Origin of the sequence: Pseudaminobacter soli (ex Zhang et al. 2022) (genome assembly GCF_014595955.1) — a bacterium.
Lineage (GTDB): Bacteria > Pseudomonadota > Alphaproteobacteria > Rhizobiales > Rhizobiaceae > Kumtagia > Kumtagia pseudosoli.
On record NZ_JABVCF010000016.1, the window covers coordinates 76105 to 133278 of the forward strand.

At 63.8% G+C, this 57174-nt stretch carries 49 protein-coding genes, 2 tRNA genes and 3 pseudogenes (2 of these 54 cut by a window edge); 10 read left to right on the forward strand and 44 right to left on the reverse strand.

Going from position 1 to position 57174, the window contains the following annotated elements; translation table 11 throughout:
* The 3 genes in view from HUI96_RS24575 to HUI96_RS24585 are tightly spaced (at most 48 nt apart) and all read right to left on the reverse strand, a layout consistent with a single transcriptional unit that may run on beyond the window.
* A protein-coding gene (locus HUI96_RS24575; protein ID WP_188257405.1) for a tripartite tricarboxylate transporter permease crosses the window boundary here: on the reverse strand, positions 1-1502 show its 5' portion. The gene continues 4 nt to the left of window position 1, outside the view; only the first 1502 of its 1506 coding nucleotides appear in the window; its start codon is at positions 1500-1502; its stop codon lies off the left edge, out of view.
* A gap of 6 nt (positions 1503-1508) precedes the next feature.
* Complete coding sequence (locus HUI96_RS24580) at positions 1509-1961, reverse strand: tripartite tricarboxylate transporter TctB family protein (RefSeq protein ID WP_188257351.1); 453 nt, start codon at positions 1959-1961, stop codon at positions 1509-1511.
* A gap of 48 nt (positions 1962-2009) precedes the next feature.
* Positions 2010-2975: a tripartite tricarboxylate transporter substrate-binding protein gene (locus HUI96_RS24585; protein WP_188257352.1), complete on the reverse strand. Its 966-nt coding sequence runs from the start codon at positions 2973-2975 to the stop codon at positions 2010-2012.
* A gap of 125 nt (positions 2976-3100) precedes the next feature.
* Between HUI96_RS24585 and HUI96_RS24590 the strand changes: the two genes are divergently transcribed.
* Positions 3101-4009, forward strand: coding sequence for a LysR substrate-binding domain-containing protein (locus HUI96_RS24590; protein WP_188257353.1), 909 nt, complete (start codon positions 3101-3103; stop codon positions 4007-4009).
* Between the two features lie 638 nt (positions 4010-4647).
* On the opposite strand, the pseudogene HUI96_RS24595 reads toward HUI96_RS24590, so the two are convergent.
* The 7 genes and pseudogenes from HUI96_RS24595 to HUI96_RS24620 all read right to left on the reverse strand — a co-directional run.
* Positions 4648-5451 (reverse strand): annotated as a pseudogene (locus HUI96_RS24595) (glutathione S-transferase family protein); the annotation flags it as partial.
* Positions 5436-5637 (reverse strand): annotated as a pseudogene (locus HUI96_RS24600) (aldo/keto reductase); the annotation flags it as partial. The pseudogenes HUI96_RS24595 and HUI96_RS24600, both read right to left, overlap by 16 nt.
* Before the next feature lie 29 nt (positions 5638-5666).
* Complete coding sequence (locus HUI96_RS24605; RefSeq protein ID WP_188257354.1) at positions 5667-6461, reverse strand: SDR family NAD(P)-dependent oxidoreductase; 795 nt, start codon at positions 6459-6461, stop codon at positions 5667-5669.
* A gap of 216 nt (positions 6462-6677) precedes the next feature.
* The gene (locus HUI96_RS24610; RefSeq protein WP_188257407.1) at positions 6678-7109 is read right to left on the reverse strand and encodes a DoxX family protein; all 432 of its coding nucleotides are present in this window, start codon (positions 7107-7109) and stop codon (positions 6678-6680) included.
* 41 nt (positions 7110-7150) lie between these two features.
* A complete protein-coding gene (locus HUI96_RS30120; protein ID WP_337918614.1) occupies positions 7151-7528 on the reverse strand; it encodes an NADPH-dependent F420 reductase in 378 nt (125 codons plus the stop codon).
* The gene (locus HUI96_RS30125) at positions 7525-7776 is read right to left on the reverse strand and encodes an NAD(P)-binding domain-containing protein (protein WP_337918615.1); all 252 of its coding nucleotides are present in this window, start codon (positions 7774-7776) and stop codon (positions 7525-7527) included. Before HUI96_RS30125 ends, HUI96_RS30120 begins: the two co-directional genes overlap by 4 nt.
* Before the next feature lie 116 nt (positions 7777-7892).
* Positions 7893-8804 carry a LysR family transcriptional regulator gene (locus HUI96_RS24620; protein ID WP_337918616.1) on the reverse strand — a complete coding sequence of 304 codons (912 nt, stop codon included), beginning with the start codon at positions 8802-8804 and terminating at the stop codon, positions 7893-7895.
* Positions 8805-9294: 490 nt separating this feature from the next.
* Here HUI96_RS24620 and HUI96_RS24625 point away from each other — a divergent pair, with 490 nt between their 5' ends.
* On the forward strand, positions 9295-10386 hold the full coding sequence (locus HUI96_RS24625) for an FUSC family protein (protein ID WP_188257355.1): 1092 nt from the start codon (positions 9295-9297) through the stop codon (positions 10384-10386).
* 74 nt (positions 10387-10460) lie between these two features.
* Here HUI96_RS24625 and HUI96_RS24630 read toward each other — a convergent pair whose 3' ends face one another.
* The 13 genes from HUI96_RS24630 to HUI96_RS24690 form a co-directional block, all read right to left on the reverse strand.
* Positions 10461-11375, reverse strand: a complete 915-nt coding sequence (locus HUI96_RS24630) for a TIM barrel protein (protein ID WP_188257356.1) — start codon at positions 11373-11375, stop codon at positions 10461-10463.
* A gap of 60 nt (positions 11376-11435) precedes the next feature.
* Positions 11436-12176, reverse strand: a complete 741-nt coding sequence (locus tag HUI96_RS24635) for a glycerophosphodiester phosphodiesterase family protein (RefSeq protein WP_188257357.1) — start codon at positions 12174-12176, stop codon at positions 11436-11438.
* 11 nt (positions 12177-12187) lie between these two features.
* On the reverse strand, positions 12188-13069 hold the full coding sequence (locus tag HUI96_RS24640) for an ABC transporter permease (protein ID WP_188257358.1): 882 nt from the start codon (positions 13067-13069) through the stop codon (positions 12188-12190).
* Between the two features lie 10 nt (positions 13070-13079).
* Positions 13080-14006 carry an ABC transporter permease gene (locus HUI96_RS24645; RefSeq protein WP_188257359.1) on the reverse strand — a complete coding sequence of 309 codons (927 nt, stop codon included), beginning with the start codon at positions 14004-14006 and terminating at the stop codon, positions 13080-13082.
* Positions 14007-14016: 10 nt separating this feature from the next.
* Entirely contained in the window at positions 14017-15000 is a 984-nt protein-coding gene (locus HUI96_RS24650; RefSeq protein WP_188257360.1) for an oligopeptide/dipeptide ABC transporter ATP-binding protein, read from the reverse strand.
* Positions 14997-16010: an ABC transporter ATP-binding protein gene (locus tag HUI96_RS24655; protein WP_188257361.1), complete on the reverse strand. Its 1014-nt coding sequence runs from the start codon at positions 16008-16010 to the stop codon at positions 14997-14999. Before HUI96_RS24655 ends, HUI96_RS24650 begins: the two co-directional genes overlap by 4 nt.
* 110 nt (positions 16011-16120) lie before the next feature.
* Positions 16121-17749, reverse strand: a complete 1629-nt coding sequence (locus HUI96_RS24660) for an ABC transporter substrate-binding protein (protein ID WP_188257362.1) — start codon at positions 17747-17749, stop codon at positions 16121-16123.
* Positions 17750-17969: 220 nt separating this feature from the next.
* Positions 17970-18686 (reverse strand): HAD family hydrolase, encoded by a 717-nt coding sequence (locus tag HUI96_RS24665; RefSeq protein WP_188257363.1) that lies wholly within the window; start codon positions 18684-18686, stop codon positions 17970-17972.
* A gap of 825 nt (positions 18687-19511) precedes the next feature.
* Entirely contained in the window at positions 19512-20225 is a 714-nt protein-coding gene (locus tag HUI96_RS24670; protein WP_188257364.1) for an ABC transporter ATP-binding protein, read from the reverse strand.
* Positions 20222-20980 (reverse strand): ABC transporter ATP-binding protein, encoded by a 759-nt coding sequence (locus HUI96_RS24675; protein ID WP_210320311.1) that lies wholly within the window; start codon positions 20978-20980, stop codon positions 20222-20224. Before HUI96_RS24675 ends, HUI96_RS24670 begins: the two co-directional genes overlap by 4 nt.
* Positions 20977-21963 (reverse strand): branched-chain amino acid ABC transporter permease, encoded by a 987-nt coding sequence (locus HUI96_RS24680; RefSeq protein ID WP_188257365.1) that lies wholly within the window; start codon positions 21961-21963, stop codon positions 20977-20979. Before HUI96_RS24680 ends, HUI96_RS24675 begins: the two co-directional genes overlap by 4 nt.
* Positions 21964-21979: 16 nt before the next feature.
* On the reverse strand, positions 21980-22852 hold the full coding sequence (locus HUI96_RS24685; protein ID WP_188257366.1) for a branched-chain amino acid ABC transporter permease: 873 nt from the start codon (positions 22850-22852) through the stop codon (positions 21980-21982).
* A gap of 122 nt (positions 22853-22974) precedes the next feature.
* Positions 22975-24165: an amino acid ABC transporter substrate-binding protein gene (locus tag HUI96_RS24690; protein ID WP_210320312.1), complete on the reverse strand. Its 1191-nt coding sequence runs from the start codon at positions 24163-24165 to the stop codon at positions 22975-22977.
* A gap of 835 nt (positions 24166-25000) precedes the next feature.
* Here HUI96_RS24690 and HUI96_RS24695 point away from each other — a divergent pair.
* On the forward strand, positions 25001-25162 hold the full coding sequence (locus HUI96_RS24695) for a hypothetical protein (protein WP_188257368.1): 162 nt from the start codon (positions 25001-25003) through the stop codon (positions 25160-25162).
* Between the two features lie 39 nt (positions 25163-25201).
* On the opposite strand, the gene HUI96_RS24700 is transcribed toward HUI96_RS24695, so the two are convergent.
* The 3 genes from HUI96_RS24700 to HUI96_RS24710 form a co-directional block, all read right to left on the reverse strand.
* A tRNA-Gly gene (locus HUI96_RS24700) sits at positions 25202-25275 on the reverse strand.
* Positions 25276-25307: 32 nt separating this feature from the next.
* Positions 25308-25392, reverse strand: a tRNA-Tyr gene (locus HUI96_RS24705).
* Positions 25393-25558: 166 nt separating this feature from the next.
* Entirely contained in the window at positions 25559-26029 is a 471-nt protein-coding gene (locus HUI96_RS24710) for an SAM-dependent methyltransferase (protein ID WP_188257369.1), read from the reverse strand.
* Between the two features lie 168 nt (positions 26030-26197).
* Here HUI96_RS24710 and HUI96_RS24715 point away from each other — a divergent pair, with 168 nt between their 5' ends.
* Positions 26198-27052 (forward strand): TrmH family RNA methyltransferase, encoded by an 855-nt coding sequence (locus tag HUI96_RS24715; RefSeq protein ID WP_188257370.1) that lies wholly within the window; start codon positions 26198-26200, stop codon positions 27050-27052.
* Positions 27053-27081: 29 nt separating this feature from the next.
* On the opposite strand, the gene hyi is transcribed toward HUI96_RS24715, so the two are convergent.
* Complete coding sequence (gene hyi, locus HUI96_RS24720) at positions 27082-27867, reverse strand: hydroxypyruvate isomerase (protein ID WP_188257371.1); 786 nt, start codon at positions 27865-27867, stop codon at positions 27082-27084.
* Between the two features lie 106 nt (positions 27868-27973).
* Here hyi and HUI96_RS24725 point away from each other — a divergent pair, with 106 nt between their 5' ends.
* Positions 27974-29221, forward strand: coding sequence for a cytochrome P450 (locus tag HUI96_RS24725; protein WP_188257410.1), 1248 nt, complete (start codon positions 27974-27976; stop codon positions 29219-29221).
* 22 nt (positions 29222-29243) lie between these two features.
* On the opposite strand, the pseudogene HUI96_RS24730 reads toward HUI96_RS24725, so the two are convergent.
* The 3 genes and pseudogenes from HUI96_RS24730 to HUI96_RS24740 form a co-directional block, all read right to left on the reverse strand.
* Positions 29244-29471: pseudogene (locus HUI96_RS24730) on the reverse strand (DUF2442 domain-containing protein).
* An 8-nt stretch (positions 29472-29479) separates the two neighbouring features.
* Positions 29480-29824: a cupin domain-containing protein gene (locus HUI96_RS24735; protein ID WP_188257373.1), complete on the reverse strand. Its 345-nt coding sequence runs from the start codon at positions 29822-29824 to the stop codon at positions 29480-29482.
* An 84-nt stretch (positions 29825-29908) separates the two neighbouring features.
* Complete coding sequence (locus tag HUI96_RS24740) at positions 29909-30859, reverse strand: AEC family transporter (RefSeq protein WP_188257374.1); 951 nt, start codon at positions 30857-30859, stop codon at positions 29909-29911.
* A 284-nt stretch (positions 30860-31143) separates the two neighbouring features.
* Between HUI96_RS24740 and HUI96_RS24745 the strand changes: the two genes are divergently transcribed.
* The 5 genes from HUI96_RS24745 to HUI96_RS24765 all read left to right on the forward strand — a co-directional run bounded on the left by HUI96_RS24745 (position 31144) and on the right by HUI96_RS24765 (position 36167).
* A complete protein-coding gene (locus HUI96_RS24745; protein WP_188257375.1) occupies positions 31144-31428 on the forward strand; it encodes an acyl carrier protein in 285 nt (94 codons plus the stop codon).
* A gap of 27 nt (positions 31429-31455) precedes the next feature.
* A complete protein-coding gene (locus HUI96_RS24750) occupies positions 31456-32631 on the forward strand; it encodes a beta-ketoacyl-ACP synthase (protein ID WP_188257376.1) in 1176 nt (391 codons plus the stop codon).
* 13 nt (positions 32632-32644) lie between these two features.
* Positions 32645-33913: a beta-ketoacyl-ACP synthase gene (locus HUI96_RS24755; protein WP_188257377.1), complete on the forward strand. Its 1269-nt coding sequence runs from the start codon at positions 32645-32647 to the stop codon at positions 33911-33913.
* A gap of 257 nt (positions 33914-34170) precedes the next feature.
* Entirely contained in the window at positions 34171-35199 is a 1029-nt protein-coding gene (locus HUI96_RS24760; RefSeq protein WP_188257378.1) for a zinc-binding dehydrogenase, read from the forward strand.
* Positions 35196-36167, forward strand: coding sequence for a lipid A biosynthesis lauroyl acyltransferase (locus tag HUI96_RS24765; RefSeq protein WP_188257379.1), 972 nt, complete (start codon positions 35196-35198; stop codon positions 36165-36167). The genes HUI96_RS24760 and HUI96_RS24765 overlap by 4 nt, the downstream gene beginning before the upstream one ends.
* 89 nt (positions 36168-36256) lie before the next feature.
* Here the strand turns inward: HUI96_RS24765 and HUI96_RS24770 are convergent, their stop codons facing one another.
* From HUI96_RS24770 to ctaD, 14 genes are all read right to left on the reverse strand, one after another.
* Positions 36257-37177: a dimethyl sulfoxide reductase anchor subunit family protein gene (locus tag HUI96_RS24770; RefSeq protein WP_188257380.1), complete on the reverse strand. Its 921-nt coding sequence runs from the start codon at positions 37175-37177 to the stop codon at positions 36257-36259.
* An 80-nt stretch (positions 37178-37257) separates the two neighbouring features.
* On the reverse strand, positions 37258-38025 hold the full coding sequence (locus HUI96_RS24775) for a 4Fe-4S dicluster domain-containing protein (protein ID WP_188257381.1): 768 nt from the start codon (positions 38023-38025) through the stop codon (positions 37258-37260).
* The gene (locus tag HUI96_RS24780) at positions 38022-40868 is read right to left on the reverse strand and encodes a molybdopterin oxidoreductase family protein (RefSeq protein ID WP_188257382.1); all 2847 of its coding nucleotides are present in this window, start codon (positions 40866-40868) and stop codon (positions 38022-38024) included. The genes HUI96_RS24775 and HUI96_RS24780 overlap by 4 nt, the downstream gene beginning before the upstream one ends.
* 286 nt (positions 40869-41154) lie before the next feature.
* Positions 41155-45351, reverse strand: coding sequence for a DNA-directed RNA polymerase subunit beta' (rpoC, locus tag HUI96_RS24785; protein WP_188257383.1), 4197 nt, complete (start codon positions 45349-45351; stop codon positions 41155-41157).
* Positions 45352-45531: 180 nt separating this feature from the next.
* Entirely contained in the window at positions 45532-49665 is a 4134-nt protein-coding gene (gene rpoB / locus HUI96_RS24790) for a DNA-directed RNA polymerase subunit beta (protein ID WP_188257384.1), read from the reverse strand.
* Between the two features lie 201 nt (positions 49666-49866).
* Positions 49867-50247 (reverse strand): 50S ribosomal protein L7/L12, encoded by a 381-nt coding sequence (gene rplL / locus HUI96_RS24795; RefSeq protein WP_188257385.1) that lies wholly within the window; start codon positions 50245-50247, stop codon positions 49867-49869.
* A 54-nt stretch (positions 50248-50301) separates the two neighbouring features.
* On the reverse strand, positions 50302-50820 hold the full coding sequence (gene rplJ, locus HUI96_RS24800) for a 50S ribosomal protein L10 (RefSeq protein WP_188257386.1): 519 nt from the start codon (positions 50818-50820) through the stop codon (positions 50302-50304).
* A gap of 360 nt (positions 50821-51180) precedes the next feature.
* A complete protein-coding gene (gene rplA / locus HUI96_RS24805) occupies positions 51181-51879 on the reverse strand; it encodes a 50S ribosomal protein L1 (protein WP_188257387.1) in 699 nt (232 codons plus the stop codon).
* 4 nt (positions 51880-51883) lie between these two features.
* On the reverse strand, positions 51884-52312 hold the full coding sequence (rplK, locus tag HUI96_RS24810) for a 50S ribosomal protein L11 (RefSeq protein WP_188257388.1): 429 nt from the start codon (positions 52310-52312) through the stop codon (positions 51884-51886).
* Between the two features lie 147 nt (positions 52313-52459).
* On the reverse strand, positions 52460-52987 hold the full coding sequence (gene nusG, locus HUI96_RS24815; RefSeq protein WP_188257389.1) for a transcription termination/antitermination protein NusG: 528 nt from the start codon (positions 52985-52987) through the stop codon (positions 52460-52462).
* Positions 52988-53016: 29 nt separating this feature from the next.
* Positions 53017-53220 carry a preprotein translocase subunit SecE gene (secE, locus tag HUI96_RS24820; protein WP_188257390.1) on the reverse strand — a complete coding sequence of 68 codons (204 nt, stop codon included), beginning with the start codon at positions 53218-53220 and terminating at the stop codon, positions 53017-53019.
* A 435-nt stretch (positions 53221-53655) separates the two neighbouring features.
* Positions 53656-54192, reverse strand: coding sequence for a DUF1269 domain-containing protein (locus HUI96_RS24825; RefSeq protein WP_188257391.1), 537 nt, complete (start codon positions 54190-54192; stop codon positions 53656-53658).
* Positions 54193-54525: 333 nt separating this feature from the next.
* Positions 54526-54846, reverse strand: coding sequence for a hypothetical protein (locus HUI96_RS24830; protein ID WP_188257392.1), 321 nt, complete (start codon positions 54844-54846; stop codon positions 54526-54528).
* Positions 54843-57174 carry the 3' portion of a cytochrome c oxidase subunit I gene (ctaD, locus tag HUI96_RS24835; RefSeq protein WP_188257393.1) on the reverse strand. The gene runs 143 nt beyond the window's last position, so only the last 2332 of its 2475 coding nucleotides appear in the window; the start codon falls outside the window, past its right edge — the gene reads right to left on this strand; its stop codon occupies positions 54843-54845. Before ctaD ends, HUI96_RS24830 begins: the two co-directional genes overlap by 4 nt.

The following is a 57174-nucleotide window of genomic DNA, read 5'->3' on the forward strand; positions in this document are numbered from 1 at the left end:
TCTTCCTCAACGAAGACTTCCTTGCGGCGTTTTGCGATGGTTGGGAGAAAGGCGATTGATAAGACGGCAAGTGCGACCGCCAGCAGTCCGGCACTGATCGGCCTGTTCAAGAAGATCATTACGTCGCCGTGCGAGATCGTCATCGCCCTGCGAAGATGTTCCTCGAGCAGAGGGCCGAGAACGAATCCCAGCAGCATCGGTGCCGGCTCGAACTCAAGCTTTGAAAGCACGTAGCCGAAGATCCCGAAGGCCGCCATGACGTAGAGGTCGAACGTATTGGAGTTGACGCTGTAGACACCGATCGATGCGAACGCGAGGATTGCCGGAAACAGCACCGTGTAAGGGACAGTCAGCAGCCTCACCCATAGGCCGATCAGCGGCAGGTTCAGAACGACGAGCAGAAGATTGCCGATCCACATGGAGGCGATCAGCCCCCAGAACAGGACTGGCTGCGATGTTGCGACCTGAGGGCCAGGGACAATACCCTGGATGATCATCGCACCGATCATGAGAGCCATGACAGGATTGGCAGGAACGCCGAGAGTCAGCATCGGTATGAAGGACGTCTGAGCGCCAGCATTGTTGGCGGCTTCAGGGCCCGCGACGCCCTCGATCGCTCCCTGGCCGAAGCGATCCGGCGACTTGGAGATCTTTTTCTCCAGCGCATAGGAAGCAAAGGATGCGAGAATTGCGCCGCCGCCCGGAAGGACTCCAAGCGCCGAGCCAAGCGCGGTACCGCGGCATGCGGGGGCGATCATCGCCTTGAAATCCGCCCTGCTCGGCCAGAGGCCTGCCACCCGCTTGATGACCGCCGTCCTCTCAATCGTCGTTTCCAGGTTGCGGAGGATCTCGGCGATTCCGAAGATACCAACGGCGACGGCTACGAAGTTCAAACCGTCAGCCAGTTCCGGCCGACCGAGCGTAAAACGCATCGCTCCGGTGTTGATGTCCGTCCCGACCAGGCCGAAGATCAGCCCCATCGAGACCATTGCGATGGTCTTGAGAACGGATCCGCTGGCAAGGACGATCGACGCCGCCAGTCCCAGCACCATCAGGCCGAAGTACTCGGGAGAGCCGAATCTTAACGCAATGGATGTCAGAGGTGGCGCAAGGGCGGCCACCACGACCGTCGCGATCGTGCCCGCGAAGAAGGAACTCAGAGCTGCCGCCGCGAGCGCTGGCCCGGCCCTTCCCTGTCGCGCCATCTGATATCCGTCCAGAGCCGTGACCGCGGAAGAGGATTCGCCGGGAAGGTTGATCAGGATCGCCGTCGTCGATCCGCCATACTGGGCTCCGTAGTAGATCCCTGCAAGCATGATCAGGGATGTCTCTGGCGACAGGGACAGCGTGATCGGCAGAAGCATCGCGATCGTCGCCGTCGGCCCGATTCCGGGAAGGACGCCGACCAACGTTCCAAGCAAGGCCCCGACGAAGCAGAAGAGAATGTTGTGGGGCGTGATGGCGGCGCTCATTCCGAGCGCCAAGTTGCTAATGAGATCCACTGTCACTCACACTCCAATCCACGGTCCGACGAGACGGACGGGAAGGCCGAGTCCATAGTAGAAGACGGCAAGACAGAAGGCCGTTATGGCCACCGCTATGATCAGGGCGGCAAGAGGTCTCTGACCTTTTGCGGCCATGGCGGCGGAAAGCGTCGTCAAAGCCACCGCAGGCACAAATCCAAGGCCGCGGACTGTGAGACCGAACAGGATGGGCGCTACGATGATTGCTGCGACCGCGCGGATGGGCGCCACCTGCGGCCGGAATGGCATGCTAACCGTAAGGGCCTTGATGCCGATGGCTGCACCGATCGATGCGATCAGGATCGACAATACAAGCGGAAAGTAGCCCGGGCCCATCCTCAATGCGCTCCCGACATTCATTCCGTAGAATGAGGTCAGTCCGAACCCGAGCCCTACCGATAGCAGCACGCATGCCGCAGTAAGGTTTTTCGTATCCATTGGAGTACCTCGTGTCGGCTCAGGCATGCCTGAGCCGACACGCCGGCCTTAGTCGGCGAACTGGCCGGCGGCCTTGATGATCGGATCCCAGCGCTTGATCTCGCTGTCCAGCTTGGTGTGAAGGGCCTCGGGGGTCGCCTGATCCTTCGCGGCCGGAATGGTCGCGATCTGCGCGAACCGCTCCTTGAGAGTCGAATCCTCCATTGCGGCCTGCAGAGCTGAAGTCAGCTTTTCGATGACTTCCTTCGGCGTACCCTTGGGAGCGTAGACGCCGTGCCAGACACCGAGCTTGAAGCTTGGAAGCCCTGCCTCCGCAGTCGTCGGCAGATCAGGCAAGGCATCGGCCCTCGCCTCGCTTGTGATTGTGTAGGCCTTCACCTGGTCCTGCGTGATCGGTCCGACCGTGTTCGTTGCCTGGTCGCACGTCATGTCGATCTGCTTGCCGATGAGATCCGTCATGATCGGACCGTTGCCCTTGTAAGGAACGGTCGTCATCTGCGTGCCGATCGTCGACATGAAGAGCGTACCGCAAAGATGGGAGGCTGCCCCAAGTCCTGCATGGGCGTAGGTGACGTTGGTGCCGTTCTGCTTGATGAAGGCAACGAGGTCCTCGAAGGTCTTCGGCTCAAAGTCGGAGCGAGCGATGACAGTCATAGGCGCGTCGCTGACCAGCCCAATCGGCTCGAATGCCTCCAAAGGCTTGTAGGGAAGCTGGCGATACAGCGCGGGCGCCGTCGCCATCCCGATGTGATGGACGAGAACCGTGTATCCGTCAGGCTCGGCTTCCGCGACACGGCGGGCACCGATGGTCCCACCGGCTCCCGCGACGTTCTCGACCACAATCTGCTGTCCGAGTGACTTGGACATTGCATCCGCGGTAAGGCGTGCAATCGTGTCGGTGGGGCCGCCTGCGGCGTACGGCACGACCATGAAGATGCTGCGCTCGGGGTAGTCGGCCGCGAAAACCTGACTGACGGAAAGCGCGAGCGCAGCTATCGTGACGGTGAGCTTCATTTTTTCTTCCTCCTCAACCTGCCGTTGACTTCAACAACGGCACTCCTCGCCGGACCTTTACTGACAATCGGTAGACGGTCCAATGCCGATCCGGCTTCATTTGATGCCACTCGTGAGGAGATGAGATGGATATTGCCTGGCTTTCCGACCTGCGCGCTCTTGCGGAGACGTTGAACTTTTCAAGAGCCGCCGAACTGCGGAACATTACCCAGCCTGCCTTCGGCCGCAGGATCAGGGCGCTCGAAGAATGGAGCGGCGCACCGCTGGTCGACCGCTCCACGCACCGCCTAAAGATCACGCCGGCCGGGGAGATCATGCTTTCCGCCGCGAAGGACGTCGTGCAGCGCCTTGAAAGGGCAAAACACGAACTTGACCAAGCGCGAGCCGCCAGTGCTACGCTGACTTTTGCCGCAACTCACGCCCTCTCGTTCACGTTCTTTCCTGGATGGGTCCAGAGCCTCGGTTCTTCCACGACGACCGTGCCGATACGCCTTCTGTCCGATAACATGAACGAGTGCGAGAAGATGATGGCGGAGGGCCGTGCCCAGTTCCTTCTTTGCCATCACCATCCGGACAGCGAGATCCGCCTGCACGAGACGGACTTCAAGCACGTAGAACTGGCAAGTGATCTCCTCGTTCCTGTCGCCATGCGTACTGAAACGGGAGCACCGATCCACAGACTCCCCGGCACGCCTGAAGAACCCGTGCCGCATATCGCCTTCGACGAGAAGTCCGGGATGGGGCGGATTCTAGCAGCCACAATTCCTGCCCGTCCGGGACATCTGCGTCTTGCTCCGGTCTTCACCTCCCATCTTGCCATGGTGCTGAAGGCTCTGGTTCTTGAGGGCAAAGGTGTTGCCTGGATCCCCGAGAGCCTGGCGAATTCCGAACTTGGAGATGATGGAAAACTCGCGCTCGCGGGCGACGATGAATGGGCGGTCGCCGTAAAGATCGTGCTCATCCGGCCTCGGGCGAGGATGACGGAACTTGCCGAACAATTCTGGTCGACAGTGATGTTGGCCCGGAAGAGATAGGATCCAGGTTGAGGCTATGGGGCGATCCGTTTGCCTGTGATGATCGACAAGGGGCGCGGGCTCAAAAATCTGGTCACGACGGCAGCCAGACCACGCGCGGCCTGAAGCGATCCCTGTCCGATCCACGATCTACGATCCGTGATCAGGGCGGGTTAAACGCTTGCTTTCGTACCGCACACGATCCTTCAGGAGTTCCCTAGCAAGGGCAGCTCTGGGTCAGATCTTCGCTTTGAGGAAGCATTCGACGATGCCCCTCTACTCCGCTGCTGAAGGATTCAAATGCGCCAGAACCGGCCTTTCAAGCCAGTGCTGTCGAACGACCTGTCTGGGTCGATTCCGGACCGACGGCTTTCGGTCGACAGGATGCTGAAGCGGACACTAACTCAAGCACCTTGGTCGGATGGCCGAACGGTGGCCACTGTCTCTGGCGGCGGCCGCCGTCGTGAAGGAAAGGCGACGAGGGCGCGCTGGCGCGCTCCTCGACAGATTCGTGACGAAGGACGCCAGGATCATGTCCGAGGATGACAACGCGATCGCTAAGGCGGTCTCAGGAAATGTCGATTGGCCGCTTCGGGACGATATCATGCTTTCCTGTAGCCCGGCGGGGGGGTGATTGATTTCAGCCCCTCCAGTCCCGGTTAGGTCGCCAGCGATGGTGGCAGTTGCGGCCCCACGGGCACTATTCCGGTCGGGTTCAGCTTCTTGATCGAGTAATAGCCGCGCTTGAAATGATCGATGTCGACCGTGTCCCGAACCTCGGAGATGGACAGGATGCGCGCCTGATAGGCGCTGAGCGCAGGGTAGTCCGCGATGCGGCGGAGGTTGCACTTGAAGAGCGTATGATAGGCAACATCGAAGCGCACCAGCGTCACGAAGAGCCGGATGTCGGCTTCCGTCAGACGTTCGCCCAGCAGAAAGTCACGGCCGTCGGCGAGCCGTGACTCCAGTTCATCGAGCATGGCGAAGACCTCGTGAAAGGCTTTCTCGTAGGCCTCCTGGGTCCTGGCGAAGCCCGCGCGATAGACGCCATTGTTGAGGCGCGGGTCGATGCGAGCGTTCAGCGCGTCGATCTCTTCTTGCAGGTCCGCGGGATACAGCTCGAAGCTGTGATCGGCGAGGTCGCCAAAACCGGAGTTCATCATTCGCAGGATGTCGGCCGACTCGTTGTTGACGATCGTGCTGCGCTTCTTGTCCCAGAGGACCGGCACCGTCGCCCGGCCGGAGATGGCGGGATCGGCGCGGGTATAGAGTTCGTGCAGGTAGGTGGCGCCGTTCACGGTGTCGTGGTCGGCGCCCGGATAGTCGCCGAACCGCCAGCCCTGATCCGTCAAGGCGGGCTCGACGACCGACACCGAGATCACGTTCTCCAGCTTCTTGAGCTTGCGCCCGATCAGGGTGCGCGAGGCACACGGGCAGATCAGCGCGACATAGAGGTGGTAGCGCCGCCCGTCATGCCCGGTGCCCAGGCCGAATAGACGTCCGCGGTATCCACGGCGTTGAAGCCCCTGTCGACGAAGTGATCAAGCTGCTCGAAAGACCGGTCGCGATCGGCCGTCCAGCCGAAGATTGCCGCCGAACACCAGCGGGGCGATGACGATGCCGGAGCCGCCGAGTTCACGTTTTTCCATGATCATGTTTCTTTCCGCGTTGCTTTAGTTCACGCGATGCTTTCGACGATGCCGCCCTCGACCCGCAGCGCCGCACCGGTCGTGGCGCTCGCTTGCGGCGAGGCGATGTAGACGCTCATGGCCGCAACCTCGTCGGGGTCGGCGAACCGTCCGAGCAGGGTCGACGGACGGTTCTCGCGAAGGAACAGCGCCTCCATCTCGGTCGCGCTGACGCCGCGCTCTTCGGCGAGCCCGCGCATCATCTCCACCGCCCCTTCCGTGCGGGTGGGGCCGGGCAGGATGCTGTTCACGGTCACGCCACTGCCCGCCAGCACCTTGGCCAGCCCCCGGGCGACGGCCTGCACCGCAGCCTTGCTGACGCCGTAGTGCACCATCTCGGTGGGAATGTTCAGGGCGGACTCGCTGGAGATGAACTGGATCCGCCCCCATCCCCGGTCGCGCATCCCCCGCGCATAGTGGCGCGCGAGGCGCACGCCGCTCATGACGTTGACCTGGAAGATCTCCTCCCACGCAGCGTCGTCGATGTCGAAGAACTCCTGAGCGCCGTAAATGCCGACATTGTTGACCAGGATGTCGGTTTCCGGCTCGGCTGCGACCAGCGCCGCGCAGCCCTCTGCGGTTCCGACGTCGGCAACCACGCCGCGAATATCGGTGCGTCCGGTCGCATCCGTCAGTTTCTTCAGCGCGGCCTCGACGCTCTCCGGCGAGCGACCGACGATTACGGCGCGAGCGCCAGCGCGGGCGAGCCCGGCGGCTATCGCGAGTCCGATGCCCCCGGTCGAGCCGGTGATGATTGCGGTCTTGTCTGTCAGATCGATGTTCATGATCTCGATCTCCTTACTTGCCTGGGCCGCAGGTTGGCGCGGCCCGTCGCCCGTCAATGGGTAGGGATGAACGCCGTTCCCAGGGGTCACCGAAAACGGTCGCTGCCGCTGCGGGCGTTGGTCGCAGCGGCGCTGCCGCGTTTGTGCGCTGGGTCTGCGGAAAGGGGATGAGGCGGTTGATGCGGGGGGTCGCGCTTCAGCCGCCGGTTCGCATGGTCAGACGCGCGTGCGCTTCACCGTGAAGGCACCGTCGCCCAGCAGCGCCTGCACGACGAGCGCAATCGTCCAGAAAGCAGGGAATTCCCAGCCCCCACCCTCGTTCGAGAAGAAGAAGCCGGCGGCCCCGTGTGGTGCGTAGATCGAGCCGAGAAGCACCGGCACCAAGGCCAGCGATACCCAGCGCGTGGCTACGCCGAGGATGAGCGCGATGCCCCCGAAGAGTTCGCCCGCAATCACCAGATAGGCGAGAAGGCCAGGGAAGCCGAGACTCTCGAAGTAGGCGGCGGTGCCGGCCGGCGTGAAGATGAAGAGCTTCAGGCCGGCATGGGCAAGAAACAGGATGCCCATGGAGGCGCGCAGGATCGTCGCAGCGAGGTCGGCATTGGCCACACCCTCGATCAGGTTCGGTCGGACGGAGTCCTGTTGCATGGTAGCGTAGGTCATCGTGATGTCTTCTTGATTTGAAGGAATCAGGCAGCGCGCTGCCAGGTGGGAGCGATGTCGGTGCCGTGGCCGAGGCCGTAGCCAAGGGTGATGTTGAGCGCCGCGATGGGTTCAAGAAAACGTGCCGTGGCGAGCCTACCGGTTTCGAGCGTTTCGAATCCGGCGCTCCGGGCCAAGTCGACGACCTTGGCGCGGGCCTCCGCGTCGTCGGCTGCCACAAAGACCGTGGCGGGACGGCCTGCGACCTTGCCGCCGTTCTGAAGGACCTGCGCGAAAATCGTGTTGAACGCCTTCACCACCCGCGCCTCGGGCGCGTACTTCTGAATTTCTTCGGCGGCGCTGGTGGTGTGACCAATGCTCAGGCCGGAGAAGTCGGCAGTCATCGGGTTGGTGATGTCGATCACCACCTTGCCCGCGAGCCCGCCGGCCGCATCGATCGCCTCGGCAGCGCTTCCATAGGCACGGCGAGCACGACGATGTCGGCCTGTGCGGCATCTGAAAATGCGGCAGCTACGCCATTGCCGAGATCGCGCGCTGCTGCTTCAGCCTTTTCGGTCTCCCGGGCGACAACGCTGACACGATGACCGGCCTGGGAGAAGAGGGCGGCGAGCCCCTTGCCCATGTTGCCGGCGCCGATGATCGATATGTTCATATTCGTTCTCCTTGCGAATGACGCTCAATGGGCGTGTGCACAAGGAAGATGGCGCAGAACCTTGCGGCGATAATCCGGCCTTGCGGAAGATGATTGCATCCAGAATGGAAGCAATCTTACCAGCCCGCCTCCCACCGAGGTGTATCGTGGTACCGTTCGACAAGCGACTCGACGAGCAGGCGCACCTTAACGGCGAGGTGGCGGCTATGGGGATAGAGCACGTGGACGCCGTAGGGCTCGGTTTCGAACGCCTGTAGGATCCGCACCACGCGGCCGCCGCGAATGGCATCGCCCGCCACGAAACCGGGGACGCAGGCGATGCCGAGGCCGGCTTCCGCAGCCTGAAGACACGCTTCCGCGTTGGAATAACGGATGCGTCCGTTCACGGCGATGTCTCCTGCTTTCCCGGATTGGTCCCTGAACGGCCAGCGCTGCGGATCGCGGAAGTTCGAGTCGATGATGCAGGCGTGGCTGCCAAGACCCTCCGGCGACTCCGGCGTGCCGTTCCGCTCAAGATAAGTGGGGGCGGCCACGGCCACGATCCGGACGGCACACAGCTTGCGGATGATCAGGCTGGAATCGGCAGGCCGCCCGACCCGCACCGCCATGTCGAAGCCCTCGTCCACGACGTTCACCAGCCGGTCCGAGAAACTGACGTCAAGCTCTATGTCCGGGTATTGGGCGGCGAACTCGTTGAGGGCCGGCGCGAGCTCAACAACCCCAAAGGTGAGCGGCGCCGTCATGCGAATCCGCCCGCGAGGCGACTGCGAGATGTTGCGGATATCACTGTCCAGCGCGTCGAACTCGTCGATCAGCGGGCGCAGGCACTCGTAGTAGGCCTGTCCCGCCTCGGTCGGCTGGACCGAGCGGGTCGTCCGGTTCAATAGCCGCACGCCCAAGTCGGCTTCGAGCCGCGACACGAGCTTGGAAGCCTGGCCCGAGCCTGTGCCGAGCCGCTCCGCCGCACCGACGAAGCTTCCCGACTCCATGACGGCGGCAAACATTCGGTCGCGTTCGAGACGGTCCACCCATTCCTCCCAGAGATGCAAGCGGATCATGAACTCTGATTAGATGCGGATCAATGCGGCGGCTCCCGACCAGGATACATGGAACTAAGCACGGGCGACTGAGAGGCCGGTCTGTGGCATCGCCAGCCAGGTGAAAACGCACTCGCTCTCCAGCGATGGAGCATAAGCCCCTGATACTCCGCGCTTCCAAGGTCTGGCGCTAAGCCCATCTTCACGCTACGGCATAGGCGGCGGCAAACTCGCAATTTGCGAGAGGGAGAACCTCGCGACCGCTCAAGCTTCGATTGGCTTTCTTGGACTCGGCTATATGAACGCGTTAACTCTCGTCAGGAGGTAATGACGGAAAGGGGGCTCGCCCCAAACCCTCCTACAGGCTGAAGCGTCTGCCTGGCATAGGGGCTAGAATAGAGGGGCAACACGACAAAGGACGAAACAGTCAATTCTTCAACAGTCGATTGCTTCGCCGATGTTATCGTGGCCAGCATTTGCGATGTGTCGGATTGATCGCCAGCGCCTGCAGGAGTTCGCGCGAAAGGAAGCCTCGGCTCTGCTGGTTTGGCAGCGGAGCGATCGCCCTTGGCAGCTTCCATTTGCGGCAGCGGTGGCCAGCGGCGCGCCGGTAGCAGCGGGCGCCTATCTGGGTCTTTCCTCCGCCGGGGCGCTGGGTGCCGTGGCCGGCCTTTCCTTCCTATACCTGCCGGCAACTGGCCTTTATCATCGCATTCCGGTCATCATGGCTTGCGCGTTCGGCATGGTTTCAAGCTATGCGCTCGGACTTGCCAGCCAGGTTGTCCCCGGCGCGGCAGTGCTGGTGATCGCCTGCCTCGCCGCTGCTACGTTGTTGTTCTGCAAAGCGCAGGCCGTGGTTCCGCCTGGACCGATATTCATGGTCATGGCGGCCTCCATCGCCGCCTTCTCGCCCCCGCAGGAATCCGCCGCGGTTCAGAATCTCGGCTACTTCGTCCTTGGCTGCATCTGGGCCTGTTTTGTTGCCGTGGCCTACAGCGCCTACATTCTTCGGCATCGCGCTCCAGCCCCCCTGCACCCTCCTTCGCCGGCCGATCTGGACGTCGCGCTCGTCGACTCCATCCTGACAGGCCTTTTCGTGGGTGTGTCGCTCGTCCTGGCCGGGATGCTTGGCCTCGAGAAAGCCTATTGGGTACCGGTGAGTTGCCTGGCCGTGATGCAGGGCGTGACACTCCAGGCGTCCTGGAGCCGCAATGTTCACCGCATCGTGGGAACCGTGCTCGGCATGGGTCTTACCTGGCTGCTCTTGCCATTCCTCACCAACAGTTGGGCGATTGCCCTTGCAGTCACGCTGCTGACGTTCCTGATCGAGACTGCCGTCGTCCGGCACTATGCCTTTGCCGCCATCTTCATCACGCCCTTGACCATCCTCCTGGCGGAGAGCAGCAGTCCGGGTCCAGTAAGCTCCGCCATGCTCATGCAAACACGGCTGATCGACACCGTTGTGGGCGCTCTGATCGGGCTCGTAGGCGCGGTTTGCCTGCACAATCGAAAAGTCCGCCGTATCGCTGAAAGGGGCCTGGCTACGATCAAACCGCGCAGATCAAGAAGGTAGCGCCGATGGCAACCGCTGCTGGCGGCACTCCAACGGAATGAAACCGGCTCAGGGGCGGGACCGAAGCTTTCGTCTTACTCGGCGACGATCGGTGTGCGGCTGCCGTTCAGTCCCATCAATTGCTTCGCGCGCTGGAGGCAGGACGGCTGTTCGACGCGGTAGCGTCGGCCGATCTCCATCATCATCACCGTACCCGGAAGGAAATCCAGTTCGCTGAAGATGTCCTCCCAGCCGATGTCGCCCCAGCCAAGCGGCATGTGCAGGTCGCCAAGGCCTAGCGCGGTCAGTTCCTGCGGATGGAAGGGCCTGTAGAAGGCCTGCGGGCGGCCGAAGGAATCGTGGACGTGCAAATGCCCGGCCACCGGCGCCATGGCCCTCAGTTGCTCGCGGAAATCCAGCCCGCGGTAGGTCGATTCGATGTAGGCGTGGCTGAAATCGATCAGGGCCACGAGATTGGGATGGTTGACCGCCTTCACCGTGGCCGCGACTTCAGCCGGCGTCTGTCGGTATTGTCCGGGCTCGGTGGTGAAGATGTTTTCCAACGCAATGCGCACGCCATAGGGCCTGGCGAATTCGGCGAGCTCCACGAGTGCCTCGCGCTCCCGCTGATCGGCGCCCGCACGTTCAGAAAGCTGATCGGCGAGCAAGGATCCGCCATGCTGGACGATGATGCGGGCATCGATGCGATCGCAGATCTCGATTAGCGACTTCGCCGCTTCGAGCTGGTAGCGCACTGTGGCCGGATCCATGAAATTGGAGGAAACGAGACCATGGACCGTGTAGCGGAAGGGGAACTGGCGGGTGAGCGCCTGCAGACGCTCCGCCCTTTCCTTGATGACCCGCCCGCCGCTGACGAGATCAATGCTGGTCAGTCCGAGTTCGACCGTGTCGACTCCGATATCGGCCAGGCGGCGAAGATCGGTTTCGAGGCTGTCGAGCTCGCCGTCAAGGGAGCCCGAATTGAATCCGGTCGCGATGATGTTGCTCATTGATAGTCTCCGGTCTGGAAAGAAACGTGGGTGCCTCCGGCGCCCGCCGGAGAAGCCGATTCATGAAGTGGCTGAGCGCAGGGAAAGCGCGAGGTCGGGACTGTCGGAGGTGAGATGGCCGATCCTGCGGCCGAGCCAATGGCGGATGTCGGCCTCGTCGTTCAGGGTCCAGACGCAGAGCCGCTCGAGCGGCAGCCTCTCCGAGATGAACGCCCATTCGGCATCCATCAGTTCGTGATGGATCGCGACAATGTCGACAAGGTCCTCGACCCGGCTCAGGAAGGCCGGCAGTCCGCCCTGTCTTTCCGCCCAGGCGCGGTTGACGGAGACCAGACGCGCAACATGGGGCGCCTGACGCCGGCAATCCTCCAGCACGGATGTGTCGAAGGACGTCAAATGCGCGCGCCCGTCGACGCCGAAGCGCGCAAGTTCGGCCGCCACACGCTCTGCGATGCCTGAATAAGGCAAACCGGTTTCGTCCAGCTTGATCTCGACATGCAGATCGACGCCGTGTGCCGGTGCAAGCACCGTCAGCACCTCCTGCAATGTGGGAATGGCCTCGTCCGTCCCCTTCAGCCGGATGGCCGCCCTCGCTTCGGGTGTCAGCGCGCGTACCGTGCCGCTCGCTTCAGCCGTGCGGTCGAGCGTCGGGTCATGGATGACCACCAGTTCGCCGGACTGTGTGAGGTGGACATCGAACTCGATGGCATCGACGCCAAGCTGCAACGTATTGCGAAAACCGGACAGCGAGTTTTCTGGCCAGAGATTGCGGGCGCCGCGATGGCCGGTGATCAGAGTCATTTGGTTTGCCTTTAGCGTAGAGTGGGATCGAGCCGGTCGCGCAGCCAGTCGCCGACCAGCGAGATGGACAGGGTGGTGAGCATGATGACCGCCGCCGGCGCCAGCATGATCCAGGGCGCGCGGGTCAGATATTCGCGACCGAAGCCGACCATGTTGCCGAGGCTCGTTTCCGGCGGCTGCACGCCGAGGCCGAGGAAGGAGAGGCCGCTTTCCATCAGGATGATTTCGGGAAAGGTCAGCGTCATCGACACGATCAGCGTCGAGGCCACATTGGGTAGAATGTGGCGCAGATAGACACGGGCCGGTGTGGCGCCGAGTTGCACGACCGAAGCGGCATAGCCCTGCGCGCCCGCCGAGATCGCAAGGCCGCGCGCGATGCGGGCATAGCGCTCCCACCCGTAGAAACCCATGAGACAGACCAGCAGCACCATTGACGAGCCGAAGAAGGCAAGCACCGCCAGCGACATGATGAGAAACGGCAGGGCCGCCTGGAAATCCGCCAGCGCGAGCACGAGATGTTCGACGAAGCCGCGGAACTGTGCTGCAGCCAGGCCCAGCGCCGTACCGAACACGGCCGAAATGATCGTCGCGCCGAAGGCGATGACCAGCGAAACACGGATCGACTGGATGAGCCTGGACAGCACGTCGCGTCCCAGTTCGTCGGTGCCGAGCCAATGCTTCGTCGCGCCGGGCGCTGCCAGCCGGCTGCTGAGATCCATGTCGGTGATGCCATATGGGCGCAACTGGTCGGCAAGAGCGGCGACCAGCACCATGCCCGCGAGCCACAGAATCCCGAGGCTCACCGAGAGGGCGACGTTGCGGCGCACGTAGGCCACGAGGCCTGTCGCCGGCCCCGCACTCGGCCGTTCGTTCATTGTATTCACCGATGACATGCGGTCCTCCTCAATGGCCGGCGCGCGCATGCAGGCGCGGATCGAGCCAGCCGTAGAGCAGTTCGACGACCAGGTTCGACACGACCATGGCGGCGGCGATGACCAGCAGGATGCACTGCACCACTGCGAGGTCGCGGTTGGTGACGGAGACGACCAGCAGGCGCCCGATCCCGGGCCAAGAGAAGATCGATTCCACCACCACGGCACCGGCGATCAGCGACCCGACCATGAAACCGACAATGGTGACGATCGGGATGGCTGCGTTGGGCAGAGCATGGCTCCAGACCACGTCGCGCCATTTGAGCCCCTTGGCCGATGCGGTACGGATGAAGGGCTGTCCCATAACCTCGATCATGGCGCTGCGCGAGAAGCGCGCCAGGATGCCGATGCCGCCGATGCTCATGGTGATCGTGGGAAGGATGCCGTGCACCCAGGTGTCCTGCCCGCCGGAAGGCAGCACGCCGAGGATGACCGAGAAGATCAGCACCAGAACCAGCCCCATGACGAAGGAAGGGATGGTGAAGCCGACGACAGCCAGCAGGATCACGCCGCGATCGGCGAAGCTTTGGCGGTGGAGCGCGGCGTAGACGCCGACCGGAATGCCGATCAGCAGCTTCAGCAGCAGCGCCGGCACGGTAAGCTGCAATGTCGCCGGCAGACGTTCCAGCACCAGCTCGATTGCCGGCGCCTTGTCACGCATCGACACGCCGAAATCGCCGGTGAAGATCGATTTGAGATAGGCGAGGTATTGTACCCAGAGCGGCTGATCGAGCCCCCATGCGCGACGGAAGGCATCGACGGCATCCTGCGGGGCATCGGGACCAAGCAAGACCTGCGCCGGATCGCCCGACATGCGGAGCACGACAAAGGCGAAGGTCACGACCGCGGCGATGGTGACGGCTGCCCGCAGCAGTCTCGTAAGAACGAAGTTGATCATGGCAGCACCGTCATGCCGCAACTGCGGCGGCATCCCCCGCCACAAGGTGGCAGGCTGCCGTTCGCTGCACGCCCACCCGGCGCAATGCAGGCGCGTTCGTGCGACAGAGATCGATCGCCAGCGGGCAGCGCGGATGAAAGGCGCAGCCGGTCGGGCGGACTGCCGGATTGGGCGGCTCTCCCTGCAGGATGATGCGACCTTGGAGCTGCTTGCCCGGTACCGGCATGCTGGACACCAGCGCTTTGGTGTAAGGGTGCCGTGGCGACCGGAAGATCGTGTCGGAAGATCCCTCTTCCACGATCTTGCCGAGATACATGACCGCAACGCGATCCGCGACGTTGCGCACGACCTTCAGGTCGTGGCTTATGAAGACCATGGCCATTCCGTACTGTTCCTGCAGGTCGCGCAGCATGTTGACGACCTGCGCCTGAATGGAGACATCCAGCGCCGCGACCGGTTCGTCGCACACCAGTAGCGACGGACGTGTCGCGAGCGCCCTGGCGATGACCGCCCGCTGGCGCTGACCACCGGAAAGTTCGTGCGGATAGCGCCCCGCCTGGTCGCGGCGCAGACCGACGGCCGCCATCAGTTCCTCGACCTGGGCGGTGCGCTGCTCCTTGGTGCCGATCTGGTGGATGTCCAGCGGCTCCCCGATCTGGGCGGCGATAGTCAGGCGGCGGTCGAGTGCGGCCAGCGGGTCCTGGTAGACGAGTTGCATCTTCGCGCGCAGCGCACGCCACTGCGCACTTCGCAGCGGCGGCATGGGCTTGTGCTCCAACTTGACCTCTCCCGCCTGGGCGGGATCGATCCCGAGAAGCATCCGGCCCAGCGTCGACTTGCCCGAACCGGACTCCCCGACGATGCCCAGCGTCTCGCCTGGCATCACGACCACCGATATGTCGTCCACGGCGCGGACCGGGTTTGGGCGTGCAAAGTACCCGCGGCGGACCTGATAGACGCGCGAAAGATTTTTGGCCTCGAGCAGCGGCGTCACAGCATCACCGCTTCGGGCATCCTGTCCCTGACCATGCCGGTCTTCACGGGCTGGGCCGGCTGCACACAAGCCAGCTTCCTGCCGCGGCCGCGGGAAAGAAGCGGCGGTAAGGCCGTCTTGCAGATGGCGGTCGCCTGCGGGCAGCGCGGCGAGAAAGAGCAGCCTTGCGGCAAGTCGCTCGGATTGGGAACCGTGCCAGGTATCGGAATGAGCCGGCGGCGCGGCCCGTCAATGCTGGGGATCGCATCGAAGAGGCCGCGCGTGTAGGGATGCTGCGGGTCGGAGAACAATTGCTCGACCGTGCCCTCCTCGACGATGCGGCCGGCATACATCACGCAGACTCGCTCGCAGACCTGCGAGACCGCGCCGAGATCATGGCTGATGAAGACCAAGGCCATGCCGGTCTCGTTCCTGAGCCGGATCAGCAGATCGAGGATCTGGGCCTGGATCGTCGCATCCAGCGCCGTGGTCGGCTCGTCGGCGATCAGCAGGTCGGGTTCCCCGGCCAATGCCATCGCGATCATCAGCCGCTGGCACTGGCCGCCGGAGAATTCGTGTGCGTAGAGGTCGAAGCGACGCCGGGGGTCGGGTATCCCCACCATGTCCATCAGCCTGAGTGCCTCGGCCTTCGCTGCCTCGCCCGCGAGGCCTCGATGGATTGCGAGCGCCTCGACAATCTGGCGGCCGATCCGCAAGACCGGATTGAGCGAACTCGAAGGATCCTGGAAGATCATTGCTATGCGCCCGCCGCGCACCTGCTCCAATTGGCTGCGCTGGGCTCCCCGGATCTCGCGGCCTTCCAGTTTGACGGAGCCGGTGACCGTTGCCTTGCCCGGCAGGAGGCCGAGCGCCGCCAGCCACGTCACGGACTTGCCACAGCCCGATTCACCGACAAGGCCCACGGCCTCTCCGGGGGCAATGTCCAGATCGATCCCGTGCAGGACCTGAACACCGTCGAAGGCAACTTTCAGGTCGCGCAATTCCACCAGATTGGATGCTGACGTGCTCATGGTTCACCTGCGATTGTCTCGCCATGTCCGCACTCTGGGACGGACGCGTTCCAATGAATGAAAGATGCTCCGGCGGCGTGAGCCGCCGGAGCGAAGCGGCAAGCCGCCGATCAGTTCGTCCAGTTGGCGCTGCGGAAATCCATCGCGAAGGCCGGCGCGGCCCTCCACTTGAGCGAGGACTTCATGCCGGTGAACACGGCGTTCTGGTGCAGGACCTGGTAGACCGGGTCTTCGCGCTCGCAAATCTCCAGCATGCGGGCGAAGGCCTTCTTGCGCCGAGCCTGATCGGTGCTGGTCTCCAGCACGACCGAAAGCTCGTTCACCTCGGCATTGGTCCAGTCCTTCTTCTGCTGGGCTTCGCCGTTCGGGCCGAACTGGGACACCATCGGCGTGACGGGATCGTTGATGTTGGCCGAAGCCGACCAGTCACGCACGCCCTTGATGCCTGCCGGATCGTGGATCTGGCCCCAGTTCTCCTTCATCTCGATCTCGACGTTGAGGCCGACCTGCTTCCACATCTCGACCATGATCTGCGCGTTCGGCGTCTGGTTGGTGTAGTAGTTGTTGAGCAGGCGGTAGGGGATCGCGTCGCCCTTGTAGTTGGCCTGCTTCAGCAGGTCACGCGCCAGTTCCGGATTGTATTCCGGAGCAGCCCATCCTTCGACGAACATTTCGCCGTAGGATGCGAACTGCAGCCCGGCGGGAATGACCGTCTGGCCAGCCCAGAGCGCTTCGACGATCGCCTTGCGGTCGATCGAATGGGTCATCGCCCGACGCACCAGCGGGTCGGCGAGGATCGGGTTCTGGACGTTGAACACCGAGATGCGGTGATTCTGGATGGTCGAACCCTGCACCTCAAAGCCCGGCGCCGCCTGGATGGCAGCGATCTGGTCCGGCGGCAGGTCGCAGGCGAAGTCGTATTCGCCCGAGAGCAGACCGTTCACGCGCGACGCGACTTCCGGCACCTCGACGAAGCGGATCTGCTCAAGCGGCGGCCGTCCACCCCAGTAATCGTCGAAAGCGACGAGCGTCAGCGAGACGTCCGGCTTGTACTCGCCCACCATGTAGGGTCCCGTCGTGATCGGCTTGCGGGCCCAGTCGGCGAAGCTGGGCGCCTCGTCCCAGGCGCGGCGATTGGCGATCTGGCTGCCATAGGCGTAGAGGCGGCCTTCGAGCGTGACATCGGGGGTCGTGTTGTGAAAGCGGACCGTGTACTTGTCGACGGCCTCGACGCCCGCCAAGGCCGGCCAAAGGCGGCGGCCGATGCCCGGCACGGAGGCCGGCAGTTCCTTCACCGTCGTCGGCTTGTGATCGTCGGCGAAGATGGTCTTGCCGCCGGCCGGCTCGGTATCGCCGAATACGCGTTCCTTGGAGAAGCTGAACACGACGTCCTCGGCGGTCAACTCGTCGCCGTTGTGGAACTTGACGCCCTGGCGGAGCTTGAGTTCGATCGTCTTGTCGTCGATGCGCTTCCATTCGGTCGCGAGGCCTGCGACCGGGCCCTGGTTGCCCATCCAGTCACGCAGGATCAGGCCTTCCCAAAAATTCGGGAAGAATACGCGCTCGCCGACATTGGACTGCTCCTTCCAGACGCAGAGCGTGTTGTTGTTGGTGATCTTTTGCACGGCGATGGTGACGGACGGACGCGCCGCCTGCCCGATGGCGAATCGCGGCAGAACGAGGCTGCCCGCCGTTGCGCCGATCAAGCTGAGCGCATGTCGCCGATTGAGTGAAATCATCCCGGATTCTCCTTTTGCATGGGCGGCGCAGGCGGCGTCGTACTTGCCGACCGTCCTTAGGCCTCTTCCGGCGGTATAAACGTCGCCCCATGAAACATTTGTGACGCGAGAACTGCATAGATCCGGGAAAGAATATGGACCGCAATGAATGCGCACAGTATTCACGAGCGGACATCCACTCGAGAGCAACCAGGTAATCCTGAAATAATATTTCAGATGCTCAGGTGATACTTATCTGAGCGGGTGCCGCTTCGATAGTTGCTGCATCGCGCGGGAGGGCGATGGAACCAATCGCTGCTGCAAGTTCGGCGCTTCCCTCGGCCACCAGCGACGCTCCAGCCTCTTTCAGGACGGTGTGTCGGCCAGCGGGAGGATCGGCCGAATCGACGAAGCCGATCGCCCTCATCCCTGCAGCGACGGCACCGGCAATGCCGTGGGCACTGTCGTCGATCACCACGCACCGCTCCGGCTCCACGCTGAAAGTGCGCGTGCAAAGCTCGAAGAGATCGGGGGCCGGCTTCGGACGCTCGACCATCTCCGCACTGAAAATGTTCGGCGCGAACTCCGCCCAGAGATCGAACAGGCCGAGGCTCCGACGCAATCTTTCCGTCGTGCTGTTCGACGCGACGCATTTGAGATGGGGCAGCGAACGCACGAGGCCGGCCATTCCGGGCATCGGACGAAGCGAACGACTGAACTCGTCGAACAGTCTCGATTGCATCTCCGAAAAGACGCGATCAACGTCCAACAGGCCAAATTCATCGACGCATATGCAACGGCATTCCTTCTCCGATGCGCCGGTGAAGCGGCGGTGGACGTCGGCTGCGCTGACGGAGACGCCAGAGCGCTGCAGCGCTTCGGCGAGCAAGCCGCTCGCCACCGGCTCGCTGTCGATCAAAACACCATCGCAATCGAAGATAAGAAGGTCGGTCGTCATCACGGCGGGCTTCCAACGGGAGAAGCCGGGTCGTTAGGTTACAAGTGCTACGCCCATGTGACAGAAGTCTTGCGAGCGGGGACCAGATGGATCAGGAGGGCCGCGTAGCTCTATCTCATGGAAGGTTTGGCGCCCTGCTCGGCATGCTGACCGGGAGCGGCGGCGGCATGGCCGCGATGTACTCGTCGCCGAGATAACAACGGTGCTGCGCGCCGATCTTTACGCATCGCCGCCTTGGCCGGCGCGGCGGCGGTCGTTGCAGGCAACCAGTTGCATCTCCCCCTTGGGCACGGCAGGCGATCGCTGGGGCGGTGCTGTGCTTCGGACTTCGTCTGCCGGCAATCCGGCGCGGCTGACGCCTTCCCCTTGTGGGGCGCGCCACAAGCTGTCGTTGGTACCAGCCAGCAGTTGTGGCCTGCGGCGCGCCCACAGAGACGCCGCCGCCTGACGCCAACTGTTGACGATGCTAGCGCATCTCTGCCGGCTGCCATTCACGCCGCCCTCGCTTCGGCCCTCACGGCCAAAGGCTACAGCCAGCCGACGCAGTTCAGATTGAGATGGCAAGCGGAGGCTATGGCGAGGCTGACCTCCTCGTATCGGCGCAGACCCCGCTGCTGGATTGGCGCTATCAGTTGTAGAATTCGTAGCCGCCGGAGCAGGACATCAGCAATCCGCCCTCGACCTCGATGATCTTACCGACAATGCGACGCCCTCGCGAATGCCCTGTTTACTTGAAGCGATGAACGACACGACCTCGCGCCGGATCAGTATCGATCCGCGTTAGTTGGAGTTGTCCATAGACGCACTAGTCGCCACCGGGGCGGTTCAGACCCCGCCCATATAGATATCCATTATTTGGCGATCGTCGCGCACATCCTGCGGGCTTCCTTCGAAGCGTTTTTCGCCGGCCGCGAGGATGTAGAGCTTATCGGCAATGGGCATGGCCTCGCGGATGTTCTGCTCGACCATCAATATGCCGATGCCTTGCGCGGTGAGCGTGGTGATGCGCTCTAGCGTTTCATTGACCATGGCCGGAGACAAGCCGGCGGAGGGCTCATCGAGCAGGATGAAGCGCGGCTCCGAAACCAAGGCACGCGCTAAAGACAGCATGGCCTGCTCGCCGCCGGACAGCGACCCCGCCGCCGTGTGCCTCCGCCGCGCCAGCGACGGGTACTGATCGATCAGCGCTTCGATGCGCCGCTCCATAAGACGCTTGTCGGGTATGGCATAGCCGCCCATGCGCAGGTTCTCCGTCACCGTCAGGCGCGGAAATACGCCGCCGCCCTGCGGCATCAGCACCAGGCCGTTCCGGACCACCTGGTGGACCGGAAGGTTGCTCAGCGTGATGCCGTCGAGCAGGGTTGTGCCGTTCCACAGCGGCAACGCGCCGGCGATGGCTTTGAGCAGAGTGGACTTGCCGCAGCCGTTCGGGCCGAAGATGCAGGTGATCTTGCCCGCCTCGGCAGTCACCGACACGCCGCGGACGATCTCCTGCTTCCCATAGCCGGTGACGACGTTTTCGGCGACGAGCGCGCTCATTGCGGCCGCCCCAGATAGGTCTGCATGACTTCGGAATTGCGCACGATCTCGTCAAAACTGCCGCTCGTCACCACGCGCCCGGCATCCATGACGATGATGCGGTCGCATACGCTGCGCACCATCTCCATGTCATGTTCGATGACGAGGAAGGATACGCCGCGCTCGCGTAGCTTCGCGATGGCTTCAAGGATGATCTTGCGAATGCTGGGATGCACGCCGGCCGTCACCTCATCGAGCAGGATCAGCGTGGCCCGCCGCATGATGACGCGGCCGAACTCCAGCAGCTTCTGCTGGCCGCCCGAGAGATCGGAGGCGCGATTGTCGGCGACATGCTCCAGCTTGAGCAGCGCCAGCGTCTCGGCCGCCCGTTCGTGCGCGCCCGGCCAGTGGCCCTCGGCGGCGGCTGCGAGCAGGTTCTCCGTCACCGTCATGTTGTCGAACAGAGCCGGGATCTGGAAGGTGCGCGCGAGGCCCAGCCGCGCGACCTTGTAAGCGTCCTGGCCCGCGATATCGCGACCGTCGAAGCGGATTTCTCCTCGATCCGACGCCACCGTTCCGGACACGAGGCTGAACAGCGTCGACTTGCCGGAGCCGTTGGGACCGATCAGTCCGGCGATCTCGCGCCGGCCGACCTCGAGATCGACGCCATTGGCGGCCTTGATCCCGCCGAAATGCTTGTGGAGGCCGCGCACGACGAGGATGGGATCGACGGCGGCATCCGGTCTGTGCGCCTGTGGCTGGGTCGAGATGCTCACTTACGATCTCCCCCACCAGCGTCCACCAGTTTCTCCACCGTCTTGCCGAGCACTGTAGCGGTACTGCCCCGGCGTCTCGCGAACAGGCCGGCAATGCCGTCGGGCAGGAACAGCACCACCAGCACGATGGCCGCGCCAAGGATGGCGATGTAGAAGGCAGTGTCGCCCCAGTACATCCATATCAGGCGGTTGACTACGAACAGCGCCACGCCGCCGATAGCCGGCCCCCACAGCGTGCCGAGCCCGCCCAGCAGCACCATGACCACCATCTGGTCGGTGATATCTCCGCCGAACACGCTCCGGGGATTGATGAAGGTGACCCAGTAGGCGAAGATCGCGCCGAACACCGAGGCGGTAATCGCGCTCAGCACGAAGGTCTGCAGCTTGACCCGCGCGGTATTGATGCCCATCGCCTCGGCGGCCGGCTCGTGGTCGCGCAGCGCCTTGACCTTCAGCCCGAAGCGCGAATGCTCGAACAGCGCCCAGGTCAGGAGGTAGGTCAGCACCGCGGCCGCGAGCATGGCGAAGTAGAAGAAGCGCTCGTTGAGGAAGGGCGGCAGGCTGAGCCCGCCGATACCGCCGGTGAACTCCATGACGGTCGCGAACTGGATGAGCACCTCCGCGAAGGCCCAGGTGGCGATGGCGAAGTAGGCGCCGCGCAGCCTGAGCGTTGACGCACCGATGACGACGGCGCAGGCCGCCGTCACCGCGATGCCCGCGGGAATCGTGGCGGCGAACGGCAGGCCTAGCGGGTCGGCCATCAGTAGCGCCGTCACATAGGCGCCGAGGCCGAAGAAGGCCGATTGCCCGAAATTGATGTAGCCGGCATAGCCGCCCAGCATGTTCCACGAGCAGGCGAGGCCCGCCCACATCAACGCGCCGGTGGCGATGCGCAGCCAGTAGTTGTTGACCAGGAGCGGCATCAGGACCAGCACGACGAGGAGCGCGCCGAGGAAAAGGAGGCCTGGCCAGCGCGGTTTCATGGGATACACCGCCATGTCAGAGGCCCCGCCGCAGGATCCCGCGCGGGGATATAAGGAGAACCAGGAACAGGGTGGTGAATATGGCCAGCAGCGAATAGCTCGAGCCGACATAAGTGGCGACATAGGCCTCGATGACGCCCAGCAGCAGCGCCGCCACCACCGCGCCCCCGACGGATCCCAGTCCGGCCAGCACGGCGACAAAGAAGGCGAACAGCGTGTAGCGCAGACCGGACTCGGGATTGACCGAGTAAATGGCGCCCATCAGCACGCCCGCCATGGCCGTGATGCCGGCATAGAGGCCATACACATTGGCACTGAGGCGGTGGATGTTGACGCCCATCAGGGCGGCGTTGTGCCGGTTCTCGGCGGTGGCACGGATGGCAAGGCCGTAGCGGGTCTGGTAGAGGAAGACGAACAGCCCTCCAGCGATCATCACGGCGAAGAGCGCCGCCGCCACGCGGATCAGCGGCACTGTAATCGGACCAATCATGAGGCTCTCGCCGCTCAGCGCCGTGGTCACGGTGCGCGTGTTGAAGCCCCAGGCGGTGAGCATGCCGCCGCGAAGCAGTGTGAACAGCCCGAAGGTGAGCGCCAGCGCCATGAGTTCCGGCCGCGCGGTGCGGCTGTTGCGGACATTGTAGAGGATCGGCCCGATCAGATAGCCGATCGCCCCGAACAGAACGAAGGCTAGCGGCATGGCGACGAAGCCGTCGAGGCCGAGACCCGCGACCATGTAGTAACCGAGATAGCCGCCCAACACGACCCAGCCTCCCACCGCGAAGTCGATGACGTGCAGCACGCCGAAGGTGAGTTGGAAAGCGATGGTGAAAGTGGCGATGACGCCGCCGATCAGAAGTCCGTTCAGCAAGGTCTGAAGAAAAAGGTCCAATGTGAAACCATCTGAATGCCGGGTGGCGGGAAAATCTGCTTCAGGTCGTGCGCGGCACTGGGACGTCTGCCGCGCCGCCGGGTCGGCAGCGCGCGATCGGCTCGCGCGCTGCCTTCAGGTGGCTATTTCCAGGCGGGCAATGGGTAGATGTAGTCGGCGGCAGCTGCTTCCTTCGGGCCGACTGCTATCGTCTTGCCGCCTTGGATTTGGACCAGCACGGGCACCGGCTGGATGTTGTCGTGGTAGTGCGGACCGTCCTTCTCGAACTTGATCGGGCCGTAGAAGGTCTGGATGTCAGTCTCGGCGATGGCATCCTTCAGCGCCACGCGGTCCTCGGGCGTCAGTGCCGGCTTCTTGCCGAGCCGCTTCAGCGCATCGCCCAACACCACACCGCTCGCCGCGCAGCCGGCAGCCGTATAGTCCGGCTCCGCCCCCAGCTTCTTCTGCGCCATCTCGGCGAAGTCCTTGGCCGTGCCGAACACATCGTCCTTGTAGGATACGGAAGGCAGCCATACCACCACGCCCGTCGTGCCATCGGCATCGGCGCCGAGCGCTTGGGCGAAGGCGGGATTGGTGACGCCGTAGTGCATGATCAGAGCTTTCGGCCGGTAATTCAGCGACTTCGAGGTCTTGACCACGTTGATCAGCACCTCCTCATGGCCGCCGACAGCGACGATGTCTGGATTGAGCGCGGCGATCTTGGAGATGACCGGAGTGAGATCGCCCTCCGGCGGCACCAACTCATAGGCGACCAGTTCCAGGCCAGCGGCCTTGACGCCGTCGCGGAAGCCCTCGCCTGTTTCCTTCGAGAATGGCTCGTTGACGCCTATGACCGCGACGGTCTTAGCCGCCGGGTTGGACAGCTTGGCCAACACACCCAGCGACATTCCCGACGTGGTGTCGACAGCAGGGATGATGCCGAAATTGAATTCCGGCTTGGCCTTCCAGACATTCGGCGACTCGGCCGAACCGGAGATCATTGGCACCTGGTATTTCTGGCAGATTGGCTGCACGGCGATGGTCGAGCCGCTGGTATAGGGGCCGAACAGCACATCGACCTCGTTCTGTACGATCAGCCGCTCAGCAGCATCGGCACCGGTTGCCGGGTTGCTCTGGTCGTCGCCGTAGAACATCTCGACTTTAAAGCGTTCGCCGGCCACCTCCACGCCACCCTTCGCGTTGATCGCATCGGCCCATAGATCGTAACCTTGCTTGGTCAGGTTGCCGCCGAGGATATTCTCGCCCGAAAGCGAGGTGATGACGCCCGCCTTGAAGGTCGCCGCTTGCGCCCGCGCGGCCCGCACAAAGGGCATTCCGAGCGCGCCCGCAGTGACGGCGGCAGCGCTGCCGCCCAAGAATCTGCGACGCGAGAAAGAAGAGTATCTCCGAGCCATATTGCAATTCCTCCCTTGCGTGTCATGGCCTTGAGGTCAGTTCTTTTAGCTCACCATACGATCACATGTGCATTGCGCAGACAAGCGCATCGTTCAGCGGACAGACCGCCCAGCGGCGGCCGGGAATGACCCGTTGTGAATGTTTCTTTCCTCGATCATGGCCCCAAAACTCGGCCATTCAGAGCAAGCCTGTTCCGAAATATCCATTCGAGCGATAACGGTGGCGGCTCCTGGCAGTGCCGCTCTCGTTGGTCAGCGTCTCGATGCCATTGAGCGCCGTGCGGTTCTCGGCGAGATCGCCGAGCTTTCCGCGCCGAGGCAGAATACGATCTGCGCCCGAAACATTGCAGCAGGGATTCGTGGCGGCCCCGCGCGTCGTAAGCTGAAGAGTACGGCCGATCCGCAAGAGCCGGCGCCGCGCGCGGCTGGTCAGAATGGATAGTCGTTGGCGTTACGTCCGGCCCGCGGATCAGCGCTTTCGGACGGAAAGTAGCATGCATAAAGGCGCGCCACCAACTGACATGCTGCTAGGCATGCTGATTAGCCGAAGCGGTCGAGAGCGGTCTGGCGGCTTTCGGGGACCGAGTTGGTAAGAGCAGCCATTTGGCGAACGAGGGGTCGAACTGCTGAACGGAACTCGGCAGCGAGATTACATAGCGGGTGACGAGCAGTTGGTCCTGACGGATGGCGGAAGGGCATTCTTCGGTGAGTTCGGGATTGATTTGGCCCGGTTGGAGAAGGGCCGCCGTCCCGTGTGCCGGGCCTGTCTCTGGCAGGATTTACGGAGCGCGAAATCGCCGAGGTGCTGGGCTGGGAAGAGGAGGCGGTGGAGAAGATCGTCCGGCACTATGTGAGCCGCACCGCCGCAGTCGCGGATCAGGTCAGGAAGCTCGACGCGGCGGGAGCCGCGGCGTAAAAACACGTCCGGGTCAGGCGGCTAAGCCATTGGAAGGGCTGGAGCGGGTGAAGGGAATCGAACCCTCGTATTCAGCTTGGAAGGCTGCTGCTCTACCATTGAGCTACACCCGCGCCTCGGGTTCTCTTACAGCATTTTCCGGCGGTGGTGGAGGGGGTTGGATTCGAACCAACGTAGGCATAGCCAACGGATTTACAGTCCGTCCCCTTTAACCACTCGGGCACCCCTCCGACCGTCCGGAGCCTGCTGCGAGGCTTCCTGCTGGAATGGGGCCGAAGCCCCAACCGCGAGCGCCTTATGGAGGCAAGCCTTGGCGGTGTCAACCGCATCGATCGCGCTCTTTGAAGGTGCTTGTGGAACTTCGAAAGACCGGGCCATTGCGGAGCCAGATGACTGTTATGTGGTGTCCTCCGCGCGCGACGCCAGCCCTTCGGATCGATCAGGGAGCGGAATTTCGCGTAGGGGGTCGCCGCCGTCGATGAACAGCCGGCCCTCGGGCCTCAGGGCGGCGGCGATGCGCCGCAGCGCCAGCCTGCCGGCCTCCGGATGGCGCCCGTCCAGCGCCCCAACCCGAACCGCGAAGGCGAGATGATATGGAGCCTCCCTGGCCTCGAGTTCGAAGCCTTCGGCCTTGACGCAGCGCAAGGTCAATCGACCCGACGCAATCTCCGCCGCGCACGCGCTTCGTGCCTGATCAATCGCCTTAGCGGAGCGATCGATCGCCAGAATATGGCCGTTACCGATTCGCGCTGCCACCGCGCGCGCCGCCGCACCAGGGCCGCAGCCGATCTCCAGCACACGCATCCCCGGTGCCAGCGGCAGCGCCTCCACGATCGCCGCCAGTCTCCGTGAAAGCCGTTCGTCCATCCCCATCCCCCGATCAGCCACTCCATGTCAGAATGGTTGCGTATCGCCGTCGGATCAAGCTGACCGAGTTGAAGCATGGCCGGAAACGCTTCCGGGAGTTTACATTTGCCGTGACGGACGACATCAGGGATGTGGCCTGCGCCTCAGGCGGGCCGGCCAGGAGGCATGATGAGCGACGACCGTAAGAAGGGTAGCCCCAAGGACACGCACTATGCGAAGCTGCGCCGCGCATTCCGCGATCAGAAGGCAGGCGCGCCTGTGCACCGCCCTCGCCCGCCGATCATTCCGGGCGAACCTGCGGCGGATGGGCTGGTGCGGCTTTACGGGCTGCATACGGTGCACGCGGCAATCGACAATCCGCGGCGACGAATCAGGCGGATGCTGGTGACGCGCAATGCGCTGGAGCGGCTGGGCATCGCAGATCCGGCCGCCCTGCCCTTCGAAGTCGAGTTGGTCGAGCCGCGTGACATCGACAGGATCACCGGCTCGGACGCCGTGCATCAGGGCGCGCTGATCGAGGCGGAACCGCTGAAGCCAAAACCGCTTTCAGCCCTGGGCGACACCTCGCTCGTGGTGGTGCTCGACCATGTGACCGATCCGCACAATGTCGGCGCGGTGCTGCGCTCGGCGGTGGCGTTCGGCGCCGGCGCGCTGGTCACGACATCGCGGCACAGCCCGACCGAGAGCGGAGTTTTGGCGAAATCGGCATCGGGCGCGCTGGAGCACATCGATCTCATCGAGGTGAAGAACCTCGCTGCGGCCCTGGAGGAACTGCATGAGGCGGGCTTTCAGACCATTGGTCTCGATTCGGAGGGGCCCGCCGAACTAGAGCAGAGCTTTTCAGGCGAGCGGATTGCCCTTGTGCTCGGCGCGGAGGGCAAGGGCCTGCGCCAGAAGACGCGGGAAACTGTGACGACCCTTGCCCGGCTCGACATGCCCGGCGCGATCCGCTCGCTGAATGTTTCGAATGCGGCGGCGGTCGCGCTGTATGCGGCCAGGCGGTTTTTGGCGACGCGATTCTGAAGAGGGTGGCGGGAGCGAAAAATCCCCCCTCACCCGGCCTCCGCCACCTCTCTCAACCACCCCAGTCCCGCCTCGGTGCCGGCGAGCGGGCGATATTCGGCCCCCACCCAGCCGTCGTACCCGATGCGGTCGAGGTGCCCGAACAAAAAGGGATAGCTGATCTCGCCGGTCCCGGGCTCGTGGCGGCCTGGATTGTCGGCGATCTGGATGTGGGCGATCCGGCCCAGGTTCTGCTCGATCGTGCGGGCGAGATCGCCCTCCATTACCTGCATGTGGTAGATGTCGTACTGCAGGTAGAGGTTGTCCGAGCCGACCTTGTCCATGATCGCCAAAGCGTGGCGAGAGGTGTTGACGAAAAATCCGGGAATGTCGCGCGGGTTGATCGGCTCGATCAGCAGTTTGACGCCGGCATCCGCCAGTCGCTGCGCGGCGTAGCGAAGATTCTCGACCAACACGCTTTCCATCGTCTCCCGATCGAGCCCTTCGGGCGCCAATCCCGCCAGGCAATTGACTCGCTCGCAGCCGAGTGCCCGAGCATAGGCGATCGTGGTGTCCACGCTTTTCCGGAACTCTTCGACCCGGTCGGGCAGGATCGCGATGCCGCGCTCGCCCGCAGCCCAGTCTCCCGCCGGCATGTTGAAGAGCGCCTGAGTCAGCCCGTTGCGCTTCAGGCGCTCCGCGACGATCTCTGGAGGGTGTTCGTAAGGCGAGACATATTCCACCGCCATAAAACCCGCCCTGGCCGCCGCATCGAAGCGATCCAGGAACCCGTATTCCTGAAACAGCATCGTCAAATTGGCTGAAAAGCGGGGCATTTGGGCGCTCCTGGCAGTTCGCGCGAAGCTGCAGCTTCAGCGTTGCGTCATTCCCCCCAACCATACGGGCTGGCGGGAAGCGGGCAAGCCGGTCTATTGGTCCATCATGACCCCCTTGCCGAAACCACCCTACCTCGCCTTCGATCCCGACTCCCGCCGCGCCAGCCTCGATCCGCACGAGCCGGCCTTCGTGCAAAATCCCTATGAGGCCTATGCCTGGCTGCACTCGGTAAGCCCCGCCTTCTTCTGGGAGCAGTACGGCTTCTGGTGCTTCGGCGGCTACGACGAGGTGAATCGCCTGCTGCGGGACCGTCGTCTCGGCCGTCAGCGGCCGGCGGACGTGGTCCCATATCCGACCGAGCGCAGCCACCTGTCGAATTTCGACGGCCTCGAAGCCAATTCGCTGCTGGAACTGGAGCCACCCGCGCACACGCGGCTGCGGACTTTGGTCAACCGCGCGTTCGTCTCCCGGCAGGTCGAGCGGCTGCGCCCGCGAATCGAGGCCTTGGCAAACGAACTAATCGACCGCTTCCCGGCCTCGGGCGCCTTCGATCTGCTGACCGCCTATGCCAGCCCGCTGCCGATCACGATCATCGCCGAGATGCTCGGCGTGCCGGTGGAAATGGGACCGCAGCTGCTCGAATGGTCGCACCGGATGGTGACCATGTATGTGCTCGATCCCAGCCGTGAGGACCAGATCGCCGCCGACAACGCTTCGCGCGACTTTGCCAGTTTCCTGCGCGGCCATGTCGCCGAGCGGCGAAAGCGACCGGGCGACGATCTCATCTCCTTGCTGATCGCCGCCCAGGATGGTGAACGGAAGCTCACGGAGGACGAGTTGATCTCTTCGGTGGTGCTCCTGCTCAACGCCGGGCACGAGGCAACGGTGCACCAGACCGGCAACGCGGTGATGACGATTCTCTCCCAGGGGGGTGACCCGCGCCGCTTCTTCACGACACTGGAAGCAAACCAGGCGGGTGTGGAGGAGTGTCTGCGTTACGAGGCGCCACTCCACGTGTTCACGCGCTACGCCTATGAGGAGATCGAGCTCGGCAATGGCATCCGGCTGAAGCCGGGCGAGCAGATCGGGCTGCTTCTCGGAATGGCGAATCGCGATCCGCGCGCCTTCGCCGAGTCCGACCGGTTCGATCCGGCACGCACCGACCAGAAGAACGTCTCGTTCGGCGCCGGCATCCACTTCTGCATCGGCGCGCCGCTCGCCCGGCTGGAACTGCAGGTTTCGCTGAAGGTGCTGTTCGATCGCCTTCCTAGCCTGGCGCTCGCAGAAGCGCCGCGCTTCAGCGACACCTATCATTTCCACGGGCTGGAGCGGCTGATGGTGAGGGCCTCGTAGCTCCGTACGGTTGCGGCGCTGCTCAGCGCCCCGACAAAAGACTCAGCACCGAAATGTCCTCGTCGACATCCGGCCAGTGAATCCCCTAACCGCGGCCGTTCAGTCGCCAATTGGCCCTGGCCTGCGGGGTGGCGTCGCGCAGCCGCGGGTACCACGCCAAGGGCGCGGATATCTCCCGGCCGTCCTCGAGCAGGACATGCAGCGTATGCTCGCCAAAGCGTACTTCAGTGGCAATCGGGCTGGTTGGCATATCCCCCCTCACAGCCGGATCACATATTCCTTCCGCGTCGTCTCGATGACTTCCCAGGTTCCCTTGAAGCCGGGCTTCAGGACGAAGGAATCACCCGCCTTCACCGTACGCGCCTCGCCGCCGTCTTCAGTAATGATCGAGACGCCTGAGAGGATGTGGCAGAATTCCCATTCGTCGTACTGGATGCGCCACTTGCCGGGCGTGGACTCCCAGATCCCGGCGTACAGCCCGTTCGGCCTCTCCTCGACGTTCCAGGTACGGAATTTTGGTTCGCCCGAGATGATGCGCTCCGGCGCGGGCGCTCCCTCCTCGGGTGTGCCTGAGGGCGCGATGGCCAGGAATCGTGAAATCATGGAGATATCCCCTTCGATGAGGTGATTATCGATCCGCGAGCTTTGCACGGCAACGCGGAACTGGCGGACCGTGGTGACGGCATCTTACCCGAACACCCAAACCGCGATGGTCAGCCAGAAAGCCGTAGTGAACGCGGCAAGTGCAGTGGCGATCGTCATCTGGTTGGAGGCCAGCGCCTGGCCGGTCCCGAACTGCGTGGCGATCAGATAGGAATTGACGCCGGATGGCAGCGCGGCGGCAGCGACCGCCACCTTGGCCGTGAGCGACGGAAGCCCGAACAGCCATCCCAGCGCCAGAGCGGCGGCAGGCATGAGGAAGAGTTTTAGCATCGAAAGCGCCAACGCCGGGCGCAGATTGCCGGAGATGCCGAATTTCTTCAGACCGAGTCCCATCGCGAACAGCGCCAGCGGCGCGGCGATGCCGGCCAGCGCGTCTACGAATCGCATGGCGAGCGACGGCAGTTGCAAACCGGTGAGCCGCCACAACAGCCCGGCGAGGATGCCGATTATCAACGGGTTGGAAAACACCTTGCTGAGGAAGGTCTTCACGATTCTTGTCGGGTGGATCGGGTCGCCCCGGCGCCGGCTGAAGAATTCGAACAGGATGATCGAAGCCATCAGCATGGTCGGAAGGTGGACCGAGATCAGCAGCGACAGTTGCTCGAAGCCGCGCTGACCGAGCACGCCGAGCATGAAGGGAATGCCGAGCAAGACCAAATTGGAGAAGGCGGACGAGACCCCGCCAACCACGCCAGCCTTGCTGTCGCGCCCGAACACGCGTGTGGTGACGAGGTGGCCGGCAGTCCAGGCGACAATCACGGCGGCGAAATAGACGCCCCAGAGGGCCCAGGGGGCGGCGCCGTGGAAATCGGCGCCGATCAAGGTACGGAACAAGAGCAGCGGCAGCGCGATCCCCACGGCGAATTCCGACAGCGCGTCTCCGGTATGCACTTTCAGATAGCCTGTGACGCCGGCGATATAGCCGAGCGCCACCAGTCCGAAGATGAACAGTACCGTTTCCACGAGCGGAGACATGCCGCCCTATAGGGCGATCAACGCGCGCAGTGCAACGATTCTGCAATTTTTCCGGGAGCTTGCGTCGAAATCCACCAATTCTCGACCCTGAAGCCTATCCGAATGCCTACAGGTGCTTGCACGCATTGTTTTCAAGTGACAGCAATCGTGCGCGATTCTACCGCGTAAGGCGCGGACGCACCGCCTCTTTGCGGGCACTTTCGGCTTTTCCTGTGCGGAAAAACCGACTAGGAGAGCCGAAACTAGCCGCGGCCCGCTTGCCGCGCCGAATCAAAGGATTTGCCGTGTCCACGACCTTCGACAAAGTCGCGAACATAATCGCGGAGACCAGCGAGATCGACCGCGAAAAGATCACGCCTGAAAGCCACACGATCGACGACCTCGGTATTGATAGCTTGGACTTCCTCGACATAGTCTTTGCCGTCGACAAGGAATTCGGGATCAAGGTGCCGTTGGAGAAGTGGACCCAGGAAGTCAACGACGGCAAGGTTTCGACTGACGAATACTTCGTCATGAAGAATCTCTGCGCCAAGATCGACGGACTGGTCGCGGCGAAAGCCGCCGCCTGAACGACTCTTGTTGGGGGATATCGCGCAGTGAGCGCGCACGACGTTCTCATCACCGGCATAGGCATCGTCTCGTCGCTCGGCGAAGGCGCCGAGACGCACTGGAATGTGCTGGCGGCCGGCGGGGTCGAGCCGCGCATCGACAGCGAGCGGTACGCGCCCTTCACCATCCATCCGCTTCCGGAGATCGACTGGAGCCGGCAGATACCGAAACGCGGCGACCAGCGTCAGATGGAAACCTGGCAGCGGCTCGGCACCTATACCGCCGGGCTTGCGCTGGAGGACGCCGGCATCAAGGACGACGATGCGCTCTGCGCCTCGATGGACATGGTGGTGGCCGCAGGCGGCGGTGAGCGCGACGAGGCGGTCGATGCCTCGATCCTCGCGGCTTCGCGCGCGCGCCGTGACCACGAGGTCCTGCTCAACGAGAAACTGACGACCGAACTCCGGCCGACGCTCTTCCTGGCCCAGCTCGCAAATCTGCTGGCCGGCAATATCTCCATCGTCCACAAGGTGACGGGCTCGTCGCGCACTTTCATGGGCGAGGAAGGCTCGGGCGTGTCGGCAATCGCCACCGCCGCGGCCCGCATCCGCTCCGGCCAGGCCACGCACATGCTCGTCGGCGGTGCGTTTCAGACCGAGCACCCGGACATGCTGCTCGGCTATGAGGTCGGCGGCTACCTGCACCGGGGGCCTCACGCGCCCGTATGGAAGCGCAAGGGCTCCGCCGGCGGCGGCCTCGTCAGCGGCTCGGGCTCCGCCTTCCTGGTCCTGGAATCGCGGGAGCATGCAGCCTCCCGCGGCCGCAGAGCCTACGGGCGGCTTGTCTCGGTGGCGCAGGGCCGCGCCAAGCGCGATGATCTGGAAGCCGCGATCGAGGGAATGTACGCGCAAGTCCAGGGCGACGATGCGGACATCGTCATCTCCGGCGCTTCCGGCGCCCATGCCGCGACCTCGGCAGAGAAAGCGGTTCTCGACCGTCATGGCGCCGCGGTTCGCGCCTTCTCGACACTGACGGGGCACATTCGCGAGGCGCAGTTCCCGTTCGCGGTGGCGCTGGCGGCTTTGGCGGTCGGGCAAGGCAAGGCGTTCCCGCCGCTCGGTCCTTCCGAAAAGCAGGCGGACGGCACGGTCAAAAGCGCGTTGGCCACCGCGATCGGCTATCATTTTTTCGAAGGCGTCGCGCATATCGCGGCCGCGGAATGAGGCGGCAGGGGACATGGCAAAGCTGACGGATCATCTCGGACGGCCGATCGTCGCCGTCACCGGCATCGGCGTGGTCACCTCGCTCGGGGTCGACAAGCGCGACAACTGGGGCGCGCTGACGGCCGGACGCTCGGGCATTCATCCCATCACCCGCTTCCCGGTCGACCATCTCAACACCCGGATTTCGGGCATGGTCGACTTCCTCTCCTCCAGCAGCCAGGGCGCAAGCGCCCTCACCTACGAGCTGGCTGAACTCGCCGCTGCCGAGGCGATCGGCCAGTCGGGCATTTCTGGCGATTTCCGCGGGCCGCTGTTCCTTGCCTCGCCGCCCGTCGAACTGAGCTGGCAATCGCGCTTCGCCATGTACGGCCAGTCGGATGAGGCCGAAGGCTATGCGAGGCTGCTCGCGGTTGCGCACAAGCAGAACGGGACGGACGTGTTCAGTTCCGTCATGTTCGGCGCCGTAGCCGACCGGCTCGCCGACCGTTTCGGAGCTGTCGGGCTGCCGATCACGCTTTCGACCGCTTGCGCTTCCGGCGCAACTGCCATCCAGCTCGGCGTCGAGGCGATCCGCCGCGGGGAGAGCGACCGGGCGCTGGCGATCGGCGCCGACGGCTCGGCCACCTCGGAGGCGCTGATCCGCTTCTCGCTACTCTCGGCCCTTTCGACCCAGAACGACGTGCCGGAGAAGGCGTCGAAACCGTTTTCGAAAGACCGCGACGGCTTTGTCCTGGCCGAAGGCGGCGCGGCGCTGGTGCTGGAATCGCTGGAGAGCGCGCGTGCCCGTGGCGCTACCGTGCTTGGCATTCTGGCCGGTTGCGGGGAGCGGGCTGACGATTTTCATCGTACCCGATCCAAGCCGGACGGCTCTCCGGCCATCGCGGCAGTACGTGCCGCGCTTGCCGATTCCGGGCTCAGCGATGACCAGATCGATTATGTGAATGCTCACGGCACGTCGACGCCCGAGAACGACAAGATGGAGCATCTGTCGCTATCGACCGTTTTCGGCGAGCGCGTGAGGTCGATCCCAATCTCGTCCAACAAGTCGATGATCGGCCACACCCTTTCGGCAGCCGGCGCGGTCGAGGCTGCGTTCTCGCTGATGACCATGCTGGAAGGCGTCATTCCGCCCACCATCAACTATGACCATCCCGACCCGGCTATCGATCTCGACGTTGTGCCGCACAGGAGCCGAACGGCGGAGGTTTCCGCGGTGCTCTCCAACTCCTTCGGCTTCGGTGGGCAGAACACCTGCCTTGTCATGACCCGGGAACCGGTCTAATCGGCAGCTTCGCCGGCCGTGTGCCGGCTTATTGGTGCGTCCTTCGAGGCTCGCTTCGCGAGCACCTCAGGATGAGGACCGTTGCGGCTGCAGTCCCATGCCGTGTGCAGCAAGGCGCCCGCCTTCCTCATCCTGAGGCGCGACCCTGAGCGCGAGCCACTTGCTGGCGAGCAGTCGAAGGGGAGCCTCGAAGGACGTACCACCAATCTTCGTGCCGAGTTGCAAACGTCAACTCGTCACCAACTTGAACGGACCCCATGCGCGCATTGCAGTTGGTCGCCGACCGGCAACTCGAACAGGTCGAAATCCCCCCGCCCCCGGCGCCCGGCATCGGCGAAGTCACGTTGCGGATCAAGGCGGTGGCGCTCAACCACATCGACGTGTGGGGCTGGCGCGGCATGGCTTTTGCCAAGCGCAAACTGCCGCTGACGATCGGCGCCGAGGCATCCGGCGAGGTTGAGGCCCTCGGCCCTGGCGTGGCTGGCCTAGTTCCCGGACAGTTGGTCTCGATCTATGGCGCACGCACCTGCGGGCTCTGCAAGCCCTGCCGCGAGGGTCGCGACAATCTTTGCGAGCATGTCGGCGGGGTCCATGGCTTCCACCTCGACGGCTTCGCGCAGGAGAAGATCAACCTGCCTGCCCGCCTGCTAGTCCCTGCCCCGCCCGGCGTAGATGCGGTCGGAGCTGCCGTAGCACCGGTCACCTTCGGCACGGTCGAGCACATGCTGTTCGATAATGCAAAACTGCAGCCCGGCGAGACCATCCTGGTCCATGCCGGCGGCTCCGGCATCGGCTCGGCCGCCATCCAACTCGCCAAGCGGATGGGCTGCACCGTTATCACCACCGTCGGCTCGGCCGACAAGATGGAGAAGGCCGCGGCGCTTGGCGCCGACCACGTCATCAACTACCGAGAAGACCGCTTCGAGGGCGTCGTGCGCAAGCTCACCGCCAAGAAGGGCGTCGACGTCGTGTTCGAGCATGTCGGCGCGGATACCTGGGCCGGCTCCATGCTTTCGCTGAAGCGCGGCGGCCGCCTTGTGACCTGCGGATCGACCTCCGGCGTATCCACCTCCATGAACCTGATGCAACTCTTCCAGCAGCAGATAAAGGTGTTCGGCTCCTTCGGCTGCCGGATGGAAAACATGGCCGATGCCATGCTGAAGATGGCCGCCGGCATCGTAAAGCCCGTGGTCGATACCGAGGTCGATTTCGCGTCCATAGGCACCGCCCTCCAGCGGATGGAAGGCCGGGACGTGTTTGGCAAGATCATCCTGCGCGTCGGATGAGGTCGAGGGAACGTCTCTACCGCCTCACGCTGCTCGCGAGGCGCGCCAATCACTGGGCCATCGGCAAGCTGGCGCTCGCGGTCATGCGGGTTCTGAGGCTGCTACCCCCCGATGGCGCCATCAACTTCGCCGACCGCTTCGCCCGCCGATTCGGGCCGCTATTCGGACGCCACCGTGTCGCGCTCGACAATCTGCGGAAAGCTTTCCCCGAGAAGAGCGAGGCCGAGATCAAAACCATCGCCTCCGACATGTGGGGGAACATGGCGCGGCTGGCCGCCGAATATGTCTTCCTCGACAGGATCTTCGACTTCGACGTGAACGCCGAGAAACCGGGCCGCATCGAGGTGGAGGGCATTCCGCACTTCATCACCATTGCCGGCGAGGACCGGCCGCACATCCTGTTCACGGGCCATCTCGGCAATTTCGAGCTGCTGCCGATCGCGGGCGCCGCCTACGGCATGAAGGTCACGTCACTGTTCCGGCCGCCGAACAACCCCTACATAGCGGATTTCATCAACTCGACCCGGCGCTCGAACATGGGTGGCCTGATCGCCTCGCGCGCCGGCGTGTCTTTCGAGTTGGCCCGCATCCTCGACAACAAAGGCACGATCGGCGTTCTCGTCGACCAGAAGTTCATAGGCGGCCTGGAGACCACATTCTTCGACCGGCGCTGCCAATCGAGCCCGCTGTTGCCGAAGCTGGCGCGGCAGTACGACTGCGACGTCTACCCGGCCCGCTGCATCAGGCTTCCGGGAAACCGTTTCCGGCTCGTCCTCGAACCCAAGCTGGACCTGCCGCGCACCGAAGGAGACCGTATCGACGTCGAGGCGACCGCACAGTTGCTCAACGATGTGGTCGAACGCTGGGTGCGGGAAGATCCCGGCCAGTGGATGTGGTTCCACAAGCGCTGGGAGATCAGGCACCGGCGGCGAAACAAGCCCAGAAAGTCTTGGGTGGGCGGCGCGTAGAGCTGGGGCCGCCGCTTGCTCGCCCTACGAATCTCGCCGTCAGGCCTTCTTCAGGCAAGCGGCTATCCGTCCCCGTACGCGCCGCGGCTTCAGTAGTAGTTCATCACCGCGTGCCGCGCCTCGGCGAAGAACAGCCAGCGCTCCACGAACTGTCCAACCGTCTGGCAAAGAACCGCGACCACGGCTGCGATGATCGCTAGCGAGGAGGCAGTTGCCCAGAAAAGGGCGGTCGAGAGAAGCAGCAGGACCGTTGCCGCACCGCCAAGCGTGAACGAAATCCTGGCAAGCTTCTCGGCATGCTTGCGTGCGATCCTGTAGCCCATCTCGCGGGTGAGATAGTTCTCATTCGAATGCGGCCGCTCCCAGAGGCGCACGCGGCCGATCGCGGCTAGGCCCGTAGCCGTCTCCGGGGTCGATATGGGAGGGGCGGTCAACATGCGCCGCCGCCACGCCGACTTGGCGATCCATGCGAAAGCCGTCGCTGCCGCTGCCGACAGCCCGAGAATGTAAACGTCGCCAGCATTGAAGATTGCCGCCAGGGTTGCGAGGTTCAGACCGCCCGCGCCGGCGAACAGCAGGAAGCAGAGCGGCGTCTGCGGCGTATACCAGGCTTGCACCGATCGCAGGGACGCATAGATCATGCCGGTGCAGAAGACGGTCGCGATGGCTCCCACCGTGCCGAAGAGACCGGGCACCGGGAGGTATCGGGACTCGATGATCGCGCCCCATGCGGACCAGATGAGCGGAATGAAGGTCAGCACCGCCAGCAGTCCCTCCCGCGACAGCCAACTCGACCGCCACTGCGAAATGGCCCGCCACGCGCGTTGCGGATTGCGCAGGTGCAACGTGGATGACATCAGGCCGACAGCGATCAGGCCCAGCGCGAGGATGTGGGCTGCCTTCGTGGACATCGCGGAGGCATCGAGGAGGCCGAGCCCCAATACCGCCGCGAGCCCGTAGCCGAAGCCCGAAAGCGTGGTGAATGCGATGATGGAAAGTGCAGGGTGCATCTGTCAGGCCCTCGCTGAGGGCAGGAGGGGCGCCCGCATGAGCGCCGACTGATGCCAAGCGGCGGGCGGGCGATACACCATCAAATCCTATCGAGCATATTGTCTAGCCACCCAAAGAAGCCGGTGGCGCCTGATGTTTCCTCGACCGATCCCAATCCATCGGCGTTTGCCGCCAAGGGCGTCCGCGGCCGCGGCGGCAGGTATTTGTTGACCGGCCGGGTCCCCTGCTCCGGCATCAGATCCATGCCTCCACGCTCCGCGACCATGATCGACACGTCCGAAGTTGGATCGCCCAGGTCGCCGAAGTGCCGGGCGTTGGCCGGACAGGTGCGCACGCAGGACGGCACCCGATCCACCTCTTGAAGCGTCTCGTTGTAGATACGGTCGATGCAGAGCGTGCATTTCTTCATCACGCCGGCGGCAAGGTCCATCTCGCGCGCGCCGTAGGGGCAGGCCCAGGCGCACAGCCCGCAGCCGATGCATTTGTCCTCTTCGACCAGGACGATGCCGTCCTCGCCTCGCTTGTAGGACGCTCCGGTCGGGCAGACCGTCACGCAGGGGGCGTCGTCGCAATGCAGGCAGGATTTTGGAAAGTGGACAATCCTCGCCTCACCCGCCTCACCGATCACCTCGCCACCCTCGGGAATCACCTCGAAGCTGTGAATCCGGTTGAGGAAGGTGCCGGAAACATCTAGCCCATAAGGATTCTGGTCCGACAGCGCCGCTCCGTATCCGCCCGTGTTCCACTCCTTGCAGGAGATGACGCAGGCATGGCAGCCGACGCAGACGTCGAGGTCGATGACGAGACCGAGCCTTTTGGGGGTCGGGATGGATGGGAGGGAGGTCATGTCTGCCGGCTCCACTCCTCGCCGTAGCGCAGTTCATCCACCGCGGATCGACGCAGCGCGCGCAAGGCCGGAAACTGCGGTTCGCTGATGGCCGGCGGCTCCGCCTTCTCGATGCGCACCCTGAGGTCGTACCAGGCCGCCTGGCCGGTGACTGGATCGGAGTTCGACCAGCGCATGCCGTCGCCTTTGGGCGGCAGCAGTTCGCTGATCAGGTGATTCATGAGAAAACCTTTGGTCGCCTCCGGCGAGGATGGATCGAGCGCCCAAGCGCCGCGACGCTTGCCGATCGCGTTCCAGGTCCAGACGGTCTGCCCATTCACCGCCTCCATGCGCGCGACCTCCACCTTGATGCGACCGTGGCGGGAGATCAGCCAGATCCAGTCTCCATCGCGCAGGCCGTGCTCGTCGCAGATCGTGCCCGGTACGTAGAGCGCATTGCGGGTGTGGATCTGCCTGAGCCAGGCGTTCATCGAGCCCCAGGAGTGGTACATCGCCGCCGGCCGCTGGGTGATCGCGTGATAGGGGAAAGTCTCGCCATCGATGGCGGCTTCTTCGAAGGGCGGATACCAGATCGGCAGCGGATCGAAGGATTCGAGTATCCGGGCGCGGTGCGTCTCGGGCGCGACCGGCTCCCGCACCCCCTCGGCCGAGAGCCGGAATTTTTGCAGCGCTTCCTGATAGAGCTGGAACGTTACGGGCTTGGGCTCGTCGAAAAAACCCACGCGGACGGCGAAATCCTGATACGCCCTGTTGGCGTGCTTGAAGAACTGCGCCTCGAGCGGGATGTGCGCCGAGAAGAACGAACCGTTCTCGATGTAGCGCTTGAGTTGGTCCGGGTTGCTCGCCCCTCGCCCCACCCGGTCGGCCTCGCGGCCGCGGAAACCTGCGAGCGGGCCGATGCCCGGCCGGCGTTCGTGGCGGACGATATAGTCGGCGTAATCCTTGTAGATCGGCCGTCCAAGACTATCGGCGAAGCCGGGCAGACGCAGCCGCGCGCCGAGATCGAGCAGCACCGTCTGGAACGGGCGCACGTCACGGTCGGGCTCGATCACCGGCCAGCGGATCGCGTCCTGCACGGCGTCCGGCTCGGAGATCGGCCGGTCGAGCAGCGAGATGCAATCGTGACGCTCGAGATAAGTGGTATCGGGCAGCACCAGGTCGGCATACGCGACCATCTCGGAGGAATAGGCGTCGGAATAGATGATCTTAGGGATTCGGTATTCACCGGTCGCCTCGTCGCGGTCCTCCAGCATCCGGATCACGCCGGCAGTGTTCATCGACGAATTCCAGGCCATGTTGGCCATGTAGAGGAACAGCACGTCGACGGGATAGGGATCGCCGGCATGCGCGTTGGCGATCACCATGTGCATCAGGCCGTGCGCGGCTAAGGGCGCATCCCAGGAAAAGGCCTTGTCGATCCGGGTCGGCCTCCCCTCGCTGTCGATGAGAAGATCTTCCGGGCCGCGCGGAAAACCGAGATGCGGGCCGGACAACGGCTTGTTCGAGCCGAAATGCTCGGCCTTGCCGTGCGGGGTCGGGTGCGCCTCCATGGGCTTCGGATAGGGTGGCTCGAAGCGGAAGCCGCCGGGGCAGTCGACCGCGCCGATGAGGAGTTGCAAAAGATGCAGTGCGCGGGCGGTTTGATAACCGTTTGAATGCGCGGAGATGCCCCGCATGGCATGGAAGGACACCGGCCGCCCGACGAACCCCTCATGGCGTTGGCCGGTCATGTCGACCCAGTGCTGATCCACGAAGATCGCCTCGTCGAAGGCGACGCGCGCAATCTCAGACGCGAGGCCGCGTATCACCGAGGCCGAGATGCCGGTTTCCTCCGCAACGGCTTCCGGTGCGTATTTCGGATCGAGATAGCGCTCCGCCAGCAACTGGAAGGCAGGCGCGGCAAAGCGACCGTCGTCCAGTTGCACCCTTCCGGACAGTGCAGCACGCGCCCCCGGCGAGCCGAACGGCACCGGCCGCTCGGTGACGCTTTCGAACACCAGTGGCTTGCCGTCGGCATCGCGCGCGAACAGACCATGATTGGCAGTCCCGGGCGCGTCGATAACCAACCAGGTCGCGTTGGTGTAGCGGACGATATAGTCGACGTCGATCTTACGCGCCTTGAGCAACTCGTGGACCAGCGACAGGATCAGCAGGCCGTCGCTTCCCGGCCTGATCCCGATCCAGTTGTCCGCCACCGCCGAGTAGCCGGTCCGCACCGGATTGACCGAGACGAACCGGGCCCCCCGCTGCTTCAGCTTCGAGATGCCCATCTTGAGCGGATTGGAATCGTGATCCTCAGCCACGCCGAACAGGATGAAGAGTTTCGTGCGCTCCCAGTCGGGCGCGCCGAACTCCCAGAACGACCCGCCAATGGTCATGATGCCGGCGGCCGCCATGTTGACCGAGCAGAAGCCGCCATGCGCGGCATAGTTCGGCGTGCCGAACTGCTGCGCCCAGTAGCCCGTCAATGACTGCGACTGGTCGCGTCCGGTGAAGAAGGCGAGCTTTTTTGGGTCCCTCGCCCGCACCTCGCCGAGCCAGCTTGCGGCCGTCTCGAGCGCCTCATCCCAAGAGATTTCAACGAATTCGCCAGAGCCGCGCGGGCCGACGCGCTTCAGCGGGGCACTCAGCCGCGCCGGCGAGTAGTGCTGCATGATCCCGGCCGAACCCTTGGCGCACAGCACGCCACGATTGACCGGATGGTCGCGGTTGCCCTCGATATAGCGGATCTTGCCGTCTTTCAGGTGCACGTCGATGCCGCAGCGGCACGCGCACATGTAGCAAGTGGTCTTGCGCACCTCGTCCGATACCGGCGCCGACAGCGCCACACTCTGGCTACACATTTCTCCACCGCCTTCCCGGGCACGTTTTAGCCCTGGGCCAAGTGGAAGGAAATGCTCAGAGGCGGCTATTCAGAGCAAAGTTGTCGCAGGATCGTGATGCGATATTGGAACACGGAATGCGTGCGGCGGCCGACGGCTGGAATGGAGATCACGAGGTCGGCAACGGCAACCCCTTTCTACATGCGACGATCTCACGAACGGTGCAGAGCGACCGCAATCGGCGCCCAAAACAATAAGGCCGCCGGGGGAGAACCCGGCGGCCTTATTCTCGTGTAGTCGCTAGCGCCTACTGCGCGGCGTTGACCATCTCGGTCAGCATCGGCGTAGCCGTCTCGGCGCCCGTCGATTTGCGCCGCTCGTCGAGGATCAGTTCGTCGCGCGACGTGGCGATGCGGCGAATCTGGCTCATCGTGCCGCCGGTACCGGCCGGGATCAGGCGGCCGACGATGACGTTCTCCTTGAGACCCTGCAGCGTGTCGATCTTGCCGGCAACTGCCGCCTCGGTCAGCACGCGCGTGGTCTCCTGGAACGACGCCGCAGAGATGAAGGACGGCGTCTGCAGCGAGGCCTTGGTGATGCCGAGCAGCACCGGCTGGCCTTCCGCAGGCTTCTTGCCTTCCTCGATCAGCCGATCGTTGATCTCGTCGAATTCGATCACGTCGACATGGTCGCCCGGGATGTAGACCGAGTCGCCCTGCGCGGTGATCTCGACCTTCTGCAGCATCTGGCGAACGATCACCTCGATGTGCTTGTCGTTGATCGACACGCCCTGCAGCCGGTAGACCTCCTGGATCTCGTTGACGAGGTAGCTTGCCAGCGCCTCGACGCCCTTGATCGCCAGGATATCGTGCGGAGCGGGGTTGCCGTCCATCACGTAGTCGCCCTTCTCGATGACGTCGCCGTCCTGGAGATGGAACGGCTTGCCCTTCGGGATCAGGTACTCGACCGGCTCCAGCGTCGAATCGTGCGGCTCGATGATGATCCGGCGCTTGTTCTTGTAGTCGCGACCGAACCTGATCGTGCCGTCGATCTCGGCGATGATGGCGTGGTCCTTCGGACGGCGTGCCTCGAACAGTTCCGCCACCCGCGGCAGACCGCCGGTGATGTCCTTGGTCTTGGCGCTCTCCATCGGGATACGCGCCAGCACGTCGCCGGGCCGGACCATCGCCCCCGGCTCGACCGAGAGGATCGCGCCGACCGAGAGCAGGAAGCGGGCATCGCCGCCCTTCGACAGCTTGCCGACCTTGCCCCGGGCGTCCTGGACGACGATCGCCGGCTTGAGGTCGGAGCCGCGCGGCGTCGACCGCCAGTCGATGACCTCGCGCTTGGTGATGCCGGTGGATTCGTCGGCCGTCTCCTGCACGGAGAGACCGTCGACCACGTCCTCGAACTCCACCCGGCCCTCGATCTCGGTGAGGATCGGACGGGTGTAGGGGTCCCACTCGGCGACGCGCTGGCCGCGCTTCACCTTGTCGCCTTCGTCGACGAACAGGCGCGAACCGTAGGTGATACGGTGCGTCGCGCGCTCCTTGCCGGCCTCGTCGAGGATCAGCACCGCCATGTTGCGGCCCATCGCCATCAGTTGGCCGTCGGAGTTGCGAACCACGTTGCGGTTGCGGATCGCCACCGTGCCTTCATAGGACGCCTCGATGAAGGAGGAGTCCACCACCTGGGCGGTACCGCCCATGTGGAAGGTACGCATGGTGAGCTGCGTGCCCGGCTCGCCGATCGACTGCGCGGCGATGACGCCAACGGCTTCGCCCTGGTTGACCGGAGTACCACGCGCCAGATCGCGGCCGTAGCAGACCGAGCAGACACCCACCCTTACCTCGCAGGTGAGCGCCGAGCGGATGCGCAACGACTGGATTCCCGCCTTCTCGATCGCCTCAACGTCGCGTTCGTCCATCAGCGTCCCTGCCTTGACGATGAGATCGCCAGTCAGCGGGTGATTGACGTCGTCGAGCGCGGTGCGGCCCAGCACGCGCTGGCCGAGCGTCGCGACGACCTGACCGGCGTCGACGATCGGCTGCATGGTGAGACCCTTCTCCGTGCCGCAATCGACCGCGTTGACGATGCAGTCCTGCGCCACGTCGACAAGGCGGCGGGTGAGATAGCCCGAGTTCGCCGTCTTCAGTGCGGTGTCGGCCAGACCCTTACGGGCGCCGTGGGTCGAGTTGAAGTACTCGAGCACGGTGAGGCCTTCCTTGAAGTTCGAGATGATCGGCGTCTCGATGATCTCGCCCGACGGCTTGGCCATCAGGCCGCGCATGCCGGCGAGTTGGCGCATCTGGGTGGGCGAACCACGCGCACCCGAATGGCTCATCATGTAGATCGAGTTCATCGGCTTCTGACGGCCGTTGTCGTCGAACTCCACGGCCTTGATGCGGGCCATCATCTTGTCGGCGACCTTCTCCGAGCACTTCGCCCAGGCGTCGACCACCTTGTTGTACTTCTCGCCCTGGGTGATCAGGCCGTCATTGTACTGCTGCTCATATTCCTTCGCGAGCGCGTCGGTCTGAGCGATCAGTTCCGCCTTGTCGTCCGGGATCAGCATGTCGTCCTTGCCGAACGAGATGCCGGCCTTGCAGGCGTGGCTGAAGCCGAGTTGCATGATGCGGTCGCAGAAGATCACGGTCTCCTTCTGGCCGCAGTGGCGGTAGACGGTGTCGATCATCTTGGAGATGTTCTTCTTGGTCATCTCCTGGTTGGCGACCTCGAACGGCACGTTGTGGTTCTTCGGCAGCAACTCACCAATGATCATGCGACCAGGGGTCGTGTCGTAGATCTTCGACACGGTGTTGCCCTCCGCGTCTACGGTTCTGAAGCGGCCCTTGATCTTGGCATGCAGCGTCACGGCCTTGGTCTCCAGCGCATGCTGGAGCTCGCCCATGTCGGCGAACACCATCCCCTGCCCCGGCTCATTCTCATTCACGATCGAGAGATAGTAGAGGCCGAGAACCATGTCCTGCGAAGGCACAATGATCGGAGCGCCGGAGGCCGGGTGGAGGATGTTGTTGGTCGACATCATCAGCACGCGGGCTTCCAACTGCGCTTCCAGCGACAGCGGCACGTGGACGGCCATCTGGTCACCGTCGAAGTCGGCGTTGAAGGCCGTGCAGACGAGCGGATGCAGTTGGATCGCCTTGCCCTCGATCAGGGTCGGCTCGAACGCCTGGATGCCAAGACGGTGCAGCGTCGGGGCGCGGTTGAGCAGCACCGGATGCTCGCGGATGACCTCGTCGAGGATATCCCAGACCTCCGGCTTCTCCTTCTCGACCAGCTTCTTCGCCTGCTTCACCGTGGACGAATAGCCCTTTGCGTCCAGCCGCGCGTAGATGAACGGCTTGAACAGCTCGAGCGCCATCTTCTTCGGCAGGCCGCACTGATGCAGCTTCAGCTCCGGACCGGTCACGATGACCGAGCGGCCGGAATAGTCGACGCGCTTACCGAGCAGGTTTTGGCGGAACCGGCCCTGCTTGCCCTTGAGCATGTCGGACAGCGACTTCAGTGGACGCTTGTTGGCGCCGGTGATGACGCGGCCGCGGCGGCCATTGTCGAACAGCGCGTCGACGGCCTCCTGCAGCATGCGCTTCTCGTTGCGCACGATGATGCCGGGCGCGCGCAGTTCGATCAGCCGCTTCAGGCGGTTATTACGGTTGATGACGCGGCGATAGAGGTCATTGAGGTCCGACGTCGCAAAGCGGCCGCCATCGAGCGGCACCAGCGGACGCAGGTCCGGCGGGATGACCGGAATGACCTTCATGATCATCCATTCCGGGCGGTTGCCGGATTCGATGAAGTTCTCGACGACCTTCAGGCGCTTCAAGAACTTCTTCTGCTTGAGCTCGGAGGTGGTCGAGGCGAGTTCGGTCCTGAGTTCGGCCGCGATCGTATCGAGCTTCATCTCGGCGAGCAGGGCGTGGATGGCCTCGGCGCCGATCATGGCTGTAAAGGAGTCCTCGCCGTAGTTGTCCTGCGCCAGCATGTACTCTTCTTCCGAGAGCAGTTGATGCAGCTTCAGGTCGGTCAGGCCGGGCTCGGTGACGATGTAGTTCTCGAAGTAGAGGACGCGCTCGATGTCCTTCAGCGTCATGTCGAGCAGCGTGCCGATACGACTCGGCAGCGACTTCAGGAACCAGATGTGAGCGACCGGGGCGGCCAGTTCGATGTGGCCCATGCGCTCGCGCCGAACCCGCGACAGCGTGACCTCGACGCCGCACTTCTCGCAGATGACGCCCTTGTACTTCATGCGCTTGTACTTGCCGCACAGGCACTCATAGTCCTTGATCGGGCCGAAGATGCGCGCGCAGAACAGGCCGTCACGCTCAGGCTTGAACGTGCGGTAGTTGATCGTTTCCGGCTTCTTGATCTCGCCGAACGACCAGGACAGGATCTTTTCCGGGCTGGCGAGCGAAATCCGGATGGAATCGAACACCTGGGCCGGGGTGTTGGTGTTGAAGAGATTCATGACCTCTTGGTTCATGCCGTTCTCCTTGTCGGGATTCTGAAATCCCGTTTGAATTCAAAGCGGGCAAATTGCCCCTTCTCCAATCGGCTCGAACGCCGCCGCTACGCGTGCACGATCGGACGATCTGTTGGGCCGGACCTCAGCCCGACCGGTGGCCGCCGCGAACGCCTGTGAGGCTCGCGGCGGCGCTCGGCTTTACTCGGCCGCGTCGCGCAGGCGCGGCTGCTCCTCGACCATCGAGTTCTCCAGTTCGACGTTCAGGCCCAGCGAGCGCATCTCCTTGACGAGAACGTTGAAGCTCTCCGGGATGCCCGCCTCGAACGTGTCGTCGCCACGAACGATCGCCTCGTAGACCTTGGTGCGGCCGGCGACGTCGTCCGACTTCACCGTCAGCATCTCCTGCAAGGTGTAGGCCGCGCCGTAGGCTTCGAGCGCCCACACCTCCATCTCGCCGAAGCGCTGTCCGCCGAACTGCGCCTTGCCGCCCAACGGCTGCTGGGTGACGAGCGAGTACGGACCGATCGAGCGCGCGTGGATCTTGTCGTCCACGAGATGGTGGAGCTTCAGCATATATATGTAGCCCACGGTCACTTTGCGATCGAAAGGCTCGCCTGTGCGCCCGTCGTAGAGCGTCTGCTGACCGCTGGTCGAAAGGCCTGCCTGCGTCAGCATCTCGTCGATGTGGGCCTCATGAGCACCGTCGAACACCGGCGTGGCGATGGAAACGCCGCGCCGCATCTGCTCGCCGAGCCTGATGATCGAGTCGTCGTCATAGCGGCGGACCGGCTCGTTGCGGTCGTTGTCCGGCATGATCTGCTCGATCGTCTGCCGAAGCGGCTGGATCTCGCTGCCGCTCTTATAGGCGTCGATCATCTCGCCGATCTTCTTGCCCATGCCGGCACAGGCCCAGCCCAGGTGCGTCTCCAGGATCTGGCCGACGTTCATGCGCGAAGGCACGCCCAGCGGGTTGAGCACGATGTCGACATGCGTGCCGTCCTCGAGGAACGGCATGTCCTCGACCGGCACGATGCGCGACACGACACCCTTGTTGCCGTGACGGCCCGCCATCTTGTCGCCGGGCTGCATCTTGCGCTTCACCGCCACGAAGACCTTGACCATCTTCATGACGCCCGGAGGCATTTCGTCGCCGCGCTGGACTTTCTCGACCTTGTCCATGAAGCGCTGCTCGAGCGCCTTCTTGGACTCGTCGTATTGGGCCCGGAGCGCCTCGAGCTCGGACTGCAGCTTCTCGTCGTCGACGGCGAACTGCCACCACTGCGAACGCGGATACTCGGTCAGAAGGTCACGCGTGAGCGTGGTGCCCTTCTTGAAGCCCTTCGGCCCCGCGATGGCCTCGCGGCCGGACAGCATGTCTGCCAGACGGCTGTAGACGTTGCGGTCTAGGATCGCCTGCTCGTCGTCGCGGTCCTTGGCCAGCCGCTCGATCTCCTCGCGCTCGATGGCCATGGCGCGCTCGTCCTTCTCGACGCCATGACGGTTGAACACGCGGACCTCGACGACCGTGCCATAGGTTCCCGGAGGCATGCGCATGGAGGTGTCGCGCACGTCGGAGGCCTTCTCGCCGAAAATGGCGCGCAGAAGCTTCTCTTCCGGCGTCATCGGGCTTTCGCCCTTCGGCGTGATCTTGCCCACCAGGATGTCGCCCGGCTGCACCTCGGCACCGATGTAGACGATGCCTGCCTCGTCGAGGTTCTTCAGAGCCTCCTCCGAGACGTTCGGGATGTCGCGGGTGATCTCCTCCGGCCCGAGCTTGGTGTCGCGGGCCATGACCTCGAACTCCTCGATGTGGATCGAGGTGAAGACGTCGTCGGCCACGATGCGCTCGGAGAGCAGGATCGAGTCCTCGTAGTTGTAGCCGTTCCACGGCATGAACGCGACGAGCACGTTGCGGCCCAGCGCCAGATCGCCCAAGTCGGTCGACGGACCGTCGGCGATGATGTCGCCCTTCTCGATCCGGTCGCCCACCTTCACCAGCGGACGCTGGTTGATGCAGGTGTTCTGGTTCGAGCGCTGGAACTTCATCAGCCGGTAGATGTCGACGCCGGACTTGCCCGGATCGACCTCTTCCGTCGCACGGATGACGATACGCGTCGCGTCCACCTGGTCGACGATGCCGGTGCGGCGCGCAGCGATGGCCGCGCCCGAGTCACGGGCGACGATCGGCTCCATACCGGTTCCAACGTACGGCGCTTCGGCGCGCACCAGAGGCACGGCCTGACGCTGCATGTTCGAGCCCATCAGCGCGCGGTTGGCGTCATCGTTCTCAAGGAACGGGATGAGCGCGGCGGCAACCGACACCATCTGCTTCGGCGACACGTCCATGAGGTCGACGTTCTCGCGCGGCGCCATCATCACCTCGCCGGCATGGCGGCAGATGACGAACTCCTCGGCGAAGCGGCCTTCCGCATCGAGCTCAGCGTTGGCCTGGGCAACGTAGTGCTTGGCCTCTTCCATCGCCGACAGATAGACGACGTCGTTGGTCAGACTGCCATCCACGATCCGGCGATACGGGCTTTCGATGAAGCCATACTTGTTCACGCGAGCAAACGTCGCCAAGCTGTTGATCAAACCGATGTTCGGGCCTTCAGGCGTCTCGATCGGGCAGATGCGGCCATAGTGGGTCGGGTGCACGTCGCGCACCTCGAAGCCGGCGCGCTCGCGAGTCAGGCCGCCCGGCCCGAGGGCCGAGAGACGCCGCTTGTGGGTGATCTCCGACAGCGGGTTGGTCTGGTCCATAAACTGCGAGAGCTGCGAAGAACCGAAGAACTCCCGCACGGCGGCGGCCGCCGGCTTGGCGTTGATCAGGTCCTGCGGCATGACCGTGTCGATCTCAATCGACGACATGCGCTCCTTGATCGCGCGCTCCATGCGCAGCAGGCCGACGCGGTACTGGTTCTCCATGAGTTCGCCGACGGAGCGCACCCGGCGGTTGCCGAGATTGTCGATGTCGTCGATCTCGCCCTTGCCGTCACGCAGTTCGACCAGCGTGCGCACCACCGCGATGATGTCCTCCTTGCGGAGAGTCCGCACGGTGTCCGGGCAGTCGAGGTCGAGACGCATGTTCATCTTCACGCGGCCGACAGCCGAGAGGTCGTAGCGGTCGGCATCGAAGAACAGCGAGTTGAACATCGCTTCCGCCGTCTCCAGCGTCGGCGGCTCGCCCGGGCGCATCACCCGGTAGATGTCGAACAGCGCGTCCTGGCGGCTCTCGTTCTTATCGACGGCAAGCGTGTTGCGGATGTAACCACCGATGTTGATGTGGTCGATGTCGAGGATCGCGAACTCGTCCTCGCCTGTCGACAGCAGCGTCTTCAGCGTCTTCTCGTCGATCTCGTCGCCGGCCTCGAGATAGATCTCGCCCGTCTGGTAGTTGACGATGTCCTCGGCGAGATAGCTGCCGAGAACGTCCTCATCAGTCGCCTTGATCGCCTTCAGACCCTTGTCGGCAAGCTGCTTGGCCTGGCGCGCGGTGATCTTACGGCCGGCTTCGACCACGACCTCGCCGGTGTCGGCATCGATCAGGTCATTGACGGCCTTCAGCCCGCGGAAGCGCTCCACATTGTAGGGGATACGCCACGTGTCGCCGTCGCGCTTGTAGATGATCTTGTTGTAGAAGGTCGACAGGATCTCCTCGCCGTCCATGCCCAGCGCCATCAGGAGGCTCGTCGCCGGAATCTTGCGGCGGCGGTCGATACGCGCATGCACGACGTCCTTGGAGTCGAACTCGATGTCGAGCCACGACCCGCGGTAGGGGATGACGCGCGCTGCGAAGAGCAGCTTGCCGCTGGAGTGCGACTTGCCCTTGTCGTGATCGAAGAAGACGCCCGGCGAACGGTGCATCTGCGACACGATCACACGCTCGGTGCCGTTGATGATAAAGGTACCGTTCAGCGTCATGAGCGGCATGTCGCCCATGTACACGTCCTGCTCCTTGATGTCCTTGATCGACTTCGCGCCGGTATCCTCGTCGATATCGAACACGATCAGGCGCAGGGTAACCTTCAGCGGCGCGGCATAGGTCAGATCGCGCTGCCGGCACTCGTCGACGTCGAACTTCGGTGCCTCAAACTCGTACTTGACGAATTCGAGCATCGAGGAACCAGAGAAATCGGAAATCGGGAAGACCGATTTGAAAACGGCCTGCAGGCCCTCGTCCGGACGGCCGCCCCGCGGCTCGTCCACCATCAGGAACTGATCGTACGACGCCTTCTGAACCTCGATGAGGTTCGGCATCTCCGCAACCTCGGGGATGTTCCCGAAGAACTTGCGTACGCGTCTGCGGCCATTGAATGTCGCGGTCTGGGCCATCGTCGCTCCTTGCTCGCTTGGGGCGGACCTCGTCGGCACGCCTTGCATATGTAGGACCCCGTCCAGCGAGGTCAGTCCTAAAACGGGTGAAAACCCGTTTCCTGAAAGCCGCCTGCGGCCCTCAGGAAAGAGGTTCCCAACTCAATTCCCCCTGTCCCGCGGGGACCGGCGGACGACATCCGCCCGCCGGCACCGCAGCACTTACTTCAGCTCGACCTTGGCGCCAGCAGCTTCCAGTTGAGCCTTGATCTTCTCGGCGTCGGCCTTGGCAACGGCTTCCTTGACCGGCTTCGGAGCGCCCTCGACCAGGTCCTTGGCTTCCTTGAGGCCGAGACCGGTGATCGCGCGCACTTCCTTGATGACGTTGATCTTCTGGGCGCCGGCGTCGGCGAGGATCACGTCGAACTCGGTCTTCTCTTCGACCGGAGCGGCGGCAGCGGCAGCACCACCGCCGGCAGCAGCAACGGCCACCGGAGCAGCGGCGGAGACGCCCCACTTCTCTTCCAGCATCTTCGACAGCTCGGCCGCCTCGAGGACGGTCAGGCTGGAGAGGTCATCTACGATCTTGGCAAGATCAGCCATTTTTCAGTTCCTTTGAAAGTTCGAACAAGTGTTGGTGATTGCTGAGGAACGGCCTCACGCCGCCTCGTCCTTCCGGGCATAGGCGCCGAACACGCGGGCAAGCTGGCCTGCCGGCGCGTTGACGACCTGGGCGATCCGGGTTGCCGGCGTGGAGATCATTCCAACCAGCCTTGCGCGCAGCTCGTCGAGCGACGGGAGCGTGGCGAGAGCCTTCACCCCTTCCGCGTCGAGAGCGGTGGAGCCCATCGCGCCGCCGAGAATGATCAGCTTGTCATTCCCCTTGGCGAAATCGGATGCCACCTTCGGTGCCGCAATCGGATCTGCCGAATAGGCGATCAGCGTCTGTCCCTTGAACAGATCGATGATGCCTTCCGACTCCGTGCCCTGAAGAGCGATCTTGGCGAGGCGGTTCTTCGCGACTTTGACGGTGCCGCCGGCAGAACGCATCTTCCCACGAAGATCGTTCATCTGCGCGACGGTGATACCGGCATAGTGGGCCACGACGACTGAGCCGGCGCTCTTGAAAGCGTCGTTCAGGCTCGTGACGAGTTCGCGTTTTTCCGCTCTGTCCACTGCCTATCTCCAGTTGACCTCCACCCTTGCGGGTATCGGTCGATTGCCTTTTGCCGGCCGGGCTCTCCAGGTCTCTGGATCACCCGAACGGCGCTCGAGGATCCTGTCCCCTTTCGCCAAGCCGGCGGGCCCGAAGGCATGCCGGCATGCAGACAAAAGGCACACACGGTTCGAACCTTCCATCGGGGCCAAAACCCCTTTGTCCGGTCTTCACCCGTCTCATGCAGGCCCATTTGGATTAAGGCGAGCCGCCTGCAGTCTCGGACAGGATAGTCCGGAAGCGATCTTCTGCTTCCAGCATCCGGGCCGAAACCGGCCCGGAATTCGTCGGGAAGGCGGAGCGACCGCCTTCCATCGCAATCAGACGGCGCCGAGGCTCGCCAGATCGACCTTGAGGCCGGGGCCCATCGTGGAGCTCACCGAAATCTTCTTCATGTAGACGCCCTTGGCGCCCGAGGGCTTCGCCTTGTTGACCGCATCGGCGAGCGCCCGCACGTTCTCTTCGAGCGCGGCGACGTCGAACGACACCTTGCCGACGCCGGCATGGATGATGCCCGCCTTCTCGACGCGGAACTCGACGGCGCCGCCCTTAGAAGCCTTCACCGCGCCGGCGACATCCATCGTGACCGTGCCGACCTTCGGGTTAGGCATCATGCCGCGCGGGCCGAGCACCTTGCCGAGACGACCGACCAGCGGCATCAGGTCCGGGGTGGCGATGCAGCGGTCGAAGTTGATCTCACCCTTCTGCACGGTCTCCACCAGATCCTCGGCACCGACGACGTCGGCTCCGGCGGCGCGGGCCTCATCGGCCTTGGCGCCGCGCGCGAACACGGCGACCCGCACGGTACGGCCGGTGCCGTTCGGCAGGTTCACGACGCCGCGGACCATCTGGTCGGCATGGCGGGGATCGACGCCGAGGTTGAGCGACACCTCAATGGTCTCGTCGAACTTGACGGTGGAGCGCTCCTTGAGCAGCTTGATGGCCTCGCCGAGCGAATAGGCCTTGTTGCGATCGAGGCCCTCGCGGGACTTGGCAACGCGCTTTGCAACCTTCGCCATTGGCTTAGCCCACCACTTCCAGGCCCATCGAACGGGCAGAACCTTCCACCATGCGCATGGCGGCTTCCACGTCGGTGGCGTTGAGATCCTTCAGCTTCGCCTCCGCGATCTCGCGCACCTTGTCGCGGCTGATCTGGCCGGCCTTGGCCTTGCCCGGCTCCTTGGAGCCCGACTTCAGATTGGCGGCCTTCTTCAGGAAGTAGGTCACCGGCGGCGTCTTCATGACGAAGGTGAACGACTTGTCCTGATAGTAGGTGATGACAACCGGAATCGGCTGCCCCTTCTCCATCTCCTGGGTCTGGGCGTTGAACGCCTTGCAGAATTCCATGATGTTGATGCCGCGCTGACCAAGCGCAGGACCGATCGGGGGCGACGGAGTCGCAGAGCCCGCGGCGACCTGGAGCTTGAGCTGGCCGGCTACTTTCTTAGCCATCTCTTTCCTGCCTTTGTTTCATGCCGGATGTCCGGCGGTTGCAGTGTGGTGGTGCGGACTTTGCGGCCGGCTAAGCCGATTGCCCTTCCACCGCGAAGCGGCGCTTCCGATCGGCGCCGCCCGTCCAGCCAATCGGCCGGCTTCGGATCAGGTCTTCTCGACCTGGCCGAATTCGAGATCCACGGGCACCGCGCGCCCGAAGATCGAAACCTCCACCTTGAGCCTCGCGCGTTCCGGGTCCACTTCCTGGACATAGCCGTTGAACGATGCGAACGGGCCGTCGGAGACGCGGACCTGCTCGCCGATCTCGAAGGTGACCGACGGCTTCGGCCGCTCCACGCCTTCCTGGACCTGGTGCAGGATGCGCTCAGCCTCCTTGTCAGTGATCGGTACAGGCTTGGAGTCACCAAGGAAGCCCGTTACCTTCGGCGTGTTCTTGATCAGCGAGAACACCGCGTCGGTCAGATTCGCCCGCACCAGCACGTAGCCGGGGAAGAACTTGCGCTCGGCATCGACCTTGCGGCCGCGCCGAACCTCTACGACCTTCTCGGTCGGCACGATGATCTGCTCGATATCGCCGGAAAGACCCTTCTGCCTGGCTTTGTTCTCTATGTCCTCCGCGACCTTCTTCTCGAAGTTCGAATAGGCGTGGACAATGTACCAGCGGGCCGTCATCTCAGCAGTTTCTCCAAATTTCGCCGGTATCAGCGGCCAAGGCCGAGGATCAAATCAATACCGAACGCCATCAGCTGGTCGGCGGCAAAAAAGAAGACCATCGCAAGGATTGCGAAGGCCACGACCATAACTGTGGAGATCAGAGTCTCGCGCCGCGACGGCCAAGTCACCTTCGCCGTCTCGGACCTCACCTGCTGAATGAAGGTGAAAGGATTGGTGGTCTTCAATGCCATCTGCCGCCTGTCACGAAAGATCCGTTGACCGGACCTCCTGGATGTTCCCGCTGCCGGGAGAAATCGCTTTTGGGCCCGTCGCCCGCCTCGAATGGCGCCGGAAATCGCTCACACACTTAGACGCGTAAAGCCTACTCAGCTTCACGCGTCGCGTGACTGTTCTGTCTAGATAGAACCGATTCCTGCCCCACGCAAGTGGCAAGTTTCGATTCCGCCAAACGCCGCATCGGAACCATCCAGTCGTCCCGTCCCGGCTGTGAGCTTATATGGACCATTTCGGCCGATCTGGCAAGATGCCTGACCTAGCCGCCATTTGCTGTGCTCGCCCCACGCGCTTCCCGAACTCGCCCTTCTCGTGCTGCTGCCGACACTGCGGCAGCGCCTCGCACTCCGATCGGTGGTCGAGGCATGCGTCGGCGCACTAGGCTGAGCCGGTCAGACTTGGGATTCGGAAGCGGCTCTTGCTGCGCCCGAGATCGCCTTCTGGAGGCGAGCTTCCTGATCCGGTGAGAGCGACGTCCGAATGACCTCACCCCTGAACTGCGAGAGGTCAGCCAGGACCTTCTCCGGCTGGGCCTTGCGCACCAGCAGGAAGAGCGCCGAACTGTCAGGCTTCAGCTTTTCGGCAAGAGTTCGGATGAAGTTGTCGTCGATGCCGTAATCCACCAACGAACCGGAAAGTGCTCCTGCTCCGGCGCCGACGAGACCGCCTAACGCAAAGCCCGCCAGCGGATTGAGAAACAGCAATCCCACCAGGGTGCCCCAGATGGCGCCGGAAAGGCCGCCGGAGGCGGCGCCTGCACCGACGAGATTCATGCTTTGCTTCAGGTTGACCTTGCCGTCGGGCTGGCGAATGACGACCACGGCGTCTGCAAGTTCGATCAGATATTCCTTTTGCAGACGGTTCAGTTCCGTCAGGACGCGGTCCGCTTCCTGCTGATTATCGAATGCAACTGCGACAAGTTCTGCCATGGCAACCTCCTGACCTCTTCCTGTTGAAACTGGGTGATCAGCGCGGCGCGGCCTCGCGGGCCCTTGCCAATGCTGCATCCGCGTGCTCGATCGCCTTTCGTGATCGGCGCGAATGTCTGCAATGCGATTATCGATGCTCGCCCTCGCGTCGGTGTTCGTTCAGTTCATTGAGGAACCGTGCGCCTTCAGTGGAGAGTGCCTGATGCAGTGCCGCACGCGACCTCGGCCAGTGTAGCGCGTCTGCGGCATCTGACGAGCGCCAGCCGCATCAAGATTTCGTATATGGATGTGTCTGTGCCGGGCGAGGAGAACCGAGCGGCTGCGTGATGGGGCTCAAAGGCAGGCCGAGGTCGTGACGACCGGGAGAAGAGTCCACAGCGTGGCGACCAGGGCAGAGATAGCCAGCATCAGGCTCACCCAGCGCACGAAGGCCGATCGCGAGACGAAGCGGGGCGAGCGCAAAGCGAGGAGGAAGACAAGCTGGAGCGCGACGGCTGCGGCCCAGGCTACCATCATGGCGATACGGCCTGCGGTGAGATCAAGGCCCGCATCGGCCCAGCGTTGCGAGCAAACGAGGCCCTGGAGCCCGTAGACGGCGCTGAAGGCGGCGAGCCAGGCCGTGAGTGGGACGGAGATGCGGAGAATGTCGGTCATGACAACGCTACCGGCAGCCAGGCAGCGCCCAGTCCGAGGAGCGCTGCGATGGCGGCGTAGTCTGTCCACAGTCGCACGACCCGCACTTCACCGACGCGCGAGAGGTAGCCGGCGGACGCGCGCAGCGTCAGGAACACCGTCATGAGCCCCGCGACGGTCGCGTGAAAGAGGACGTAGCCGGCCACCACCCAGAGCGTGGCGTCGTAGGCGTGGGCGTTGTGGGTCGTCCGAGCTAGCACCGTGACGGCGGCGGCCGCGAGTGCAGCGAGACCCGCAAGGCTCAGGAGCAGGCCCAGCCAGGGCGCCGCATCGCGGCGGACCGCGCGGTCGGCGAGGCGGATGCCCCCGAAGGCCAGGGCCGCGCCGCCCAGCGCCAGCAGCGGCCCGGCGAGGCCGGGCTCCAGCAGAGTGGGCGGCGGCCAGTTCGGCGCCACCGTCCAGAGGAAGGCATAGCCGAAGAGAAGCGAGCCGAAGAACACTCCGTTGGCGAGGAGCAGGAACAGCGACCCCCACCAGCCCGGCGAACGCTCCATCTCCGAGGCAGGCGGCAGGGCAAGCCCATGCCCGACCGGCTGCGGACCCTCGTCCTCGCTGCTCCCCAGGCTCCAGGCCCACCAAACTGCGAGCGCCGTCACGGCCAGGACGGAAAGCGGCAGGAGCCAGTAGGCCTTGATCAGCATCCCGACGAAGAAGCCTCCGGTGATGAGAGCCATGACGATGGGCAGCGCCGAGTTGGTCGGGAAGATGACGAGGTAGTTCGGCCGCCCGCTGGCGATCTCCACCGTCAGGATCTCGCGCAGGCCGCTGCGCGGGTTTCCGAGAAGCCCCTCGCCGCGCGCTATGCGCAGGGGCAGATCGGGATCGTCATAGAGAGGATAGCGGCTGAGTACCTTGGGAAGGGAAGCTAGGTTGTAGGAGGGCGATGGCGCCGGCATGGCCCATTCGAGCGTCGCAGCCCGCCAGGGATTGCGGCGGCCCCGGACCGCTACGGCCGCGTTCACCCCCACATCTATGAGCACGAGCGCGAAGCCGATCGCCATGACGAAGCCGCCGATCGAGGCGAGAAGGTTGATGAGTTCCCACCCCGATCCGGGCTCGATGCTGTCGATCCGCCGCCTCATCCCCAGGAGACCCGCCCAGTGCAGCAGCAGGAAGGTCCCGTGGAACCCGAGGACAATCAGCCAGAACGCCGTCTCGCCCAGCCTGAAGTAGCGCTTCCGCCCGGTGAAATGTGGCAGCCAGTAGTAGAGGCCGGCGAGCATCGGGAAGACGAAGCCGCCCACCAGCACATAGTGGAAATGCGCCACGACGAAGTAGGTGTCGTGCGACTGCCAATCGAAGGGCACCATCGCCACCATGACACCGGTGAGCCCTCCCATCACAAAGGTCGCGAAGAAGGCGAGGATCCAGAGCATCGGCAGGTGCATCTCGGGCCGACCCTTCCAGATCGTTCCGATCCAGGCGAAGATCTGCACCCCCGTGGGCACCGCAACCAGCGTCGAGGCCGCCGAGAAGAAGGCCAGCCCCATATGCGGGATGCCGGTCGCGTACATATGGTGGACCCAGAGCCCGAAACTTAGGACTCCGAGCGATGCCGCTGCCGCCACGACCCAGCCGTAGCCGAGGAGCGTCGTGCGCGCCATTACCGGCAGGACCGTGGAGACGACTCCCGCGGCAGGCAGGAAGATGATGTAGACCTCCGGATGGCCGAAGAGCCAGAAGAGGTGCTGCCACAGCAGGCTGTCACCCCCGGCCTCTACCTGGAAGAAGGGCATACCGAAGGCGCGCTCGAGTTCGAGCAGGAGAGAGCCCAGGATCAGCGGCGGAAACCCCGTCAGGATCATCACCGCCACCACCAGCATGTACCAGGCGAAGATCGGCAGCTTGTCGAGCGACATGCCCGGCGCGCGATAGATGAGCACGGTCACTACGATCTCGACGGCCGCCGAGATGGCTGAGATCTCCACGAAGGTGATGCCAAGGAGCCAGAAGTCCGGGTTGATCCCCGGCGACCCCAGAGTCGAGGAGAGCGGCGGATACATGAACCAGCCGCTTTCCGGCGCGATCCCGGCAAGCAGCGAGAAGATCAGGAGAGAGCCGCCGAAGGCGTAGCACCAGAAGCCGAAGGCGCTGAGCCGGGGGAAGGCCAGATCACGCGTGCCGAGCATCTTGGGCAGGAGATAGATCGTCAGCCCTTCGAAGAGCGGGATCGCGAACAGGAACATCATGATGGTCCCGTGCATCGTGAAGACCTGGTTGTAGATCTCAGGTCCCATGAAGACCGAGCGCGGGGTGGCGAGTTGCGCGCGGATCAGCATGGCCAGGATG

What these genes read in the sequence shown, in the direction of transcription:
- HUI96_RS24825 (WP_188257391.1), bottom strand. Translation starts at nt 54,192, where the DNA reads ATGGCAGAACTTGTCGCAGTTGCATTCGATAATCAGCAGGAAGCGGAC.
- HUI96_RS24585 (WP_188257352.1), bottom strand. Translation starts at nt 2,975, where the DNA reads ATGAAGCTCACCGTCACGATAGCTGCGCTCGCGCTTTCCGTCAGTCAG.
- rpoB (WP_188257384.1), bottom strand. Translation starts at nt 49,665, where the DNA reads ATGGCCCAGACCGCGACATTCAATGGCCGCAGACGCGTACGCAAGTTC.
- HUI96_RS24605 (WP_188257354.1), bottom strand. Translation starts at nt 6,461, where the DNA reads ATGAACATCGATCTGACAGACAAGACCGCAATCATCACCGGCTCGACC.
- HUI96_RS24740 (WP_188257374.1), bottom strand. Translation starts at nt 30,859, where the DNA reads ATGTCTCCGCTCGTGGAAACGGTACTGTTCATCTTCGGACTGGTGGCG.
- HUI96_RS24580 (WP_188257351.1), bottom strand. Translation starts at nt 1,961, where the DNA reads ATGGATACGAAAAACCTTACTGCGGCATGCGTGCTGCTATCGGTAGGG.
- HUI96_RS24660 (WP_188257362.1), bottom strand. Translation starts at nt 17,749, where the DNA reads ATGATTTCACTCAATCGGCGACATGCGCTCAGCTTGATCGGCGCAACG.
- HUI96_RS24640 (WP_188257358.1), bottom strand. Translation starts at nt 13,069, where the DNA reads ATGTCATCGGTGAATACAATGAACGAACGGCCGAGTGCGGGGCCGGCG.
- HUI96_RS24635 (WP_188257357.1), bottom strand. Translation starts at nt 12,176, where the DNA reads ATGACTCTGATCACCGGCCATCGCGGCGCCCGCAATCTCTGGCCAGAA.
- HUI96_RS24590 (WP_188257353.1), top strand. Translation starts at nt 3,101, where the DNA reads ATGGATATTGCCTGGCTTTCCGACCTGCGCGCTCTTGCGGAGACGTTG.
- hyi (WP_188257371.1), bottom strand. Translation starts at nt 27,867, where the DNA reads ATGCCCCGCTTTTCAGCCAATTTGACGATGCTGTTTCAGGAATACGGG.
- HUI96_RS24680 (WP_188257365.1), bottom strand. Translation starts at nt 21,963, where the DNA reads ATGAAACCGCGCTGGCCAGGCCTCCTTTTCCTCGGCGCGCTCCTCGTC.
- HUI96_RS24690 (WP_210320312.1), bottom strand. Translation starts at nt 24,165, where the DNA reads ATGCCCTTTGTGCGGGCCGCGCGGGCGCAAGCGGCGACCTTCAAGGCG.
- rplL (WP_188257385.1), bottom strand. Translation starts at nt 50,247, where the DNA reads ATGGCTGATCTTGCCAAGATCGTAGATGACCTCTCCAGCCTGACCGTC.
- HUI96_RS24610 (WP_188257407.1), bottom strand. Translation starts at nt 7,109, where the DNA reads ATGCAACAGGACTCCGTCCGACCGAACCTGATCGAGGGTGTGGCCAAT.
- nusG (WP_188257389.1), bottom strand. Translation starts at nt 52,987, where the DNA reads ATGACGGCCCGCTGGTACATTGTCCACGCCTATTCGAACTTCGAGAAG.
- HUI96_RS30125 (WP_337918615.1), bottom strand. Translation starts at nt 7,776, where the DNA reads ATGAACATATCGATCATCGGCGCCGGCAACATGGGCAAGGGGCTCGCC.
- HUI96_RS24655 (WP_188257361.1), bottom strand. Translation starts at nt 16,010, where the DNA reads ATGAGCACGTCAGCATCCAATCTGGTGGAATTGCGCGACCTGAAAGTT.
- HUI96_RS24665 (WP_188257363.1), bottom strand. Translation starts at nt 18,686, where the DNA reads ATGACGACCGACCTTCTTATCTTCGATTGCGATGGTGTTTTGATCGAC.
- rplK (WP_188257388.1), bottom strand. Translation starts at nt 52,312, where the DNA reads ATGGCTAAGAAAGTAGCCGGCCAGCTCAAGCTCCAGGTCGCCGCGGGC.
- HUI96_RS24770 (WP_188257380.1), bottom strand. Translation starts at nt 37,177, where the DNA reads ATGCACCCTGCACTTTCCATCATCGCATTCACCACGCTTTCGGGCTTC.
- HUI96_RS24725 (WP_188257410.1), top strand. Translation starts at nt 27,974, where the DNA reads ATGACCCCCTTGCCGAAACCACCCTACCTCGCCTTCGATCCCGACTCC.
- HUI96_RS24710 (WP_188257369.1), bottom strand. Translation starts at nt 26,029, where the DNA reads ATGGACGAACGGCTTTCACGGAGACTGGCGGCGATCGTGGAGGCGCTG.
- HUI96_RS24670 (WP_188257364.1), bottom strand. Translation starts at nt 20,225, where the DNA reads ATGAGCGCGCTCGTCGCCGAAAACGTCGTCACCGGCTATGGGAAGCAG.
- HUI96_RS24775 (WP_188257381.1), bottom strand. Translation starts at nt 38,025, where the DNA reads ATGACCTCCCTCCCATCCATCCCGACCCCCAAAAGGCTCGGTCTCGTC.
- rpoC (WP_188257383.1), bottom strand. Translation starts at nt 45,351, where the DNA reads ATGAACCAAGAGGTCATGAATCTCTTCAACACCAACACCCCGGCCCAG.
- secE (WP_188257390.1), bottom strand. Translation starts at nt 53,220, where the DNA reads ATGGCATTGAAGACCACCAATCCTTTCACCTTCATTCAGCAGGTGAGG.
- rplA (WP_188257387.1), bottom strand. Translation starts at nt 51,879, where the DNA reads ATGGCGAAGGTTGCAAAGCGCGTTGCCAAGTCCCGCGAGGGCCTCGAT.
- HUI96_RS24765 (WP_188257379.1), top strand. Translation starts at nt 35,196, where the DNA reads ATGAGGTCGAGGGAACGTCTCTACCGCCTCACGCTGCTCGCGAGGCGC.
- HUI96_RS24735 (WP_188257373.1), bottom strand. Translation starts at nt 29,824, where the DNA reads ATGATTTCACGATTCCTGGCCATCGCGCCCTCAGGCACACCCGAGGAG.
- HUI96_RS24780 (WP_188257382.1), bottom strand. Translation starts at nt 40,868, where the DNA reads ATGTGTAGCCAGAGTGTGGCGCTGTCGGCGCCGGTATCGGACGAGGTG.
- HUI96_RS24830 (WP_188257392.1), bottom strand. Translation starts at nt 54,846, where the DNA reads ATGACCGACATTCTCCGCATCTCCGTCCCACTCACGGCCTGGCTCGCC.
- HUI96_RS24760 (WP_188257378.1), top strand. Translation starts at nt 34,171, where the DNA reads ATGCGCGCATTGCAGTTGGTCGCCGACCGGCAACTCGAACAGGTCGAA.
- HUI96_RS24645 (WP_188257359.1), bottom strand. Translation starts at nt 14,006, where the DNA reads ATGATCAACTTCGTTCTTACGAGACTGCTGCGGGCAGCCGTCACCATC.
- HUI96_RS24625 (WP_188257355.1), top strand. Translation starts at nt 9,295, where the DNA reads ATGTGTCGGATTGATCGCCAGCGCCTGCAGGAGTTCGCGCGAAAGGAA.
- HUI96_RS24630 (WP_188257356.1), bottom strand. Translation starts at nt 11,375, where the DNA reads ATGAGCAACATCATCGCGACCGGATTCAATTCGGGCTCCCTTGACGGC.
- HUI96_RS24715 (WP_188257370.1), top strand. Translation starts at nt 26,198, where the DNA reads ATGAGCGACGACCGTAAGAAGGGTAGCCCCAAGGACACGCACTATGCG.
- HUI96_RS24755 (WP_188257377.1), top strand. Translation starts at nt 32,645, where the DNA reads ATGGCAAAGCTGACGGATCATCTCGGACGGCCGATCGTCGCCGTCACC.